Here is a 57,671-nt window from a genome sequence, read left to right as displayed (position 1 = left end):
CGGCGGGTTGTACCGCTTCCTGCTCAACAAGTGGTATTTCGACGAGCTCTACGAGGCCATCTTCGTGGAGCCGGCGAAGCGCCTCGGCTTCGGCCTGTGGAAGGGCGGGGACGGCGCGATCATCGACCGCCTGGGCCCCGACGGCATCGCCAACGTCTCGCAGGACGTCGCCAGGCAGGCGACCAGGCTGCAGTCCGGCTATGTCTATCACTATGCGTTCGCGATGCTGATCGGCGTCGTTATCCTCGTCACCTGGTATCTGTTCGGCAGCGGTTGGTGAGATCGTCGTGACCAATATTCCTCATCTCCTGACCATCCTCACCTTCCTGCCGCTGGTGGGCGCGATCTTCATCGCCGGCATCCGCGGCGAGGACGAGCATGTCGCGCGCAACGCCCGCTGGGTCGCGCTGTGGACTTCAGGCGCCGTTTTCCTGCTGTCCCTGCTGCTGTGGTTCGGCTTCGATCGCTCCAATCCCGGCTTCCAGTTCGAGGAGCGCGCCGAGTGGATCCCGGCGCTCAACATCACCTACCGCATGGGCGTCGACGGCATTTCCATGCCGTTCGTGCTGCTCTGTACGCTGCTGACGCCGATCTGCGTGCTGGCGAGCTGGGAAGCGATCGAGACGCGCGTGAAGGAATACATGATCGCGTTCCTGGTGCTTGAGACCTTCATGGTCGGCACCTTCTGCGCGCTCGATTTCGTCGCCTTCTACGTGTTCTTCGAGGGCGTGCTGATCCCGATGTTCATCATCATCGGCGTGTGGGGCGGGCCGCGCCGGGTCTACTCGGCGTTCAAGTTCTTCCTGTTCACGCTGCTCGGCTCCGTTCTCATGCTGGTCGCGATCCTGACCATGTACGACCAGGCGGGCACGACTGACATTCCGACCCTGATGACCACCAAGTTCGATCCGCAGCTGCAGATCTGGCTGTGGCTGGCATTCTTCGCCTCCTTCGCGGTGAAGGTGCCGATGTGGCCGGTGCACACCTGGCTGCCGGATGCGCATGTCGAGGCGCCGACGGCGGGCTCCGTGATCCTGGCCGGTGTGCTGCTGAAGATGGGCGGCTACGGCTTCCTGCGCTTCTCGATCCCGATGCTGCCGGACGCCTCGACTACCCTGGCGCCGCTGGTGTTCGGCCTCAGCATCGTCGCCGTCATCTACACATCGCTGGTGGCGCTGGCGCAGACCGACATGAAGAAGCTGATCGCCTATTCATCAGTCGCGCACATGGGCTTCGTGACCGCGGGCACCTTCGCGCTCAACCGACAAGGAGTCGAAGGCGCGATGATCCAGATGCTGAGCCACGGCATCGTCTCCGGCGCGCTCTTCCTTTGCGTCGGCGTGGTCTATGACCGGCTGCACAGCCGCGAGATCGCGCGCTATGGCGGGTTGGTCAACAACATGCCGCGCTATGCCTTCGCTTTCATGATTTTCACCATGGCCTCGGTCGGCCTGCCGGGCACCAGCGGCTTCATTGGCGAGTTCCTGGTGATGGTCGGCGTGTTCAAGGCCAGCACCTGGGTTGCCTTCTTCATTACGACGGGCATCATCCTGGGTGCCGCCTACATGCTGTGGCTCTATCGCCGCGTCATCTTCGGCAAGCTGGAGAAGGACGACGTCAAGGCGATGCTGGATTTGAGCCCACGCGAGGTGACGATCTTTGTGCCGCTGATCCTGATCGTGCTGTGGATGGGCATCTATCCGTCGAGCTTCACGGCCATCACTGGCCCGACGATCGATCAGCTGATCTCCAACTACGAGGTGGCGGTCGGCCCGACGCAGCCGGGGTCGCTCATTGCGCCGGCCGAAGCCGCGCCGGCCGAACCGACAACGACCGAGCCGGCCACCCCAGGGCCTGCTCCGGCGGCACCGGCAGAGGGACAGCAATAATGGCCGAGCTCAATCTCCACGCCGCTTTGCCGGAAATATGGGTCGCCGTCTCCGCGATGGTGCTGTTGCTCGTGGGCGCCTACACCGGCGACCGGGCCATGCGGCTGATCGGGCTGCTGTCGATGCTCGTGATGGGCGTGGCCATCGTGGCGATGCTTGGCATCGACGTCTCGACCGTGCCGCAGCTCGCCTTCAACGGTCACTTCATCGTCGACAGGTTCGCGGTGTTCGCCAAGGTGCTGGCGCTGATCGCCGCCATGGCGTCGGTGTGGATGTCGTTCTCCTATGCGGAGCGGGAAGGGATGGCCAGGTTCGAGCTGCCGCTGCTGATGCTGCTCGCGACCCTCGGCATGATGCTGATGATCTCGGCCAACGACCTGATCTCGCTGTATGTCGGTCTCGAGCTGCAGAGCCTGGCGCTCTATGTCACGGCTGCCATCCGGCGCGATACGGTGAAGTCGACCGAAGCCGGCCTCAAATACTTCGTCCTCGGCGCGTTGTCCTCGGGCATGCTGCTCTACGGCGCTTCGATGATCTATGGCTTCGTGGGCACGGTCAGCTTCGCCGGGCTGTCGACGGCGTTGAGCGGAGCGACGGAGCCGTCCCTCGGCCTCATTGTCGGTCTTGTGTTCCTGTGCGCAGGTCTGGCCTTCAAGATCTCGGCGGTTCCGTTCCATATGTGGACGCCGGACGTCTATGAAGGCGCGCCGACGCCCATAACCGCGTTCTTCTCGGCGGCCCCGAAAGTGGCCGCGATTGCCTTGTTCACCCGCGTGCTGGTCGATGCCTTCGGCGGCCTGACGCCGCAGTGGCAGCAAATCATCTTCGCGGTCTCGGTTGCCTCGATGCTGCTCGGCGCCTTCGCCGCCATTGGTCAACGCAACATCAAGCGCCTGATGGCGTACAGCTCCATTGGCAACATCGGCTATGCGCTGGTCGGTTTGGCTGCCGGCACGCCGCAGGGGGTCTCGGGACTGCTGTTCTACATGGCGGTCTATGTGCCGATGACGCTCGGCTCCTTCGCCGTGATCCTGGCGATGCGCCAGAAGGGCCAGATGGTGGAAGAGATCGCCGACCTCTCCGGCCTCGCCAAGAGCCAGCCGTGGCTCGCGCACATCTTCGCCGCCATACTGTTCTCGATGGCCGGCATCCCGCCGCTGGTTGGCTTCTTCGGTAAGTGGATGGTGTTTGCGGCCGCCGTCAATCAGGGCCTCTATGTGCTGGCCGTCATCGGCGTCGTCGCCAGTGTGGTCTCTGCCTATTATTATGTGCGGGTCATCAAGGTGATGTATTTCGACGAGGCGGTGACCGCCTTTGACCGGGTGGACGGTTCGCTCAAGCTCGTGCTCGCGAGCTCGCTGGCGGTGGTCGTGATCGGCATTCTCTTCATCAATCCGCTGCAGAACTCCGCCATCGCGGCGGCGGCCTCGCTCTTCCCGGAATGAGCTTCGCTTTCCGGATCGAACAGGTTGCGGAGATCGACAGCACCAACGAAGCCTGCCGCCTGCGTGCCTTGACGGGGGAGGCTGCCGGCCTGGTGATTCGGGCCGATCGCCAGACCTCGGGCCGTGGCCGGCGCGGCCGTTCCTGGACGTCGCCCGCGGGCAATCTCCATGCCTCGCTCCTGCTGCGGCCGGCGCGGCCGATCGCGGAAGTCGCGGCGCTGGGGTTCGCCGCCGTCACCGCGATGGGCGACGTCGCCGAAGCGCTGCTGCCAGCCGACACGCTGGTCCAGCACAAATGGCCCAACGACCTCCTGATCAACGTCCGCAAGGCGAGCGGCACCTTGCTGGAAGCCCAGCAGGGATTTGTCGTGATCGGCGTCGGCGTCAACATCGTCGGCCACCCGGAAGACACGCCTTATCCGGCAACGGACCTGGTCGCCGAAGGTGCGCCGCCGATCTCCGCCCAGTCGTTGCTCGAACGCCTCCTGGCAGCCTTCGCGCCGCTCCATGACGTGTGGGAGGCGGATGGCTTCTCGGCTGTGCTGCCTGCCTGGCGCCGCCGCGCAGCTGGCCTTGGCGGCACGATTGAAGTACGCCTGGAGCGCGAGACCCTCACCGGCATATTCCAGGACCTGGAGCCGGACGGGACCTTGCGGTTGGTGCTGGCCGACGGGACGGAGCGGCGCATCGCCGCGGGCGATGTATACTTCCCGGCGCTGCGGAAGGACTGAGGCATGCTGCTGACGATCAACGCCAACAACACCAACGTCAAGTTTGCGATCTGCGAAGGCGATCGCATGGTCACCGATTGGCGGCTGAAGACGGATCCCGCGCGCACCGCGGACCAGTACGTGGTCTGGCTGAACCAGCTGATGCAGATGTCGGGCATGTCGCTCGGCCAGATCGATGGCGCGATCATTGCAACGGTCGTGCCGCAAAGCCTGTTTCACCTGACCATGCTGTGCGAGAAGCACTTGAAGACGACGCCGCTGGTAGTCGGCGATCCCGCGGTGAAGCTCGGCATCAAGGTGCTGATGGATATGTCGCCCCAGGATGTCGGGGCGGATCGCCTGGCCAACGCCGTCGGCGGCCACGTGCGCTACATGAAGCCGCTGGTCGTGGTGGATTTCGGAACCGCCACGACGTTCGACGTGGTCGACGGCGACGGCAACTACGTGGGCGGCGCGATCTCGCCAGGCATCAACCTCAGTCTCGAAGCCCTGCACAGCATGACGGCGAAGCTGCCGCGCATCGCCGTGGAGCGGCCGGCCAAGGCCATCGGCAAGGACACGCTGACGGCCATGCAATCCGGTATCTTCTTCGGATATGTCGGGTTGATCGAGGGCATTGTCGCGCGCATCCGGGCGGAATTCGGCGCGCCCCTTGAAGTGATCGCGACCGGCGGCCTGGCGCCCCTGTTCCACGGCGGCACGCCGGTGCTGCAGCACCTGGACCAGGAGATCACCACGCGCGGCCTCATTGAGATCTATCGCCGGAATAGCGGCGGATGACCGACGCCTTCTCGCCCAAGTCCGACGAGCTGCTGTTCCTCGCCCTGGGCGGGGCGGGCGAAATCGGCATGAACCTCAATCTCTACGGTCATGCCGGCAAATGGTTGATGGTCGATCTCGGCGTCACCTTCGGCGATGAATCGACGCCGGGCATCGAGGTCATCATGCCCGACATCTCCTTCATCAAGGAGCGCACTAGGGACCTGGTCGGCCTTGTCCTCACCCACGCGCACGAGGATCACATCGGCGCGGTGCCGTACCTTTGGCCACAGCTGAAATGCCCGCTTTATGCGACGCCATTCACGGCGTCGGTCCTGCGCCGCAAGCTGGAGGAAGCGGGTCTGGCGCGCGAGGCGCCGATCACGCTCATTCCGATGTCGGGCAAGGTGTCGCTGGCGCCGTTCGAGGTCGAGCTCATCACGCTTACGCATTCGATTCCGGAGCCGAACGCGGTGGTCGTGCGCACGCCATTGGGCGCCGTTCTGCACACCGGTGACTGGAAGCTCGACCCGACGCCATTGGTCGGCGAGGTGACGGACGAAGCGGCCTTGCGCAGGCTGGGCGAAGGCGGCGTGCTGGCGATGGTCTGCGATTCCACCAATGTGTTCGTCGAGGGTGCCTCCGGCTCGGAAGGGGACGTGCGGGAGTCGCTGCGCGAGGTCATTGGTGGGCTGAAAAACCGAATCGCCGTCGGCTGCTTCGCCAGCAATGTCGCACGTCTGGAAACCATCACCCATGTCGCGATGGAGCATGGACGGCAGGTGGCGTTGGTCGGCCGCTCGCTTTGGCGCATGGTCGCTTCGGCGCAGGAGAACGGCTATCTGAAGGGACTGCCGGAGTTCGTGGCCGAGCACGATGTCGGCTATTTTCCACGCGACAAGATCCTGATGATCTGCACCGGCAGCCAGGGAGAACCGCGCTCCGCCTTGGCCCGCATCGCACGCAAGGAGCATCCGCACGTGACGCTGGACCCGGGCGATGCGGTGATCTTCTCCTCGCGCACCATACCGGGCAACGAGAAGGCGATCGCGCGTCTGCAGAACGAGCTGACGCACCTCGATGTGCGGGTCATCACCGACCGCGAGGAAGCCGTCCACGTCTCCGGCCATCCGGCGCGCGATGAGCTGATCGAGATGTACCAGATGGTCCGGCCGCAGATCGCGATCCCGGTCCATGGCGAAGCGCGCCACATCAAGGAACATGTGGCGCTGGCCAGGGAATGCCAGGTGCCGCAGGCGCTGGAGGCCGCCAACGGCGCGATGATCCGCTTGGCCCCCGGGCCGGCGGAGATCGTCGCCGCTGTCCCGTGCGGGCGGCTAGGGCTCGACGGCAAGGCGCTGGTCCGGCTGGAAGGGGATATTCTGCGCCATCGCCATCGCATGAGCTTCAACGGCCTCATCATGGTGTCGGTGGTGCTGGACAAGCAGGGGGCGCTGCTCGCGCTGCCGCAGGTCAGTCTGGAAGGGCTGCTGGACGGCGCAGGGCTGGCAGACGACGCATCCGCACGGATGTCCGAGGCGGTCACCGACGCCATCGAAGGGCTGTCGCGCGGTCAGCTGCAAGATACCGAGGAGCTGACGGAGGTCTGCCGCCTGGCGGCGCGCCGATGGTTCCACAAGGCTTACGACAAGAAGCCGGTCACCAAAGTCCACGTCGTGCGACTGTGATCGCGCGCTTCCCGGCTGCATGCTAGCATCAACGCCATGCGGATAGCGGGATCCATCGCACTGGTCCTATTGGCGCTCACGTGGGCCCTTCCGGCCAACGCGGAGATCGCCATTTCGCGCCGAGACTGCGAGCGGCTGGTGCGGCACGAACCGGCGGCTGACGTCACGTATCAGCCGGGCGTCGATGTGCACGGCCAGCCGGTGATGCCGGCGGATCTCGGCGGCGGTGCGCAGATCGAGCTGCCGGACGTGATCTATATCCCCATCGAAGTGCTGATTCAGGACAAATTCGCTATTCCCGCCAATTCGGTGCTGTACGACGCCACTGCCCTGGTCGGGGTGGTCTCGGTCAGGGGCAATCAGGTCTATTTCCAGGACCAGGTGCTGGCCGACCCGGAGATCGCCGCCCTGGAAGAGGCTTGCCGGGAACGGGGCGAGCCAGACTGAAATTCGTTCCGGTCGTTGCTCCTCTTGGAAGTTGTCCTGACTTCACTCAAGCAAATACCTCTTCGTCGCTTATGGTTAGGACGGAAACATTCCTCAAAGGAAATCTCTCAATCTCATCGTTCATTGATTTTCTGAGCTGCTTACGCTGCTCCTCAACTGCTGATTCGTCCAAGATCAAAGCTTGAGCAATTTGGCTTTCAGAGAAATTCGCAGAGCTCAAGGTAGACTTAGGTATTTGGGCTCCGGCGATATTCGCGTCAGAAAAATGCGTCTTGGTCGTCGAAGCTAATGCCAGGTTCGAATTGCTTAAGTTTGCTGCAGAGAGAAAGGCATTATGAAGTATGCAATTTTTGAAATCGCATTCACTAAGATCCGCATTTCGAAGGTCGGCAGATCTCAGATCGGTTCTTCTAAAGTATGCGACCCGCGATACATCGGACATTCGAAATGTTACCAAGACGAGAAACGACGGGGAAAACCTGCACTTCGCAAGTTTCGCATGATTGAGTCTTGCTCCAGCAATCCAAGCACCACTTAGGTTGGCGCCTGAGAGGTCGGCTTTGATTAGGTTTGCGCTTTCCAACTTCGCCAGTGTTAAGTCGGCCTCACGTAGATCAGACTCCTCAAGACTTGCGCCGCTTAAGTCGGAGCGGCCAAGGCGCGCTCCACTGAGATCTGACCTTGCCAAATTGACACCCTGCAGACTTGCGCTAAACAACCGTGTGCCGCTCAGGTTGACAGCCCCAAGTGAAAGCTCAAGCCACATTGTAGGCGAGCTGCTTCTCGGCGATCTCAGAGACAGAATAGTGCGGTTGTTCAAGGCGCTTACATCTTGGTTTCGTAGATCAAGGTAGTTGAAAGTTGCAATACGCCCTGTGTTGGCAGCGTGAGTATGATCGCATAGCCTAAAGAGTAGAGAGGAGAAGCTGCTTATTGCTGGCCACTGCAGCGAAACGGGCCCTGACTGCCATCCGCCCGCCGTTTGCTTGCGAAAGCTCCCTGCCTGAAAGCTTTGATCTGCTAAATCCTGGAAGAAAGCCCACAATACATCTGTAGCGCGCCGCTCAGCGCGATCATAAACGACAAAAGGTGTCTCATCCGCAGCAGAGAGGACGCGGTGTACAGGCATGCCATTCTTCAGAACCCAGTTGACCAAGGGGACGACTTGACCTTCAAGCTGATTTCGCGCGTTCCTCCAGCCATTGAATCGAAGTCGGACTTCATCGGAAAAGAACCGATGGATCTCATTAGTGAGTGGCCCGTGGTGGGCAATTCGGAGAAGCTCAAAGCTTCGCTGTCTAAACCTGTAGCAGCACACCATTTCTGCCAATAGATTATTCATGGTGTCTGACCTTGGCTTTGCGGCGATCGATTTCTAGCGACAGAGGGCCGGAAAGAGAGTCCTCCAGCTTCCGAAACTCATCTGGCTGGCGGTCTCTAACATCCGCCAATCCCTCAAAGAGGTTCGACTCGAACTTCTTCCGGAGTTCGGTTGGACTCATCTTTGGATTGAATGGCTTTAGTTCGTGAGGAATTTGGCTTGCCGCATCGCGGAGCACCGCTATCTTCAGAGGTGACTGAAGGCAATCCGCCGATATTACTTGCGGTGATTGGTCTGCAAGTATGTCGATCCGCTGCAGCAAACTTGCGACAAGGGTTTCCAATTCCTTGCCCTTCGGCCGACGAGCAAGTTCAGCATTACCCAAAAACCTAGTAAGACTAGCGACGTACGCCGCTCTTATCAGGGTCCATACTGTAGCACCGAGCGGGATGTCTTTCCTTTTCGTGAGTGCAAGAGTCATGTCGATTAGACGCGGTACCGCAGCTGCAATTGCTTGTCCGGCAGTAATGGTGTCGGCGGTAAACGCCGTCATCCCGGCTGCAGCAATTGCTTTTACAAGGTCCGCGATGGCGCCGGAGTAGTCCCGCTTAGCAGTATCTGGCCTGACAGTAACAGACATTTGAGACCCTTGCGATTGAGCAACGTGCAACGCTAAAAACTATACAACCAGAGCGCGCTTCAGGAAGACACTAAATTTCGAAGCATAACTCGTGGACAGGGCAGCGCCGTTTGCCTAAATTCCGCCCGGATTCCTGTTAATTCTCAAAGGCGCCGTTAGCGAGGCCAGATGCGTTCATCCCAGTTCTTCCTGCCCACCCTCCGGGAAAATCCAGCCGAGGCCGAGATCGTCTCGCATCGTCTGATGCTGCGCGCCGGCATGATCCGCCAGGCGAGCGCGGGCATCTATTCGTGGCTGCCGCTCGGCTTCAAGGTGCTGAAGAAGGTCGAGCAGATCGTGCGGGAAGAGCAGGACCGCGCCGGCTGCCAGGAGGTGCTGATGCCGACCATCCAGTCGGCCGACCTTTGGAAGGAGTCCGGCCGCTACGATGCCTACGGCAAGGAGATGCTGCGCATCAAGGACCGGCGCGACCGCGAGATGCTCTACGGCCCAACCAACGAAGAGCAGATCACGCAGATCTTCCGCGATTCGATCAAGTCGTATCGCTATGTGCCGAAGATGCTCTATCACATTCAGTGGAAGTTCCGTGACGAGGTGCGGCCACGCTTCGGCGTGATGCGTGGGCGCGAGTTCCTGATGAAGGACGCCTATTCCTTCGACATGGATTACGAGGGTGCCAAGCGCTCCTACAACAAGTTCTTCGTCGCCTATCTGCGCACCTTCGCGCGCATGGGCATGCACGCGATTCCGATGGAAGCGGAAACCGGGCCGATCGGCGGCAATCTCAGCCACGAGTTCATCGTCCTGGCCGACACCGGCGAGAGCCAGGTCTATTGCGACCGCAAGTTCCTGGACTACGACGTGCTCGGCAAGGACATCAACTACGAGAATCCTTCCGAGGTGGAAGGCGTGGTGAAACACTTCACGTCGCTCTACGCGCGCACCGATGAAAAGCACGACCAGTCGGCATTCGAGAAGGAGGTGGCCGATGCGGGGCAGCGGTATGTCGGGCGCGGTATCGAAGTGGGCCATATCTTCTATTTCGGCACCAAGTATTCGGAGCCGCTGAAGGCACAGGTGCAGGACAAGGACGGCAATCCGCTCACCGTCCACATGGGCTCCTACGGCATCGGCGTCTCGCGCATGCCGGCAGCCATCATCGAGGCCAGCCATGACGAGAACGGCATCGTCTGGCCGGAGAGCGTGGCGCCGTTCAAGGTCGGGCTGATCAACATCAAGGTCGACGACGCTGCCGCGACCCGGATGTGCGAGGACATCTACGCCAAGCTCAGGAACGCGAACGTCGAGGTGCTCTATGATGATCGCGACGAGCGCGCCGGTGCCAAGTTTGCGGAGATGGACCTGATCGGCTTGCCCTGGCAGTTCGTGGTCGGCCCGCGCGGCGCGGCCAAGGGCCTGGTCGAGATGAAGAACCGCAAGACGGGCGAGAAGGTCGAGCTCAGCGTCGACGCGGCGCTCGAGCGGCTGGGCGCATGATCTTTTCCGCGTTCGAACGCCTCGTCGCCTTCCGCTATCTGCGCGCGCGCCGCGAGGAGGGCTTCGTCTCCGTCATCGCTGGCTTCTCGCTGCTGGGTATCGCGCTCGGCGTCGGCACGCTGATCGTGGTCATGAGCGTGATGAACGGCTTCCGAGCCGAGCTGCTTGGCCGCATCCTCGGCGTGCAGAGCCACATCACCATCAACTCCATGCAGGGGCCGCTCAAGAACTATCAGGAGATCGTCGATCGGGTGAAGGGTTTGCCGGGCGTGCAGAGCGTCGCGCCGATGATCGACGGCGAAGTGTTCATATCCGCCAACGGCGTGGGCAACGGCGCCTATATGCGCGGCTACAGGGCGGAGGATCTGCGCAATCGCACCTTGATCGCGAACGGCGTGATCGAAGGCTCGCTCGACGACTTCAAGGGCGAGGACGCCGCGATGATCGGCGTCGGCATGGCCCGCAATCTCGGCCTCACCGTCGGATCGGAGTTCAAGGCGATCTCTTCGAAGACGCAGGCCACCATGATGGGCACGATCCCGCGCATCAAGGAGTTCCGCGTGGTCGCCATCTTCGATGTCGGCATGTCGCAATACAACGCGTCTTTCGCCTTCATCCCGCTCGAGGCGGCACAGCTCTACTTCCAGCAAAAGAGTGCCGCGAGCGCCATGGAAGTGATGGTCAACAACATCGAGGATGTCGGACTGGTCAAGCGGGAGCTCGCCAAGACGCTCGGGGCCGGATTCCGCCTCACGGATTGGCAGGCGCTGAATGCCGATCTGTTCGGCGCAGTCGAGGTGGAGCGGAACGTGATGTTCCTCATCCTCACCCTCATCATCATCGTCGCCGCGTTCAATATCATCTCCGGGCAGATCATGCTGGTGAAGGAAAAGGGGCGGAACATCGCCATCATGCGCACCATGGGCGCAACGCGCGGCGCGATCCTGCGGGTGTTCCTGCTGTCCGGCGCCAGCATCGGCGTGATCGGCACGTTCCTCGGCTGCCTGCTCGGCACTGCGTTCGCTGACAATATCGAGACCATCCGCCGCTGGCTGGAAGGGTTGACCGGCGTGCCGTTGTTCAACGAGACGATCTACTTCTTGTCGAAGCTGCCGGCGATCGTGGACCCGGTGGAAGTGACGCTGATCGTGATCATGGCGCTGGTACTGACGCTGCTGGCCTCGCTCTACCCGGCCTGGCGTGCCGCGCGGCTCGATCCGGTGGAGGCGCTGCGCTATGAGTGAGCCGGCGCTCGAGCTCAGGAACGTGCAGCAGCGCTTCCGCCAGGCCGGCAATGGCTGGCTGGAAGTCATCAAGCGCGCCGATCTGCAGCTGCGCCCGGGTGAGATGGTGGCTTTGGTCGGGCCGTCGGGTTCGGGCAAGTCGACCCTGCTGCACATCTGCGGCCTGCTGGAGCATCAGGCGGATGGCGACGTCGTCATCAAGGCCACGCCGACCCGCGCGCTCAGCGACGACAAGCGCACAGCTTTGCGCCGCACGACCATGGGCTTCGTCTACCAGTATCATCACCTGCTGCCGGAATTCTCGGCACTCGAGAACGTGGTCATTCCGCAGATGATCGCCGGCAAGTCACGCGCCGAGGCCCGCACCCGGGCAACCGTCTTGCTGAAGCGGGTCGGTCTGGGCGAGCGCCTGGACCATCGCCCCGCCAAGCTGTCCGGCGGCGAACAGCAGCGGGTCGCCATCGCGCGGGCGCTGGCAAACGGCCCCGCCATCGTGCTGGCCGATGAGCCGACCGGGAACCTCGACATGCATACCGCCGAGCACGTGTTCGACATGCTGGAGCACCTAGTGCGTGAGGATGGCGTGGCGGCACTGATCGCGACCCACAATCTCGAGATTGCGCGCCGCATGGACCGCGCTGTTACAATTCAGGACGGGGTGCTGGTCGCGGCGTGACGATGGCTGTGGATCGTCATCGTCTCGGTACGGCGTTTGTCACAAATCTGTCATCTACGAACAATACGAGAGTCATGCAGGCTCATTAACTAGCGAAGGCCACATTGACAGCAGAATCGTCAGCGCTGGCCATTTCCCTGGGAGAGCCAAAATGACCGAAGATCGCCACTATCGCATCCCGCGCGTCCTCAAGGATGAGGATGATCTGAACCCGAGCAACCCGAGTCCGGGCGCCACATTCCAGGACATCGCCGAGATCCGCTTCAGCCGCCGTGCTGCGCTGAAAGGTCTGCTTGCCACCAGTGCCCTGACGGCGGTCGGCACGGCACTCGCGCCGCTGCAGAAGGCGCACGCGGCGGCCGGTGAGTCGACCCTGAAGTTCAGCGAGATCCCGCACGCCTATGATGCCGAGTTTCATGTCGCCGACGGTTACGAAGCGCAGATCCTGCTGCGTTGGGGCGACAAGGTACTGGCTGATGCTCCGGAGTTCACGCCGGGCAAGCTGACCGCCGAAGCGCAAGCGAAGCAGTTCGGCTACAACTGCGACTTCATCGGCTACATGCCGCTGCCGGCCGGATCCGACAACAGCGAAAACGGCCTGCTGTTCATAAACCATGAATACACCATCCCGCATCTGATGTTCCCCGGCTTCGCGGACGACAAGGCGGCTTTCGAAGGAACAACTGCCGACAGTACCGCGGTCGAACTCGAGGCGCACGGCGGCACAGTGGTGGAGGTGAAGAAGGAAGCTGGCGCCTGGAAGGTGGTCGACGGTAGCAAATACAACCGCCGCATCACTCTGAACACCGAGATGGAGATCGGCGGGCCCGCCGCCGGCCACGACCGGATGAAGACCTCGGCCGACCCGACCGGCAGGAAGGTGCTGGGCATGATCAACAACTGCGCCGGCGGTTGGACCCCCTGGGGCACCATCCTGACCGGGGAAGAGAACTTCCATCAGTACTTCGGCGGGGATCCAGCGGGCACAGCCGAGGCCACCAACCACAAGCGCTACGGCATCAAGGCAGAGCCGAGCTATCCCTGGGGCAAGTTCGTCGATCGCTTCGACGTGACGAAGGAGCCGAATGAACCGAACCGCTTCGGTTGGATCGTCGAGGTCAACCCATACGAGCCCGACCAGGCGCCCGTGAAGCGCACAGCGCTGGGCCGGTTCAAGCATGAAGGGGCCCAAGCTGTCGTCGGTGCGGATGGACGTGTGGTCGCCTATACCGGTGACGACGAACGCTTCGAGTATGTCTACAAGTACGTCAGCAACGGCACCTTCGATCCCGCCGCGGGCGTCGCAAATTCCGCGCTGCTCGACGACGGAGTGCTGCACGTCGCGAAGTTCTCCGATGACGGCAACGTGGACTGGCTGCCGCTGGTGCATGGGCAGGGCGAGCTGACCGAGGCCAACGGCTTCAAGTCGCAGGCCGATGTCTTGATTGAAGCGCGTCGGGCCGCCGACCTGCTCGGCGCCACCAAGATGGATCGCCCAGAAGACATCGAAGCCGATCCGAAGACTGGCAAGGTCTATCTCGTCCTTACCAAGAACGACAAGCGCAAGCCGGAGCAGGTCGATGCGGTGAACGCGCGGGCCGATAACAAGTGGGGCCATATCGTCGAGCTGACGCCGCCCACCAAAGACGGCAAGCTAGACCATGCCGCCGCCAAGTTCGCGTGGAACATCTTCATCCAGGCGGGCAATCCAAAGGACGCGGCTCAGGGTGCCAAGTATGGCGGCGAGGTTAGCGAGAGTGGCTGGTTCGCGTGTCCGGACAATGTCGCCTTCGATCCGAAAGGGCGTATCTGGATCGCCACCGACGGCTTCCCCGATTTCGGCATTCATGATGGTGTCTGGGCGGCTGATTTGGATGGTGCCGGCCGGGCCATCACCAAGCACTTCCTCGGTTGCCCGCGCGGCGCGGAATTGTGCGGCCCGGTCTTCACACCCGACGGACAAACCTTGTTCGTGGCGGTCCAGCACCCGGCCGAAGAGGACGAGTCGAACTTCGACAAACCCACCACGCGCTGGCCGGACTTCGCGGACGGTGTGCCGCCGCGGCCGTCCGTCCTCGCCATCGTGAAAAAGGGCGGCGGCGAAATCGGCAGCTGATTTCGTTCCCCGAGGAGCTCCGCGCCGGCGATCGGCGCGGACGCTCCCCCTGTCCTGTCCTCGCCCCTCTTCTTCGGAAGAGGGGCTTTTCTTCCTTCACGTCACCGGATTTTCACATTGCCGCCATGCAATGGCCTTCAGCGTCCGTCAGTGTGCCTGACGAGGTAAGCCTCTCCCCCTTGACGGCGCCCATCGTTCTTACCCCTGACGCGGTGGGCGCCCTTTTTTCCTTAAGATTCGACTCGGCGAGTCGTTAAACTGGGCATCGATCAACGACCAGAGTGCCCATGCCGTACGCCGATTTCGTCCATCTGCGCGTCCACTCCGCCTATTCCCTGTCCGAAGGCGCCATCAAGCCCAAGCAATTGGTGGAGCTGGCGCGCCGCCAGCAGATGCCAGCCGTGGCCGTAACCGACACCGGCAATCTGTTCGGTGCCATGGAGTTCTCGTCCTACGCCAAGGATGCGGGCGTCCAGCCGATCATCGGCTGCCAGATGTCGGTGACACGGCCGGACGAGCCCGAAGGTCCCGGGCAGCGCCCGACGCCGGACCAGCTGGTCCTGCTGGTGCAGAACGAGGCCGGCTACCGCAATCTCATGAAGCTCAGCAGTGCGGCCTTCCTGGAGACCGAGCCCGGCCTGGTTCCCCAGGTGTCGATTGCCAGACTGGCGGAGCACGCCGAAGGGCTGCTGGCCTTGACCGGCGGTGTGGCTGGAGAGGTAGGGCGGCATCTGCTGGAGAACCGGCCGGACGCGGCGCGGGCGTCGCTCGATCGGCTGAAGGGCATTTTCCCGGGCCGGCTCTATATGGAGCTGCAGCGGCACGGCTTGCCGCAGGAGAACCAGACCGAGGAAGGGCTGGTCGAGCTGGCATACGCCACCGACCTGCCGCTGATCGCCACCAACGATGTGTTTTTCAGCGACGAGGGCATGTTCGCGGCGCACGACGCGCTGCTGTGCATTGCTCAAGGCGCGTACGTGGATCAGCCGGGCCGGCGCCGCGTGACGGCAGAACACCGCTTCAAGTCTGCGCGTGAGATGCGTGAGTTGTTCCGCGATCTACCAGAGGCGGTCGACAATACTCTGGTGGTCGCGCGGCGCTGCGCCTTCATGCCGCCTACACGCAAGCCGATCCTGCCCGGATTCGAGGAGGGCGCGGACGAGGCGACCGTGCTACGTGACAAAGCGAACGAAGGACTGGAATTGCGGTTTCAGGCGCTCGGGATCGAAGGCGAGGCGCGTAAGCCCTATCTGGACCGGCTGGAATTCGAGCTCGGCGTCATCATCCAGATGGGCTTCCCGGGCTACTTCCTGATCGTGTCCGAATTCATCCAGTGGGCAAAGAAGGAGTCGATTCCCGTCGGGCCGGGCCGTGGCTCTGGTGCCGGCTCGGTGGTCGCCTGGGCGCTCACCATCACGGACCTCGACCCGCTGCGCTTCAATCTGCTGTTCGAGCGCTTCCTTAATCCGGAACGCGTGTCGATGCCGGACTTCGATATCGACTTCTGCCAGGACCGCCGTGACGAGGTCTTGCGTCACGTGCAGGAGCGCTACGGCCGGGACCGCGTCGCCCAGATCATCACTTTCGGTAAGCTGCAGGCACGCGCGGCGCTGCGCGACGTCGGCCGCGTGCTGCAGATGCCGTACGGGCAAGTCGACCGGCTCTGCAAGATGGTGCCGAACAATCCTGCCAATCCGGTGATGTTGAAGGACGCGATCCACAGCGAGCCGATGCTGCAACAGGCGCGGGATGAGGACGCGGCCGTTGCCCGCATGCTCGAGACGGCCTTGAAGCTCGAAGGGCTCTATCGTCATGCCTCGACCCACGCGGCCGGCGTCGTGATTGGCGACCGCCGCTTGGATGAGCTGGTGCCGCTCTATCGCGATCCGCGCTCCGATATGCCCGTTACGCAGTTCAACATGAAGGACGTCGAGAAGGCCGGCCTGGTCAAGTTCGACTTCCTGGGCTTGAAGACGCTGACCGTCCTGCAGACGGCGGTCGAGCACATCAAGAAGAGCACGAGCGAGGCCATCGATCTCACGCGCTTGCCGCTCGACGACGCCAAAACCTACGCCATGCTGGCCAACGCCGATGCGACCGGGGTGTTCCAGTTGGAAAGTTCCGGCATGCGCGACGTGCTGAAAAAGCTGAAGCCCGACCGGTTCGAGGACATCATCGCCGTGGTAGCGCTCTATCGCCCCGGCCCGATGGACAACATCCCGCGCTACATCAACTGCAAGCACGGCAAGGAAGAGCCGGACTACCTGCACCCCTCGCTGGAAGGCATCCTCAAGGAGACCTTCGGCATTATGATCTACCAGGAGCAGGTGATGCAGATCGCCCAGGTCCTGTCCGGCTATACGCTGGGCGGCGCCGACCTGCTGCGCCGCGCCATGGGCAAGAAGATCAAGGAGGAGATGGAGGCGCAGCGCAAGGCGTTCGTCGACGGTGCGGTCGCGCGCAGCGTCGATGCCGATAAGGCGGCGCAGATCTTCGACCAAGTCAACAAGTTCGCCGGTTACGGATTCAACAAGAGCCACGCCGCGGCCTATGCGCTGGTCGCCTACCAGACGGCGTACCTGAAGGCGAACTATCCGGTCGAGTTCCTGGCCGCCTCGATGACCTACGAGCTTGCCAATACGGACAAGCTGAACGTCTTCCGCCAGGAACTGACGCGTCAGGACATCGCGCTGCTGCCGCCGGACATCAACAAGTCTTATCCGACCTTTTCGGTGGAGCGGCAGGCGGACGGATCGCTGGCTGTCCGTTATGCGCTGGCTGCGGTCAAGAATGTCGGCCTCGGCGCGATCCAGGCGATGGTCAAGGCGCGGGAGGAGGGCGGACCGTTCCGCGATCTCGCCGATTTCTGCGAGCGCATCGACCCCAAGAGCCTGAACAAGCGGCAGCTCGAAAACCTGGTGCTGGCGGGTGCTTTCGATTCCATCCACCCGAACCGCAAGCAGGTGTTCGAGGCCGTTGAGCAGATGCTGCGCCAGGCCGCGGCCGTGACGGAGGCCCGGACCAGCTTCCAGAGCAGCCTGTTCGGCGACGCGGCCAAGGCCAAGGTGATGCTCTCGACGACTCTCGACTGGTCGCCTATGGAGCGCCTGCAGCACGAGTTCGGCGCCATCGGCTTCTACCTCTCCGCCCATCCGCTGGATGCTTACGGCGCCAGCCTGAAGCGGCTGGACGTGGTCTCGCATGCGGAGCTCGGTAGCTGGATGCGGGCGCGCGGTAGCAACCGGGCCAAGGTGGCAGGCTTGCTGTTGAGTAAACAGGAGAAGACCTCAGCCAAGGGCAATCGGTTTGCCTTCCTGCAGCTGACGGATCAGTCCGGCATGTATGAGGCGACGATCTTCTCCGACCGTCTGCAGGCCGCGCGGGAGCATCTGGAGCCGGGGCGGGCGCTGCTGCTCTCCGTCGACATCCGGGCCGAGGAGGATAATCTGCGCCTGATGGTCAATTCGGTGGAACCGCTGGACCGCGCGGTCGCCAACACTGCCGCGGGCCTGCGGATCTTCCTGCGCGACGCGGCAGCGGTGAACAGCTTGCAAAAGGTCCTCGCCAGCGCGGGTAGGGGGAAGGGTAAGATCGAGCTGGCCCTGGATGTGCCGGACAAATCCTGGGAGGTGGCGGTCACCTTGCCGGGCCGCTACGCCGTTTCGGGCGCTGTGCGGGGTGCCGTCACAGCGATCCCGGGTGTGGTGGCGGTTCAGGACACATAACTTTACAATGCGCACCAAGCATATGAATTTATGATATTTTCTTCATATCGCGGGTGACACGCGAAGCAGTAGAAACTCGCTTTTGGCCTTGCAAATCAGCACCTAAGCCGCTACTTAACCCGCGCTTGAAACCCCATGCGGGTTCGCGCGCTGGCGGGGAGAAATCCCGCCGGTTCGCTCCGGTGCCGGCCAGGTCAGCAGATCAGGGGCCGGTCACTTACCCGCAGAGGCTTAACCGGAAAAGGACGTTCTCAATGGCGATGCCGCATTTCTCCATGCGCCAGCTCCTCGAAGCTGGCGTGCACTTTGGCCACCATACCCGCCGCTGGAATCCGAAGATGGCTCCGTTCCTCTTCGGCGTGCGCAATGGCATTCACATCATCGATCTGGAACAGACGGTTCCGATGCTCGACCAGGCCGTGAAGGCGGTCCGCGACGTGGCGGCCTCAGGCGGTCGCGTGTTGTTCGTCGGCACCAAGCGGGCGGCCTCCGACAAGATCGCCGAGGCGGCGAAGCGCTGCGGTCAGTATTACGTCAATCACCGCTGGCTGGGCGGCATGCTGACCAACTGGAAGACCATCTCCCAGTCGATCAAGCGCCTGCGCGAGATGGAGGACCGCCTGGAGAGCCACACCCAGGGACTGACCAAGAAAGAGCTCCTGATGCTGACACGCGACCGCGACAAGCTCGAGCGGGCGCTGGGCGGCATCAAGGATATGGGCGGTCAGCCCGACATCCTGGTGGTGATCGATACGCTCAAGGAGCAGATCGCGATCCAGGAAGCCAACGTGCTGAACATCCCAGTCGTGGCGGTGTGCGACAGCAACTCCGATCCGACCAACGTCACCTACCCGATCCCGGGCAATGACGACGCCACCCGCGCGATCGCGATGTATTGCGATCTGTTCGCGGGCGCCGTTCTCGACGGCCTGCAGCAGGAGGCGATCTCCCGCGGCAAGGACATCGGCGAGGCAGAGGAACTGCCTGGAGAGACCCTGCCGACCCCGGCTGGCGAGGAGGAAGCGGCCCAGGCGGCGAACGCCTGACGCGCGCTGTTGGGTTCAACCCAATGGGGTGCTGGGCGGCAACGCACAGTGCCCCATTGGCACATATGGCCTCAGGGCATGATCTCTGAGATTGAACGACTGAGATAAAAGAGCTGAAAGGACAAGGACATGGCCGAGATTACTGCGGCGCTGGTCAAGGAGCTGCGCGAGATCTCCGGTGCCGGAATGATGGACTGCAAGAAGGCGCTGGTTGAGAACAACGGCGACTTGGAGCAATCGGTGGATTGGTTGCGCAAGAAGGGCTTGGCAGCGGCGGCCAAGAAAGCTGGCCGCGTGGCGGCGGACGGCTTGGTCGGCATTGTGGCCGATGGCAATGAAGGCGCCCTAGTCGAGGTCAATTGCGAGACCGATTTCGTTGCCCGTAACGAGCAGTTCCAGGGCTTTGTGGCAGCCGTGGCCAAGCTGGCCCTGAAGACTTCGGATGTCGAGGCGCTGAAAGCCATGCAGCTGTCCGGCGAGAGCCTGACCGTCGCCGAAAAACTGACGCAATTGGTGGCGACTATCGGCGAGAACATGCAGCTGCGCCGGACGGCGAAGCTCGGCGTCAGCAACGGTGCGGTGGCCGCTTACATGCATAATGCCGTGGTTCCGGGTCTGGGCAAGATCGGCGTGCTAGTCGGACTCGAATCGACCGGCGACAAAGCCAAGCTGACGGCATTCGGCCGGCAGGTCGCGATGCACGTGGCGGCCAGCAATCCGCAGGCCCTGACCATCGAAGCGGTCGACCCCGCCGCGTTGGAGCGGGAGCGTTCAGTCCTGGCTGAGCAGGCCAAGACCTCGGGCAAGCCGGCGGAGATCATCGGCAAGATGGTCGAAGGCCGCCTCCGCAAGTATTATGAGGAAGTGGTGCTGCTCGAGCAGGTCTACGTCCACGATCAGGATCTTCGCGTGAAGCAAGCGGTCGAGAAGGCGGGCAAGGAACTTGGCGCGCCGATCAAGATTACTGGCTTCGTGCGCTTCGCCCTGGGCGAGGGCATCGACAAGGAGCAGGCTGACGCGGCTCAATAGTGTCTGAGGCGAATCGGGTTGTTGGGGCGGGAGGTCGACGGATGGTGACGGAAGAACCCACGAAACTGCTCTACAAGCGGGTCTTGCTGAAGATCTCCGGCGAGGCCCTGATGGGGCAGCGTGAGTTCGGCCTCGATCCCGCCACCATCAACCGAGTCGCTGAAGAGGTGAAGCAGGTCCACGCCCTGGGCGTGGAATGCTGCCTCGTCATCGGCGGCGGGAACATCTTCCGCGGGCTGGCGGGCGCGTCGCAGGGCATGCAGCGCGCCTCCGCCGACTACGTGGGCATGCTGGCGACCGTCATGAATGCGCTCGCCATGCAGAACTCCCTGGAGCAGATCGGAGTCGATACCCGCGTCCAATCCGCCATCAGCATGCAGTCGATCTGCGAGCCCTACATCCGCCGGCGCGCCATCCGGCATCTGGAAAAGCGTCGGGTGGTGATCTTCGCCGCGGGCACCGGCAACCCGTTCTTCACCACAGATACCGCGGCCGCTCTGCGGGCGTCCGAAATGGGTTGTGAAGCACTGCTGAAGGGCACGAAGGTCGACGGTGTTTACAGCGCAGATCCGAAGCTGCATCCGGAGGCGACGCATTTCACGCACATGACGCACCATGATGTGTTGTCGCGCGACCTTAAGGTCATGGATGCGGCGGCAATTTCCCTGGCGCGTGAGAACAAGATTCCGGTCATCGTCTTCTCTATCCACAAGCCGGGGAACTTCGCGCGGGTGATGCTGGGCGAAGGCAAACATACGATCATCGCCGACGCGCCGCCCCGCGCCGTCAACGCATAGGAATGAGCCAGATCAACAGGGGTATTGTCAGGGTGAAGCATCATGACTGACGCCAGATTGAACGAATTCAGCCGCCGCATGGACGGCGCGCTGGAGGCGCTGCGCAAGGAGTTCGGAGGCCTCAGGACCGGGCGCGCGTCTGCGCATTTGCTCGACCAGGTCGTGGTCCAGGCCTATGGCAGCCCGATGCCGCTCAACCAGGTCGGCACGGTCAACGTGCCAGAGCCGCGCATGATTACCGTCAACGTGTGGGACCGATCGCTCGTCGGCGCCGTCGAAAAGGCGATCCGCGATGGCGGTCTCGGCCTCAATCCCGCCAGCGACGGCCAGCTCGTGCGCGTGCCGATCCCGGAGCTGAGCCAGGAGCGGCGCACGGAGCTGACGAAGATCGCGCATAAATATGCGGAGCAGGCCCGCGTCGCGGTGCGCAATGTCCGGCGCGACGGCATGGAATTCCTGAAGAAGCAGGAAAAAGACGGGAAGATTTCGGAGGACGAGCATCGCGACCTGCACGACCAGGTGCAGAAGCTGACCGACGAGCATGTGAAGAAGGTCGACGAGGCGCTCGCTACCAAAGAAAAAGAGATTATGCAGGTCTGATGTGAGCCAGCCGATTTCCACGGCGGTCAAGATTGGAACTGCGGGGGAAGCGCCGGACGGCGGCGCTATCCCACGCCACGTCGCAATCATCATGGATGGTAATGGCCGGTGGGCCAGGGCACGCGGCCTGCCACGCACGGTTGGGCACCGCGAAGGCGCCGAAGCGTTGCGCCGCGTGGTGCGCGCGTCGGCCGAGTTCGGCATCGATTATCTGACGGTGTTTGGCTTCTCGTCGGAGAACTGGAAACGGCCGCCGGAAGAGGTCACGGACCTCATGGGATTGCTCCGGCTGTATCTGCGCAAGGAGATCGCCGAGATCGACGAGAACGGCGTGCGCCTGCGCGTGATCGGGGATCGTGATCGCCTCTCCGCCGATATCATCCAGTTGATCGAGGATGCGGAGGAACGCACCGCCGGCAATACACGCCTCAATCTGACTGTAGCGCTAAGCTATGGCGGCAGGGCAGAGATCGTGTGGGCGGCTCAGCAGCTGGCCAAGGCCGTGCGCGCCGGTTCGCTGGATCCCGAAGATATCGACGAGGCGTCGTTCCACCGCCACCTGTTCACTGCCGACATGCCGGATCCGGACCTGGTGATCCGCACCAGCGGAGAGAAGCGGATCAGCAATTTCCTGCTGTGGCAGAGCGCCTACGCCGAATATGTCTTCATGGATAAGCTGTGGCCGGATTTCGCAGGCGAGGATCTGAAGACGGCCATTGCCGAGTTCGGCGGCCGGAAGCGGCGATATGGCGCAGCCGGCTGATCGCCCACCATCTAAACCAACAGGCGGCCTCACCAACCTTCAGAAGCGCATCCTGTCGGCGGCCGTGTTGCTGCCGCTGGTGGTCGTCGAGATTCTGCTCGGTCATCCCTATTTCGACCTTCTGATTGCGGTCTTCGTAGGGATCATGGCCTGGGAATGGGCACGGGTGTGCGCGCGACGGCGCAATCCCGCCGATCCGACCCCCGCCGCTCGCCTCGCGGCCGAGGCTTGGCTGGCGCCCGGCCTGGTTTCCATCCTCACTGCCGTGGCGGCAGTACTGGCGACCGGGTTTGGCCAAGGCGGCCTTGTGGCTGGGGCGATCATTGCAGTCGGCGCGACTCTCTCCGGCCTGCTCGCGCTGACCCACCACCGGTCCCGGGCAGCATGGTTTTCGGTCGGCACCATTTACGTAACCTTGCCGGCGTTGGCTCTGCTGGCGATCCGAGCCGACCCCCGGTTCGGGGAAGAGATGTTGTTCTGGACGATCGCCATGGTGGTCGCCGCCGACACCGGCGGCTATCTGGTCGGTCGGAGCGTCGGCGGTCCGAAGCTCGCACCGCGAATCAGCCCTAACAAGACCTGGGCTGGTTTGGGCGGCGCAGTGGCCGGAACCGCCCTGGTAGGATTATTGACGGGATTTATCCTAAATCACACCAACGTATTAATATTAACTTTGATGAGCGCCGGGCTAGGTGTTGTGGAACAGGCTGGAGACCTTGTGGAGTCGGCATTTAAGCGGCATTTTGGCGTTAAGGACACCAGCCAAATCATACCTGGCCATGGCGGCGTGCTGGACCGCGTCGATGGCTTGCTGGCGGTGGCTCTAGTGGTCGTGGTCATGAACAAATGGGTGGGAGGCAGCGTGCTGGCATGGTGACGAGAGAGGCCCTCAGGCCCGCGCCTTCGCCGCGTCGTGTCGCCATCCTCGGTTCCACGGGATCGGTGGGCCGCAACACTATCGACATCATTTCCCGCGACCCGGCGGCCTATGTGGTTGAGGCGCTGACGGCGCAGGACAATGCAGTCCTGCTGATCGAGCAGGCAAAGGCCCTGCGGCCGCGCTTCGTCGCGATCGGCAACCAGGCTCACTACGCCGCGGTAAAGGACGCCTTGGCGGGAACCGGCATCGAGGTCGGAAGCGGCCGCGCGGCGGTGATTGAGGCGGCAGCCCGCCCGGCGGAGTGGGTGATGTCCGCGATCGTCGGGGCGGCAGGGCTCGAACCGACGCTGGCGGCGGTCAAGCGCGGAGCGGTCATCGGGCTCGCCAACAAGGAGACATTGGTCTGCGCGGGTTCGGTGGTGATGCGCGAAGTGGCGCGCTGCAACGCCGTCATGGTGCCGGTCGATTCCGAACACAGCGCGATCTTCCAGTGCCTGGAGCAGAACAACGCGGAGGCGGTCGAGAAGATTATCCTTACCGCGTCGGGTGGACCATTTCGCCAGAAGACATTGGCGGAGATGGCGGAGATGACGCCCGAGCAGGCGGTCGCCCACCCGAACTGGAGCATGGGCGCCAAGATCTCGGTGGATTCCGCCACCATGATGAACAAGGGCCTGGAACTGATCGAGGCGCATCACCTATTCGGGTTGCCGGATACGCAGATCGACATCCTGGTGCATCCGCAGTCTGTCATTCACAGCATGGTCGCCTATCGCGACGGATCGGTATTAGCGCAGCTCGGCAGCCCGGACATGCGCACGCCGATCGCCTATGCCTTGGGCTGGCCAAAGCGCATCGCGGCGCCGGCCGATCGTTTAGATTTCAGCAAGGTAAAGCAGCTAACGTTCGAAGCACCTGACGAGGTGCGTTTCCCGGCGCTCAGAATTGCGCGCCAGGCGCTGCGGGCGGGCGGTGGCGCGAGCTCCGTGCTGAACGCTGCCAACGAGATTGCTGTCGCGGCCTTCCTTGCTCGCAAGATCCGCTTCACGGATATCGCAGCAATCGCCGAACAAGTGCTCGGCGAATTGCCGGACGGCCAGATCGAGCGGCTGGACCAAATTCTGGCTTTGGACGCCGAGGCCAGGCGGCGCGCGACTGATGCGGTCTTGGCGCGCCGCAGGAACACGACCGACTGACGTTCCGACAACCTCGAACTCCGGACCCACCGCCCAATGGACATTCTGGCCGCGATCCCACAATACGGCTTCTGGTTTCTGGTGCTGCTCACCGCGCTGGTGTTCGTCCACGAATATGGGCACTACATCGTCGCGCGCTGGTGCGGTGTCCGTGTGGAGGTTTTCTCCATCGGCTTCGGCCCCGAGCTGTTCGGCCGGACCGATTCGCACGGCACGCGCTGGAAGTTCAGCGCCATACCGCTTGGCGGCTATGTCAAGATGTTCGGGCAGGGCGCCAACCTTCTGGAGGGCGAGGCGGGCAAGGCCATGACGGAGGCCGACCGTCAGGTCGCTTTCGACTACAAGAGCGTGTGGCGGCGCATGGCGATCGTCGCCGCCGGCCCGATTGCCAACTATATCTTCGCAGCCGTTGTCTTCGCCACGATCTTTGCGGTCCATGGCAAGGACGTGGCTGCGCCCATCATCGGCGGCGTCCAGCCGGCGTCGGCTGCGGCTGAAGCCGGTCTGCAGCCGGGCGACCGGGTGCTTTCGTTGAACGGTACGGCCATCGACGACTTCAACGACATCCGCGAGTTCGTGCAGCTCAATCTCGACCAGGAAATCGCCGTTACGTTCGATCGGGACGGAGCCGTTGAGACGGTCGTGGCCCGGCCGACCATCGTCATCGAAAAGGATGCACGGGGCAATGAGATGCGTCTGGGGCGCCTGGGCATCATGGCCGCAGGCAAGGCCGAGCCCGTGGATATGGGGGTGGCCGAATCGGTGGTCGCAGGCGTCAAGCGTGTTTTCGAGATCAGCGGCGCCATGTTGAAGGGCGTCTGGCAGATGATCACAGGGGTCCGGCCAGCCGACGAGCTGGGTGGTGTCATCCGCATCGGCTATCTGTCCGGCGAGATTGCGCAGATCGGCGTCTGGCAGCTGATCACCTTCGCCGCGATGCTCTCGGTCAACCTGGGGCTCGTCAATCTTTTCCCCATCCCGTTGCTCGATGGCGGGCATCTGACCTACTACGCAATCGAAGCGGCACGGGGGAAACCCCTTGGGGAGCGGATCCAAGAGTGGGGATTCCGGATCGGCATCGCCTTCGTGCTCGGGCTTATGCTCTTTGCGACTTGGAATGACTTGGTTTTTCTGGACGTCATCGGTAAATTACGAGCCCTGTTTACCTAAGGGGTGTTTACCAAATGGCGTTTGTACGATGGCTTGCGCTGTTCGCAGGGCTGCTCTTCTGCACCCTGGCCGTGGCCCTGCCTGAGGCAAGCGCGCAGTCCATCTCCTCGGGCGATCCGATCCAGGAGATCCGCATCGAGGGCAATCAGCGTATCGAGGCGGAGACTGTCCGCTCTTATATGCAGATCAATCCCGGTGATCCGTTCGACGCCAGGCGAATCGACCAGGCGCTGAAGAACCTGTTCGGAACCGGACTGTTCGCCGACGTCAATTTCCGGCGTGAGGGCGATGCGCTGGTTGTCAACGTGACCGAGAACCCCATCATCAACAAGCTGGCGTTCGAGGGGAACAGGCGCATCGATGACGAAGCGCTGCAGGCGGAGGTTCAGCTGCGCCCGCGCGTCGTCTACACCCAAGCTCGGGTCCAGGCAGATGTGAAGCGCATTCTGGACCTGTATCGGCGGAGCGGCCGGTTCGCGGCAACGGTCGAGCCGAAGATCATTAACCTGGACCAGAATCGCGTGAATCTGGTGTTCGAGATCAATGAAGGCGACGTCACCGAGGTTCGCCGGATCGATTTCATCGGCAACAAGGTCTTTAGCGACGGCGACCTCAGGGATGAGATCGTGACGCAGGAAGCGGCCTTTTACCGATTCCTGAGCACTACCGATACCTATGACCCCGACCGGCTGACGCTCGACAAGGAAGCGCTGCGCAAGTTCTACCTGTCCGAGGGCTATGCCGACTTCCGCGTGGTGTCGGCGGTCGCGGAGCTATCTCCGGACCAGGAGGCCTTCTTCATCACCTTCACGGTCGAAGAGGGTGAGCGCTACAAGCTCGGCACTGTCGACATCAAGACGACGCTCAAGGACCTGGATCCCGAGTCGCTGCGCGAACTCGTGGAGACGGATGAAGGGGACTGGTACAACGCCGACCTAGTCGATGAGACCGTGCAGGCGATCAGTGACCGCGTTGGCAGCCTCGGCTATGCGTTCGTGGACGTGCGGCCGCGCATCGAACGGGATGCCGAGAATCTGGTCCTGAACCTGACCTACGACATTCAGGAAGGGCCCAAGGTCTACGTCGAGCGGATCGACATTGTGGGCAACGTCCGCACGCAGGATAAGGTCATCCGCCGTGAATTTCGACTTGCGGAAGGTGATGCCTTCTCGACCTCCAAGCTGCGCCGCACCGAGCAGCGGCTGAAGAATCTCGGCTTCTTCGAATCCGTCGACATCCAAGCCGTTGCATCCGACAGTCCCGACAAGACGGTGATCAGGGTCAAGGTTGCGGAGAAGTCGACCGGCGAACTGTCGTTCGGCGCCGGGTTCTCCACCGCGGACGGCCCGCTGGGCAACGTCGGCGTACGCGAGCGCAACCTGCTCGGCAAGGGATATGACCTCCGCGCCCAGTTCAACATTTCCGGACGGCGATCCACCATCGACGTCAGCTTTACCGATCCCTACTTCCTGGACAAGGAACTATCGGCCGGTTTCGACGTGTTCCACCGCCGCTTTGACCGCAGGGAAAGCTCGTTCCAGGAAAACAACACGGGCGCCGGTGTGCGTATGGGATATGATCTCAGTGAATACACCCGCCACACGGTCGCGTACACCTTCTCATATGATGAGGTGAAGAACGTGGATGACGACGCGTCGGACGTCATCCAGAACGAGGAAGGCTCGGAATTCCGCTCTATCATCGGCCACGACGTCATTTATGACCGGCGCGACAGCAGGACCGATCCGCGCGACGGCTATTACCTGCAGGTCGGCCAGGATTTCGCCGGCCTGGGCGGAACGGTGCGTTACCTTCGCAACACCCTGGGCGGTGGATATTTCATTCCCATCACCAAGGAAGTAACGATCGGCGCGACCGGTGAGCTTGGGTATATGTTCGGCATCGGCGACGACATCCGGGTCACGGATGCCTTCTTCCTCGGCGGCCAAAACCTGCGCGGTTTTGCCACAGGCGGTGTCGGCCCCCGGGATTCGGACACGGACGACTCCCTCGGCGGCAAGTTCCGGGCGGAGGGCACCGTTCAGGCCGCCTTCCCGATTGGCCTGCCGGAGGAGTACGGGATCCGCGGTCGTGTTTTCAGCGATTTCGGGACCTTGACGGGGACCGATTTTGAGGACGATATCGATCTCAACGATTCCTCCTCCCTGCGTGTCTCGCTGGGCGTCGGATTGACCTGGGTGTCGCCGTTCGGGCCGCTGGCCGTGGATTTGGCCTATCCGGTCCTGAAGGAACCGTTTGACGAAGAAGAACTCTTCCGCTTCAGCATCGGTACGTCGTTCTGAGCGGACCCAAACTGCGAAAATTGGAGTCGGATAACGTGCGCTCGATGAGAACCTGGATCATCGCCTTGATTGTTGCGACCGCGACAATTGGCGGCGGTATCGCCGTTCCTGTTCATTCCGCCATTGCACAGACCGCAGCCGCAAAGGATGTGCCCCTGGTGGTTGGAACGCTGGACCTCCAGACGATCCTCAAGAGATCCAAGGCCGGTCAATCGCTGGAGCAGGCGCTGCTTGCGAAAAGCAAGGCGATCAACGCGGAGATCGGCAAGACGGAGCAGGGATTGCGCGCCAAGCGCCAGCAGCTGGAGCAACAGCGCAGCTCGCTGCCGCCGGCCGACTTCCAGGCCAAGCTTGCCCAGCTCGAGAAGGAGTTTGACGCGCTGCGCAAGAGCGCGAGCGCCAAACGCAAGGAGCTGGAGCTGGCGCGCAACAAGGGTCTCGAGCAGATCTCGAAGACGCTGGACATCGTGATCCGCGACATTGCTGAGAAGCGGGGTCTGACTTTGATCATCAACAAGTCGCTGGTCGTCCTGGCGGCAGAGAACTGGGATATCACTACGGAGGTCCAGAAGGGCCTCGACACCAAGTTGCCGAAAGTCAGCATCTGATCGAGGCACAACGATCATGAGCGAAGCGCCATCGGAGAAGGGACTCGACATTGACGCCAAGGGCGTCATGAAGATGATTCCCCACCGCTATCCGTTCCTGATGATCGACCGCGTCGAAAATGCGGTCGCCGATAAGGGCTGCGTCGGCATCAAGAACGTCTCGATGAACGAGGGGATATTCCAGGGCCATTTCCCGAGCGACCCGGTGTTGCCCGGCGTCCTCATCATCGAGGCGATGGCGCAGACCGCTGCCGTGCTGGTCGTCCACACGCTGGGCGAAGCTTTTCACGGCAAGCTGGTCTATTTCATGAGCGTCGACAGCGCCCGCTTTCGCCGGCCGGTGGTGCCCGGCGACCAGCTGCGGCTCGAAGTGAAAAAGGACCGCCATCGCGGACCAGTCTGGAAATTCAACGGCGTAGCCAAGGTGGGCGAGCAGGTGGTGGCTGAAGCCGATTTCGCGGCCATGATCCGCGACGTATAGGACTCACGAAGGAGCTGGAGATGAACGCACACTCATCAGGCCAGTTGCTGCACACGATGATCCGGGTGTTCGACCTGGAGAAGTCGATCGATTTCTATACCAACAAGCTCGGCATGAAGCTGCTGCGCCGCAAGGACTATCCAAGCGGCGAGTTCACGCTGGCATTCGTCGGCTACGGCGACGAAGAATCGAACGCTGTCATCGAACTCACCCACAATTGGGGCCAGAAGGAGCCGTATCAGCTCGGCACCGCTTTCGGCCACCTCGCCATCGGCGTGCCCGACATCTACGGCACCTGCGAGCGCCTGGCGAAGGACGGCATCAAGATCCCGCGCCCGCCCGGACCGATGAAGCATGGCGGCTCCGTCATCGCCTTCATCGAGGACCCCGACGGCTACAAGATCGAGCTGATCGAGAAGAAGGCGAGCTAGTGTACCTAGCTCGATCTCTTCCTCGACCTGCTCGACATATGGATCCGCGCCGCAGCGGCGCCGCCGCGAAGGAGGGCGTAGACCTTCAGCGCAATGGGCCGCAGAGCGCGATTGCGCTGTGATGATTCTGTGGCGACCGCGACCCTTGTGAAGCCCTTCACAGCAGATCCATGGCCGGTTCGTTAGATCGGCGCTATCGAGAGGATCACGTCGATACGATATCGGCCATCAACGGACCATTCCCGATCTTGCGTGATCTTGAAAGAACCGGCGGCGTTCGCAATTTGCCGCCCGGCTCTGATTGCAAGACTGTACTCGAAGGATATGCTGATGTGCGGGATAGTTGCGCTCTTCTCACGCCGGACCCCAGTCGGTATCGAGACCGTTCAAAGGGCCGTTCAGTGCCTTCGACATCGAGGTCCCGATGGACAGCGCCATTGGATCAGCGCGGATCGGCGCGTCGCCCTCGGACATGCCAGGCTGAGCATTATCGACTTGACGATCGGCGATCAGCCGATTGCCAGCGAGGATAACCAGAGCTGGATCGTCGCCAATGGCGAATTTTACGGCTACGAGGCGATTCGAACCGAGCTGGAAGCTGCAGGGCACCGCTTAAGGACGCGCTCCGATAGCGAGATTGCCTTGCATCTCTACGAAGATCTCGGTCCGCAGTGCCTGCATCGGCTGCGCGGCGAGTTCGCGTTTGTCATTTGGGATGCGGCGAACCGTCTGCTGTTCGCGGCGCGCGATCGCTTCGGCATCAAGCCGCTGTTCTATGCAATCCACCAGAACACGCTCTATCTGGCCTCGGAAGTGAAGGCGCTGTTTGCCGCGGGGGTACCGGCCCGATGGGACCCCGACAACTTCTACCCGATGGTAGAGCTAGGCGGCTACCAGGCGCGAACCCTGTTCGACGGGGTCTTCCAGGTGCCGCCCGGCCATTACCTCATCGCAACGGATGCGCATCTGCAGGTCAACCGGTACTGGGATTTTGACTATCCCGTCGCGGATAGAGACGGAACTCGGCGTTCCGACGAAGAATACAAGGCCGAGTTTCGCGCGGTGCTGGAAGAGGCGGTTCGGATTCGCCTGCGTGCCGATGTTCCGGTGGGCTGCTATCTGAGCGGTGGCCTGGATTCCTGCTCGGTCCTTGGCCTGGCAGCACGCCATCATTCCGATCCGATCCGGGCGTTCACGCTCACCTTCGATCGCGCGGAATACGATGAAGAAGCGCAGGCAAGGGAGATGGCCGCAAGAGTCGGCGCGGAGTTCTATCCAATTCCAATTCGGCAAGACGACTTGGCGGACAACTTCGCCGACGCCATCGCGCAGTCGGAGACCTTGTGCGTCAACGCGCACGGCGTCGCCAAATACCTGTTGAGCCGCGCCGTGCGGGACGCCGGATACAAGGTTGTCCTGACGGGAGAGGGATCGGACGAGATCCTCGGCGGCTATGCCCATTTCAGGCGCGACATGCTGCTCTACAACCGGGCCGGTCAGGACCCGAAGGTCGTTGCGAAGCTTCTCGAGGAGCTGGAAACGCTCAACCCCGTGTCACGCGGCTTGCTGTTGCCGGATGGCGAACGAGGGTCTCTGGATGACGTCAGGCGGATTCTTGGATTCGTCCCGTCCTGGATGGAGACCTTTTCATCCCGGGCGATCAAGCTGCGCAGCGTGCTGGCCAAGGACTGCCTCGCCGCTGTGGACCACCGTCAGGGATATCGGCTGCTTTTGAGCGAGATTGATGTGCTGCGCCAGCTGTCTGGCCGTGAGCCGGTGCATCAGTCGCTGTATCTATGGTCGAAAACCGCGCTGCCTCAATACGTCCTGACCATGCTAGGCGACCGCATGGAGATGGGACATTCGATCGAAGGGCGGGTACCGTTTCTTGATCATCACGTCGTGGAGGTGATCCGCTCGCAGCCGGTCAATCAGAAGATACGCGGCATGACGGAGAAATACGTCCTGCGCGAAGCTGCCCGCGATACTATCACCGACACGATCTATCGCCGGCAGAAGCACCCGTTCCTCGCACCGCCGGCGAGCCTCGATCCCCAGGGGCGGCTGAACGCATTCGTTCAGGACACGCTGCGCGGCCCGACGCTCGCTTCGATCCCATTCCTTGACCGGGCCAAGGTCATCGAGATTCTGGATCGAATTGACGAGATGGACGACGGCGGCCGCGTCGCCAACGATCAGACATTGATGTTCCTTGCCAGCGTCTGCGTGTTGCACGACCGTTTCCGCCTGGGCGCGCCGGTTCGGTGATGCTGATCTGGTAGGGTGCGGATCGAGCAGCAGCCTGGATCAGTTTGGCCGCTTCGAAGAGGCGAGCTGCTCCACATCTCGCACCGCGCCACGCGCGGCACTGGTCGTGAAGGCGGCGTAGGCCTTCAGCGCCGGCGAGACGTTCCGCTTGCGCGTTGCGGGCTTCCAGGCAGCGGTGCCGCGCGCTTCCATGGCTTTGCAGCGTTCCGCCAGCACGGCGTCGGAGACCGCGAGCTTGATCGCGCGGTTGGGGATGTCGATCTCGATCCGGTCGCCATCCTCGACCAGGGCGATCAAGCCGCCTTCCGCCGCTTCCGGCGAGACGTGGCCGATCGATAGGCCGGAAGTGCCGCCGGAGAATCGGCCGTCCGTGATCAAGGCGCAGGCCTTGCCCAGGCCTTTCGATTTCAGATAGCTGGTCGGATAGAGCATCTCCTGCATGCCGGGCCCACCACGCGGGCCTTCGTAGCGGATCACCACGACCTCGCCGCTCTTCACCTGTCCAAGCAGGATGCCGGAAACAGCGTCATCCTGGCTCTCAAATACGCGTGCCGGACCCGCAAAGACGTGGATGCTCTCGTCGACGCCGGCGGTCTTCACGATGCAGCCATCGAGCGCGAGGTTGCCCTTGAGGACCGCAAGGCCGCCCTCGCGCGAGAAGGCGTGCTCGGCATCACGGATCACGCCACTGGCGCGGTCGAGATCGAGTTCCTTCCAGCGCTGGTCCTGGCTGAAGGCCGTTTGCGTCGGCACGCCACCTGGTGCCGCCAGATAGAACTGCTGTACGCTCGTGCTGTTGGACTGACGGATATCCCAGCGCTTCAGCGCATCGCGGAGGGTCTTGCTGTGCACGGTCGGCATGTCGGGATGCAGCAAGCCGGCCCGATCGAGTTCGCCGAGAATCGCCATGATGCCGCCGGCGCGGTGCACGTCCTCCATATGCACGTCGGACTTGGCGGGTGCCACCTTGCAGAGGCAGGGCACCTTGCGCGACAGCCGGTCGATGTCGCTCATGGTGAAGTCGACACCCGCTTCATGAGCGGCGGCAAGCAGATGCAACACCGTGTTGGTGGAACCGCCCATCGCAATGTCGAGGCTCATGGCATTCTCGAACGCTGCGAAGCTGGCGATGCTCCGCGGCAGCACGCTGGCGTCATTCTCCTCGTAGTACCGGCGCGTGATGTCGACGATCAGACGCCCGGCCTCCAGGAACAGGCCCTTGCGATCGGCATGCGTAGCCAGCACCGAACCGTTGCCCGGCAGCGAGAGGCCCAGCGCTTCGGTCAGGCAGTTCATCGAATTGGCGGTGAACATGCCGGAGCAGGAGCCGCAGGTGGGGCAGGCGGACCGCTCGATGGTCGCGACTTCGGCATCCGAATACTTGTCGTCAGCGGCAGCGACCATGGCATCGACCAGGTCAAGCGCCACTACCTTGTCCTTGAGATTGACCTTGCCGGCTTCCATCGGGCCGCCGGAGACGAATACGACCGGGATGTTGATACGCAACGCCGCCATCAGCATGCCCGGCGTGATCTTATCGCAATTCGAGATGCAGACCATGGCATCGGCGCAATGCGCGTTCACCATGTATTCGACGCTGTCAGCGATGAGCTCCCGCGAGGGCAGGCTGTAGAGCATGCCGTCATGGCCCATCGCTATCCCGTCATCGACCGCGATCGTATTGAACTCCTTCGCCACGCCGCCGGCCGCTTCGATCTCGCGCGCAACCAGTTGGCCGAGATCCTTCAGATGGACATGGCCAGGCACGAACTGGGTGAACGAGTTCACCACGGCGATGATGGGCTTGCCGAAATCGTCGTCCTTCATGCCGGTGGCGCGCCATAGGCCGCGCGCGCCGGCCATGTTGCGGCCGTGGGTCGTGGTCCGTGAACGGTAGGCTGGCATGTCTCGCTACTTCCGCTTCTCGATCGGCAGGTACGGCCGTTCGCCATATCCGGTATAGAGCTGCCGCGGACGGCCGATGCGCTGCGTAGGATCTTCGATCATCTCCTTCCACTGCGCCACCCAGCCGACGGTGCGCGCAACGGCGAACAGCACGGTGAACATCGAGGTCGGGAAGCCGATCGCCTGCAGGATAATGCCGGAATAGAAATCGACGTTCGGGAACAGCTTGTGGGAGACGAAGTAGTCGTCTTCCAGCGCGATGCGCTCCAGCTCCATCGCGAGCTCGAGCAGCGGCTCGTCACGCTTGCCGAGGGCATCCAGCACCTCATGGCAGCTCTGGCGCATCACTGCGGCACGCGGGTCGTAATTCTTGTAGACCCGATGGCCGAAGCCCATCAGGCGGAAATTGTCGTCCTTCGACTTCGCGCGCTTGATGTATTCCGGGATGCGGTCCTTGCTGCCGATCTGGTGCAACATGGCGAGCACGGCTTCATTGGCGCCGCCGTGCGCCGGGCCCCACAGGCTGGCGATGCCGGCCGCGATGCAGGCGAACGGATTGGCGCCGCTCGACCCGGCGATGCGCACGGTCGAGGTCGAGGCGTTCTGTTCGTGATCGGCGTGCAGGATGAAGATCTTGTCCATCGCCTTCGCGACGACGGGGTTGATCTCGTAATCCTCCGCCGGCACCGCGAAGTGCATGTAGAGGAAGTTCTCGGCATAGGAGAGGTGGTTGCGCGGATAGATGAATGGCTGGCCGACGGAATACTTGTAAGCCATGGCCGCGATCGTCGGCACTTTTGCGATCAGGCGGTGCGCGGAGATTATGCGCTGGTGCGGATCGTGGATGTCGGTGCTGTCATGATAGAAGGCCGAGAGCGCTCCCACCACGCTCACCATCACCGCCATCGGATGCGCGTCGCGCCGGAACCCGCTGAAGAAGCGGGTGATCTGCTCGTGCAGCATGGTGTGATAGGTGATGTTCCGCTCAAACTTGGCTTTCTGCTCCGCGGTCGGCAGTTCGCCCTCGAGCAGCAGGTAGCAGACCTCCATGAAATCCGAATAGGCTGCCAGCTCTTCGATGCGGTAACCCCGATGCATCAGGACGCCCGCCTCGCCATCGATGTAGGTGATGGCGGACTGGGTCGAGCCGGTCGAGCCATAGCCAGGGTCGTAGGTGAACAGTCCGTGTTCGGTGTAAAGCTTGCGGACGTCCATCACGTCGGGGCCGAGCGTGCCTTTCAAGACCGGCAGATCCCACGTCTTGCCGTCGCGGCCGTCCTTCACCGTGACCTTGGCATGGGCTGTCGGCGGCTGCGGCTTGATCTTCGAATCCGCGACCTTGATCTTCGGCTTCATGGCCTGCAGGGCGGCGGAACCGCCCTTCTTCGATTTGCGCTTTGCTGAAATTTTGTTTTTTGCCATGGTGTTATCCTGATCCGTCGAGGGCCCTGGAAAGGTTAATAGTTACCGTAGCACCGATACCGTGAAGCTGCGATGACCTATTTTGCCTTGCAGCATGGCTGAGGCGATCAGCTGCCCGCAAGCACATCGTCGATGCGGCCCAGCGTTTCCTCGCGCCCCAGAACCTGCATGACCTCGAAGATCGGTGGAGAGGTCGTAGCACCCGTCAAGGCGGCGCGGAGCGGCTGGGCGATCTGGCCAAGTTTGATCCCCTTGGCCTTGGCAAATCCCCGCGCCGCCGCCTCGAGATCGGCGCCGCTCCAGCTTTGGGACCCCGCCACCACGCCACGCAATTCCTTCAGCACCTTTGACGCCTCGGCGGTCAACTGTGCCCGCGCCTTGTCGTCCGGCGCCAGCGGGCGCTTCAACGTATAGAATCGTGCGTTGTCAGCGAGTTCCTTGAGCGTCTTGGCGCGTGCCTTGAGTCCCGGCATCCCGATCGTCAGGCGCTCCTCGGTCGTCGCATCGCCCGTGACGCCCAGCCGCAGTGCGACCTCCTGGACTAGGCGCGCATCGTCGGCCTGCCGCAGATAATGGCCGTTCAGATTGTCGAGCTTGGCGAAATCGAAGCGGGACGGGGCACGGCCGCAACCGTCCAGATCGAACCACTGGACCGCCTGCTCAGTCGAGATGATCTCATCATCACCGTGGCCCCACCCCAGCCTTAGCAGGTAGTTGCGCAAGGCTTCCGGCAGATAGCCCATGTCGCGATAGGCCTCGACCCCGAGCGCGCCGTGGCGCTTGGAGAGCTTCGCGCCGTCCGGCCCATGGATCAGCGGAATATGAGCAAAGCTCGGCGGCTCCCAGCCCATTGCCTGGTAGATCTGCAACTGCCGGAACGTGTTGGTCAGGTGATCGTCCCCACGGATCACATGGGTGATGCCCATGTCGTGATCGTCGACCACCACCGAGTGCATGTAGGTTGGGTTGCCATCGCTGCGCAGCAGGATCATGTCATCAAGCTGCTCGTTGGAGACGCGTACCTCGCCCTGCACCTTGTCGTGCACGACGGTCTCGCCACTGGTTGGCGCCTTCAAGCGAATAACGGGCTTCACGCCCGGCGGGGCATCTTTTGGGTCGCGGTCGCGCCAGCGGCCGTCATAGCGCATCGGCTTGCCAGCGGCGCGTGCGGCTTCGCGCATCTGCTCCAGTTCTTCTGGCGTGGTGTAGCAGTAGTAGGCCTTGCCTTGCTTCAGCATCTCGAGCGCGACTTGGGCGTGACGCGGCGCGCGGGCGAACTGGAAGACCGTCTCGTCGTCCCAATCAAGGCCGAGCCACTTCAACCCGTCGATGATCGCGTCGATGGCCTCCTTGGTGGAGCGCTGCCGGTCGGTGTCCTCGATCCGCAGGCGGAAGACGCCGCCATGGTGGCGGGCAAAAAGCCAGTTGAACAAGGCCGTGCGGGCACCTCCGATATGGAGGAACCCGGTGGGCGAGGGGGCAAAGCGGGTGACGACAGTCATTCGGTCGCAATCCAATGGTGTTTTCTGCGCCGGTCCAGGCGCGCTCCGGGGTTCTTAGCCAGAGGGCGGGTCCTTGGCAACTGACAGTACCGCACTGGTCTGATACAGCTATCACGTGTAACGAGCGAGCGGGGGAGCCCTGACCTGAGCCAGTGGATTGAAAGCCTGTTCCTGGAGCAGCGCCGCCTCTGGCCAGTTTGGCTGGCCACCGCATTTGGCGCGGGCGTCGCGCTCTATTTCGCCTTGCCGGCGGAGCCGCCGATCTGGGTCGGGCTTGTGGCGCTCGCGGCGGGTGCGGCCGCCGGCTGGCTGCTAAGGCGACACGACACTGTGCTTGCTGCCTGCATCCTGCTGACAGCGATGGCAGCGGGGTTCCTGGCTGGGCAGATGCGAACCGCGCAGTTCGAGGGGCGCATGCTGCCGGCGCCGATGGAGCGCGCCCTGTTCGTCGGCATCGTCGATCAGATCGAACTGCTGCCGGCCGGACAGCGCGTGACGTTGCGGGAGGTCGACATCAAGGACCTGCCGCGCGAAGCAACGCCGCTTCGCATGCGGATCAAGACAGTGGTTGCCCAGCCGGAACTCCGCATCGGCCAGAAGGTCGGTGGCGTTGCCAGCCTCAGCGCGCCCGCAGGCCCTGCCGAGCCCGGTGCCTTCAACTTTCGCAGGCAGGCCTTCTTCGGCGATCTGGGTGCGACCGGATTTGGATTCGGGCGCTTGAAGGTCATCAAGCAGCCGGATGAAACCGGGTTCGCCGGAATCACCACGGCCGTCGCCGATTGGATCAGTGCGACGCGCGCGGCCATCGCACAGCGGATCCGTAGCCAGTTGCCGGATGGAGCCGGCGCCACTGCCATTGCGTTGACCGTCGGGGATCAGACGGCCTTGCGCGCCGCCGACATCAATGCCATGCGCGATTCCGGTCTGGCGCACCTGATGTCGATCTCCGGGCTGCATATCGGTATCGCAGCTGGGTTGTTCTTCTTCGGGCTGCGCTTCGCGCTCGCCTTCATTCCGTGGATTGCGTTGCGCTATCCGGTCAAGAAATGGGCTGCCGCCCTCGCTATCCTGGCAGCCGCGCTCTATGCGGCACTTGCCGGCTGGACGCCGCCAACTCAGCGATCGCTGCTGATGTCGGGGATCGCGCTGACCGCCATCATGCTCGATCGCTCGCCGATCTCGCTGCAGCTCGTCGCCTGGGCGGCCGCTTTCATCCTTATGTTCCAGCCCGAGACATTGCTCGGCGCCAGCTTCCAGATGTCGTTCGCGGCCGTGTTCGCGCTGGTCGTGGTGTTCGATCGACTGGGGCCGTGGCTTGCTTCGCGGCGCCAGAAATGGGGCGAGGGAGCGAGCTGGGATGCGAAGCTGTTTGCGGTGGTCGGCAATACGATGCTGTGGCTCGCGGCGACCGTCGTCACCAGCTTCGTCGCAGGCCTCGCTACCTTGCCGTTCGCGTTGTTCCATTTCGATCGGTTGTCGATTTATGGCGTGTTCGCGAACGCCAACGCAGTGCCGCTGACGGCGTTCTGGGTCATGCCCTCAGCAGCGCTCTCACTGCTGCTTATGCCATTCGGCTTGGAGAATTGGCCGTTGCAGGTGATGGGATGGGGATGCGAACTGCTGTTGTGGGTGGCGCACTGGGTTGCCGGCTGGCCAGGCGCGATTGCAGTCCTGCCAGCGATGCCCAGCCTTGCGCTGCCGGTTGTGGCAGTCGGCCTGTTGTGGCTCGGCATGGCACGCGGTCGCTGGCGAGCGCTCGGTGCCATACCAGTTGCAGCGGCGATCGCCTCGGCTTGGATGGTGCCGCGGCCGGACATCCTGATCTCGCCAAGCGGCAAGCTGGTGGCCTTTCGTGCCCCAAACGGCGACCTCATGTTGAGCTCCAATCGCGCCGAGCGTCTAGTGCGCGACACCTGGCTGCGCCGCAACGGGCAGATCCGCTTCGACGACATCGGCGATCTGCATGGTTCGGAAGATTGGCTGCGTTGCGACCACGGCGTCTGTGACTATGCTGGCCGTGTGCGCGTGATTCTGTCCGACGTGCCAGCGGACTGCAGCGCACCGCAGCTTTCAGTCGTGCCGCGCGCAGTCGCTGTCGGTTGTCCGGATGGCAGTATCGACCAGGCCGATCTGGTTGCGCGTGGCGCGCACGCGATCTATCTCGCGGATGGCGCGATAACGATTGTCGATGCGGCGGCGTCGATCGGCGACCGTCCCTGGGCGTCGCCCCGACTCTCGGCCGACGACGTGGGAACGGATCAGTAGCGCCGCATCAAGCCGACCAGACGGCCCTGGATGCGCACGCGATCGGGACCGAAGATGCGAGTCTTGTGCGCGGGGTTCGCCGGCTCGAGCGCAATCGAGTCACCCTTGCGCCGCAGGCGCTTCAGCGTGACTTCGCTGTTGTCGATGAGGGCCACCACGATGGTGCCGTTCTCCGCCGTCTCGCAGCGCTCGATGACCACGGTGTCGCCTTCTTGGATCCCAGCGTCGACCATCGAATCGCCCTCGACCGTCAGGGCGTAGTGCTCGCCTCGGCCCAGCATGGTGGCCGGCACGTCCACGGAGTTTGAATTGTCGCGCAACGCCTCGATCGGCGTGCCGGCTGCGATCTTGCCGTAGAGCGGAAGCTGCAAGGCGCTGCTGGGCTGCGCCGCCACCACCGCACCCGGCAGGGACGGCGTGAAATCGCCGCGAATGACATTGAGGGCTGCGCGCCGCTCCTCGCCCACGGCGGTACGGCTGGCCACCTGGACCGCCTTCACCGTCTGATCCTCCGGCAAGCGGACCACGTCCAAGGCCCGGGCGCGGTGAGGCAGGCGCTTGATGAATCCTCGCTCTTCCAGGCCGGTGATCAGCCGGTGCACGCCCGACTTGGACTTGAGGCCCAGGGCCTCCTTCATCTCGTCAAAGGACGGGGAAATCCCGGTTTCCCCTAATCTCTCCTGGATGAATTTGAGCAATTCGCGCTGCTTGCGTGTCAGCATGACATCCTCATTTCCCGCCTGCTTTCCGGCGCCGTCCGCGCCTGTTGGGAGGCCGGGTCACCAGGGATTGCGATAGAACAAATCACAAACACAGGATGATGTTCTATTTTGGTTCTGGCGTCTCGTCAAGGCGTTTGTTGGGCGCCCTTATGCGGCGCCCAACGCTCACGGCGGCTACTTGCAGGCGGCGGTCACCATGATCTCGACCTTCCATTGCGGGCCGGCGAGCTTCGCCTCGACGGTCGCGCGGGCCGGGGCCTGACCCTTCGGGATCCACTCGCCCCAGGCCTTATTCATCTCGGCGAAAGTGGAGATGTCGGTGAGCCAGATGTTGGTTTTCAAGATGCGAGTCTTGTCCGAATTGGCTTGCGCGAGCAGATCGTCGATCTGCTTCAGGATGTTCTTCGTCTGCTCATAGACGGAGGAGGGGACCGGGTCTTCCGCAACCTGCCCCGCCAGATACGCGATGCCGTTATGCACGACCATGTCGGCAATCATCGTCGCATCGCCGAAACGCTTAATCGTCATTCTTCACTCCTGATTTTCGTGATGGTGAGAAAGGAAGGTACGCATCATAGCGAGCCCAGTGCCGCGCACAATTCCCACGCAGCTTGAATTTTGGGCCAATTGCTGGTCCCCTCGTTTCATGCCGATCATCCACGTCGATCATTTATGCAAGGACTATCAGGTCCATCAGAAGGAGCCCGGGCTTGCCGGTTCCTTGCGTTCGTTCGTGCGACGGAAATACCAGATCGTGCCGGCAGTCAAGGACGTGAGCTTCGAGATCGCGCAAGGCGAGATCGTCGGCTTCCTCGGGCCCAATGGTGCCGGCAAGACCACAACGCTGAAAGTGCTATCAGGGCTGCTCTATCCGACATCGGGGCGCGCCAGCGTGCTTGGCTTTACGCCGCACGAGCGCAAGGCGGAGTTTCTCAAGAGCATCACCATGGTCATGGGCCAGAAGCAGCAGCTGGCCTGGGATATGACGCCGGGCGATTCCTTCCTGGTCAATCAGGCGATCTACGACGTGCCCGACCAGGATTTCCGGCAGCGCGTTGGCGAGCTGACGGATATGCTGGAATTGCAGCCGGTGCTCAAGAAGCCGGTGCGCAAGCTTTCGCTCGGCGAGCGCATGAAGTGCGAGCTGGCGGGGGCGCTGCTACACGGACCGAAGATCCTGTTCCTGGACGAGCCGACCATCGGCCTCGATGTCAACATGCAGCAGGCCGTGCGCACGTTCGTCGCCGACTACAACAGGCGTACTGGTGCTGCGGTCATCCTCACCTCGCACTACATGGCGGATGTCGAGGCGCTGGCGGAACGTGTGCTGGTGATCGATGGCGGGCGCCTGGCGTTCGACGGCAACCTCAGCGCCCTGGTGGCTGAGCGGGCGCCGAACAAAGTGCTGAAGCTGCAGCTCGCGCAGCCGGTTTCGCCGGAGCGGCTGGCGGTGTTCGCGCCGGTGCGCATGATCGAGGGGCTGACGGCGGAGCTGCTGGCGCCGCGCGGCAATGTGGCGGAGATCGCAGCGCGCATCCTCAACGACGTGCCGGTTGCCGACATCGCGATCGAGGACATGCCGATCGAGGAAGTGCTGGGCCGCCTGTTCCAGCGCAAGCCGATGGCGGAGGCGGCCAAGTAATGCCGAGCTTTCGTGCCATCCGTGCCTTGCTGGCGCTGAATTACGGCATCTCGCTGCAATACCGTGCCCAGTCGGTGCTGTGGATGATCAACGGCACGGTGCCGCTGATCATGATGCTGATCTGGCTGCAGCTGGCCAAGGGCGGGCCGATCGGCGGCTACGATGCGACCACCTTCGCGCAATATTTCCTGTTCATGTTCCTGGCGCGGCAATCGACGCCGACCTGGGTGATCTACCTGATGGACCGCGGCGTGAAGAACGGCGAGCTCACGCCCTATCTGCTCCGTCCCATGCATCCCGTCTGGCACTATGCCAGCGAGCATTGGGGCGAGTTGCTGTGCCGCCTTCCCATCATTCTGCCGATCGTCGCCGTCGGCCTCACCATCGCCGATGCCTGGTCCTGGTCGCTGCTTGCCCATCTGCCGGCTTTCGTACTGGGGCTCATGATGGCCTGGTTGATCAATTTCACAGTCCATATGACGGTCGGGTTGATCGCGTTCTGGTCCGACAACGCACTTGGCTACGACACGGTGATCTATCAACTCTACATCATGCTGGGCGGCGTGGTGGTGCCGGTCGAACTGTTCCCGGAGGCCGTGCAAAGCATTCTCGCCTGGACGCCATTTCCCTATGTGCTGGATTTTCCGGTGCGCGTCATGATCGGCCGCATCGAAGGCTTTGATGTGCTGGCCGGCTTCGGCATCCAGCTGTTTTGGATCGCCGTGCTTGGCGCGCTCTTCACGTGGGGTTGGCGTAAGGCTTTGAGGCAATACTCGGCGGCGGGCGCATGAAGCGGCATTTGAAGCTCATCCTGCTGTTCATCCGCGCGACGGTGCAGATCCAGCTCGAATATCGCTCCGGTGTCTTCGGCCGCACGCTTGCCAATATCCTCTCCACAGGCACGTCGGTGATGCTGCTGTGGGCGATGTTCCGGCAGGTCCCGTCGATCGGCGGGTGGAGCTTCGACCAGGTGCTGGTGCTGGTCGGCATCGTGACCACCATCGAGTTCGTGGTGGAGATCTGGTTCTACCCGAGCCTCAGCAAGATAACGACCTATGTTCAGCGCGGCGAATTCGACGTGCTGCTGATCAAGCCAGTGGCCTCCCAGTTCCTCGTCACGTTCCGCCATCTGCAGGTGATGGAGCTCACCGGGCTTGTCATCGGACTCACCGTGATCGGGGTCGGCATGCATCGCGTCGGATCCGTGACATCGTTCAATATCCTGCTGCTTGCGATATTCCTGGTCGCCTCGGTCGTCATCATCTACAGCCTGTACCTTGCGCTCTCCACGCTCGCGTTCTGGTTCACGCGCATCGAAGAGGTCGCGAGCATGATCTGGCTACACTCGACCGCCGGCAGCTTCCCGGTGGCGGCCTATCCGCCGTGGGCCAGGCTGCTCTTCACCTTCGTGCTGCCGGTGGCCTTCGTCACCAACGTGCCTGCACAGGCTGCTACGGGGCGGCTCAGTTGGGAATGGGGGCTGGGCGCGCTTGCCTTCGCGACGTTCGTGTTCTGTGGCGCGACTTGGCTGTGGAATCTCGCGATCCGGAACTACAGCAGCGCCAGCTCATAGTGACCCAGCGCCTCGAGGCGGTCACCCAGACCACCGACACGCTCAGTTATGACGGGCTCAACCGCCTGACCCAGGCGGTCACCAGCAATCCCAGCCTGCCGCTCAATCTCACCAAGACCATCACCTACGACGCGATCGGCAACATCAGCGCCAAGTCGGATGTCGGCACCTACAGCTACGATCCGATGCGCGTGCATGCGGTCGCCAGCATCGCGCCCGGCGCGACCGGCACCGTGACGGCCAGCTACACCTACGACGCCAACGGCAACATGCTGACGGGCCGCGGCCGCACAGTTAGCTGGACCAGCTTCGACATGGTGAGCGAGATCGCCCAGGGCACGACCAGCGTCGCCTCCACCTATGACAGCGAGCATGCGCGCCTCACGCAGGTGAGCTCCACGGCGCCACCAACTCGTACAATCCAAAGACCGGTAAGCTCGAAGAATCACGGGTCCAGTATGACGAGTATGGACGACAGAGGTACCGAACGGATTATACTGATCACGGATACCCGCAAGACCATGACGTTCCCCATACCCACAAGAGGGAATATGGGCCTGGGTACGGTCCGAAAGGCAAAGAGACAGTAACGCCAGGGGAGTTTTAGAAATGTCCGAAATACGCGGCTCTGAAAAAGTGTCTGCGAAACTTGGTCGGTTTTCTCCAAGTGCTTTCAAAATAGTTGAAAAGCTTGCGTTCTTTGCAGCTGACGTCGAAAGCACGCGCTACGATCTCGATATCGTCCTCTTGACGGACAAAAGTACCATGCAATACCGAGTTTCCATCCGGTTCGAGAATGTGATTGGGCTCAAGGTCAAGGATTTTGGTGGCGGGTTGACTCAAGTAATGGGACTCTACATCCAGGACATATCGGAGAAAGGATGGGACAGGCAAAACTGGGAAATAGGCGATTTCGAGCATTCGGTGATCTCTTTCAGGTGTAGAGACTTGTATATCTCGTCGTGCGAAGCTGTGTAATCGATCAAATCGTGGCCATAGGCTGCTTCGCTAGAGCTATAATCTCGACACCGGCCGCATCGCGACCATCCAGGCCGGTTCGGGCAACGCGGTTCAGAACCTCGGCTTCACGTTCAATACGCTGGGCAACCTGACCCAGCGCGTCGATGCGGTCACGCAGACCACCGACACGCTGAGCTATGACGACCTCAACCGCCTGACCCAGGCGGTCACCAGCAATCCCAGCCTCCGCTCAATCTCACCAAGACCGTCGACTACGACGCGATCGGCAACATCACCGCCAAGTCGGACGTCGGCACCTACAGCTACGATCCCGCGCGCGTGCATGCGGTCGCCAGCATCACACCCGGCGCCACCGGCACGGTGACGGCCAGCTACACCTACGATGCCAACGGCAACATGCTGACGGGCCGGGGCCGCACCGTCAGCTGGACCAGCTTCGACATGGTGAGCGAGATCACCCAGGGCACGAACAGCGTCGCCTTCACCTATGACAGCGAGCATGCGCGGCTGAAGCAGGTGAGCTCGGACGGGTCGACCAAGTATTATCTCAACGATCCCACCAGCGGGGCCATGGCGGAGAAGATCGTCGGCGCCAGTCTCTCCGTCACCTGGAACGACTACGTCATGCTGGGCGGGGAGATGATCGCCCTCAAGGTCTCCGGCGTTATCGTCCCGGCTAACCCAGCTTATCGGCCTGGCATAGGCCTTGCGTTATCTCCATTAGGATCAACGCGGAGAAGCGCGAAGATGGCCCATTTCGCAGCCATCCAGCCCGGAAAGGGCACTGGCGACCGGCAATATTTGCCGGGTGACAGCGTGCGGCTGCCGCTCAAGGGAGACTGACATGGCCGCTAGCACGATCGGGCTGGGCGCCCAGGCGAATGGCTACAACATCCGCGCTGACGTCCTGAAGGGCATCCAGCAGGCCAGCGCCAATACCGGTGTGGATTTCGCCTATCTGATGGCACAGGCGGCCAAGGAAAGCGGCTTCGATCCCGACGCGAAGGCCAAGTCGTCGAGTGCCGCCGGCCTCTATCAATTCGTGGAACAGACCTGGCTTTCGGTGGTGCGCAAGCATGGTGCCGAACACGGCCTAGGCAACATGGCATCCAAGATCAAGATCAGCGAAGACGGCAAGCTGCGCGTGGCTGATCAGGCGCTGCGCAAGCAGATCCTGGATCTGCGCCGCGACCCCGTGATTGCGGCCGCGATGGCGGCGGAACATGCCGCCGACAACGAGCAGCGGCTCGAGGCGAAGCTCGGCCGTGAGGTCGAGCCCATCGACCTCTATCTCGCGCATTTCCTTGGCCTCAACGGCGCGACCAGCTTCCTGCGCGCCATGGAGAGCAATCCGAACCAGGGCGCAGCGAGCCTGTTCCCGAAGGCGGCCGCGGCGAATCGCTCCGTGTTCTATCGCACGGACGGATCGCAGCGCACGCTGCAGGAGATCTACGACCGATTCGAAAGTCGCATGACAACGGAGATGGCGGCCTATGACGATCTCGAAGGCACCTCGGCCGGTGGTGCAACCTTGTTCGCCGATGTGCGCTCAGCGCGTAGCCACGGCGCAGGCGCGGTCGGCGACGGTGCGATCTATGGACAGACCAATCCCGGCGGCGTTCTCTCGCCCTTCATGCTGGTGACGCTGGCGTCTCTGCCGACCGGCCGCGATCGCGACGACGACGTGAGCGCCCAGCGCAACAGCCTCTTCAACCGCGCCACCATCGGCAACCCGACGGCGTAGGGACTGACTACCTCTCCACGCGTCATTGCCGGCGGCGCGAAGCGACGACCCGGTAATCCAAGTTGACCTGTGCGTATCTCGAAGAGACTTGGGTCACCGGGTCGACGCTTCGTGTCGGCCCGGTGATGACGGGAAAGAGCGAGCGGCTCAGTGCCGGTCCACCAGCTGCCGGCCCTGCTCGGTCAGCTTGCACACCAGCCAGTCGGGCTTCAGCGGATTGGTGAACCAGGGTTCGGCCCAGCCGTGGGCGATGCAGCTGCGGACCATGCCTTCATGCACGCGCTGGCCCCATTCGTCGAACAGGGGCAGCTTGCCGCCGGGTTGCCTGATGCCGCGCTCCAGCCAATGACGCTGCGCGTCCGTCGGCCTCTGCTCCACTTCAATGGAATGAAGTCCCCTTGTCATAGCCATCCCCAGCTCCCGTTCTTTGATTGCACTTTAGCAAATTGCGCCCACGGATCAATAAGCTGCAAGGATAGAGGCTTAAGGAAGGAGATTAATGCTCCGCGTGACCGCCGATCAGCCGCGGATATTCGATGGCGGGACAATGGTCCATGACGATGTCCAGGCCGGCCTCGCGCACCTTCGCGGCAGCCGGCTCGTTCACCACGTCGAGCTGCATCCACACGAACCTGGCGCCGATCTCGATAGCCTCCAGCGCCGGTTTGGCCGCGGCCTCGGAATTGCGAAAGATATCAACCATGTCGACGCGGCCGACCTTGTCCTGCGGGATGTCCCTGAGGCTGGCATAGACCAGCTCGCCGTTCAGCGTCTGGCCGGCGAGGCCGGGATTGACCGGGATGACGCGGTAGCCCCTCGACTGCAGGAAACGCATCACGCCGTTGCTCGGCCGCTGCGGCTTGTTGCTGGCACCGACCAGGGCGATGGTCTTGGTTTCGGTCAGGATCCTGCGGAGGAGTTCGTCGTTGGGGCGAGTGGTCATGATGCTCAGAGTTCCAGTTTGTAGCCGAGCCGGCCGGCAAGATCCTGGATGAACTGCCAGGCGACGCGGCCGGACCGGGCACCGCGCGTCACCGACCATTCGTTCGCCTCGCGGCGCAGCTGCGCGCGATCGATCTTGATGCCGATCGCGTCGACATAGCCTTCCACCATCGCGAAAAAGGTTTCCTGGTCGCAATTGTGGAAGCCGATCCACAGGCCGAAGCGGTCGCTCAAGGAGACCTTCTCCTCGACCGCTTCCGACGGGTTGATCGCGGTGGAGCGTTCGTTATCGATCATCTCGCGCGGCATCAGATGGCGGCGGTTGGACGTCGCATAGAACAGAACATTCGGAGGGCGTCCTTCGATCCCGCCTTCCAGCACCGCCTTCAGGGATTTGTAGCTGGCATCGGCGGCATCGAACGACAGGTCGTCGCAGAACAGGATGCAACGCCGCTTCTGCGGCCTGAGGACGCCGAGCAGCTTGGGCAGGCTGGTGAGATCTTCGCGATGGATCTCGATCAGCGCCAGCTTGTCGGTGATCTCCTCGTTGATGGCGGCATGCACCGCCTTCACGAGCGAGCTCTTGCCGGTGCCGCGCGCGCCCCACAGCAGCGCGTTGTTGGCGGGGAAGCCCTTGGCGAAGCGGCGGGTATTGTCCAGTAGGATGTCCTTGGAACGGTCGATGCCGCGCAGCAGGCTGATGTGGACGCGCGAGACGGTCGCAACCGGCTCCAGCCAGCCGGTCTCGGCCTGCCACACGAACGCATCGGCACGGCCGAGATCGTTGTCACGCGCAGCAGGCGGCGCGATGCGGCTCAGGCTGTCGGCGATGGTACGCAGGGTATCGACCAGTTCCTTGTCGCTCATGCAATCCCCAGATTCTCGGTGTCGGCCGAGTATGCAACGCCATCGGCCCCACCGCCAGAGGATGGGCTGATGGCAGCTATTCCGCCGGTGCAAGGCTCGTCGACTGCACTTGCTGAAGCTCCGGCCTGATCGCGAGGCGGCGGCGATGATGGGCCGCGACGGACGGCCGATGGGCGATGCTGACAATGCACTCTGAGCCGCCGGCGCGACTGCGCGCTGTTCTATACGTCGCTGGCGGGAACCGGCATCACCTCGTGCTCGATCTTGGCCAGCGGCTCGTAATGCAGCGTGGCCTCGAAGGCGCGCAGCCGCTTGTAGATCGAGATCAGCTCGATGATCGTCGTCCACGACAGGACCAGGTACTGGAACGAGGACTCGACGCGGCCGAAGGCGCGCACGGTCTGCTGCATGATGCCGAGGGTTATCACCGCGCCCACAATGCTCGGGCCGAGCGCCACGTAGGGCACCAGTACACCGGCCTGCAGATAGCCGTAGCGGAAGACGTTGAAGTAGAGATAGTTGAAGTAGAGGCGGAAGTAGTTGCGCCGTACGTCGCTGAACAGCATGCCAAGCGTCGGCGGCTGCGCGCGGTCCGCGTGGTCTTCGCCCAGTACCAGCTCCTTGCGATAGGCGGCCTCGACGCGTTGGTTGCGGAACTCCAGGCCCGGCAGGCGGATGCCGGCGACGGCCAGGATCGTGGTGCCGAAAGCCGCCCAGAGCAGAGCGACGAACACCAGCGCCTGCGGTATCTCGCCGAGAATCGGCACTTCCGAAATATGCGCCGACAGGCCCCAGAGGATCGGCAGGAAGGCGATCAGCGTCATCAGCGAATCAATCAGGCGGACGCCGAGGCTCTCCATCACCGTGGCAAAGCGCATGGTGTCCTCCTGCACGCGCTGCGAGGCGCCTTCGATGTGGCGCAGCCTGGGCCAGTTGTCGACGTAGTAGTCATTCATCGCCGTGCGCCAGCGGAAGATGTAGTGGCTGACCAGGAAGTGGGTCACGACCGCGACAGTGACGAAGACCAGCGCGATGCTGACGAAGGTAGCGAGCTGGCCGTAGTAGCGCTCCGCCGACACCACGCCCGGCGCGCTCAGCGCCTGCTGCACCAAGTCGTAGAAGGTGCCGAACCAGTTGTTGATCATCACGTCGAGCTGCACCTGGAACCAGGTGATGAAGATGATCACCGAGGAGGCGCCGACCGACCAGCGGAACCATCGATGCGGTGCGAACAAGCGCCAGGCAGCGACGAAGATGACACCGCAGACGATCATGTACTGGTAGAGCCAGACGTTGAGCGCGGTCTCCCGCGCCGCTGCGACGAGAGCCGCCTGGGCCTCGTCCGCGCCCTCGAGCTGCTCGGCCGGAAAGCCGAAGCCGATCAGCCCTCCGAGGCTCAGGCTCGGGCCGAGGCTGCGGGCGAGCAGGAACCAGAAGGCCATGCAGAGCCCGGTCCAGAGCGCCGCGGAGAGGAAGAATATCTTGGGCTTGGGGAAGAACGAAGTGAACACGATGGTCGCCTCATTGCTGCTACCGGCGGCCACCACAAGGCCGCCGTCGTCCACAATTCTTTACCGTGGGGCGCGAACCGCATGCAGATATCGAGCTACTTGGCATTGGTCACCTGGGACACCGGATAAGCGTTCCGGCCAGGGACCGGCCAATGACGACAACGAGCAGCGCCCATGCTTCCAGAAGCCGGCTTCAGGCGTGGCGACGATGGACGTGTCGGTCATGACATCCTGCCAATGAGCTTGGGAATCCCCGAAAGAGTAGTGCCGGCATGGGTATCATGCCGGCGCGCGCGTGTCATGGCAGGGTTGTAACGGTTTGTAACGGGTAACCCGAACGGACTAGATGGCCCAGGCGTCCTTGACTAACTGCAGTGCGATCGCCGGCTCGACATAGGCGGTGAGGGCGGCGAGGCTGCGTTCCATTGGCTGGGCGGTGGTGTCGATCACCAGCTCCGGCTGCTGGGGCGCTTCGTATGGCGCGTCGATGCCGGTGAAGTTCTTGATCGCGCCGCTGCGGGCGGCCTTGTAAAGCCCCTTTGGATCGCGGCTTTCGCAGGTTGCGAGATCTGCCTTCACATAGATCTCGTGGAAGCGCTCGCCGATGATCTTGCGGGCGCGGTCGCGATCCTCGGCATAGGGCGAGATCAGGGAGACGATGACCACCTGGCCGGCATCGGCCAGCAGCTTCGCCACCTCGGCCGAGCGGCGAATATTTTCCGCGCGGTCCTTGGGCGAGAAGCCGAGATCGCTTGTGACGCCCTGGCGCAGCAGGTCGCCATCGAGAACGAAGGCCTGCCGACCCCGCTGGAACAGCAAACGCTCGAGCCCCATGGCAAGCGTGGATTTGCCAGAGCCGGAGAGGCCGGTCAGCCATAGCACCGCACCACGATGCCCGTTGACCGCCTCGCGCGCGTCGCGTGTGACGAGGTGATCGGGGCCAACGAGACGCTTGTCGACATCGCTGGCTTCAGCGCTCAGGACGAGGGCACCGCCCACGATGTCGCCTTCGCGCAGTAGCACGCCGCGGCCGGTGCGCTGCATGTCGGCAGCGAGGTCGAGCGCCATCAAGGCGCGGCTGCGCACGGTGATCTCGGCGATGGCGTTGCGGCCGATCTCGCTGGCCTCGCTCGGCTGCAGCTTCTCGACATCGATCACGGCGGAGATCCGTTCGACTTCGACGGCATACTTGGCAGTGGCGACTTTCAGCTTGAGACGTTGGCCCACCTTCAGCGGCTGATTGTCCAGCCAGAAGATGCGAAGACTCGCACGATAGCCCAGGACCGGGCGCCGATCGGAATGCACGGCGACGTGGCCACGCTCAATGAATAGCTCATCGTCCAACGTGATGGCGACGGATTGGCCTGCATGCGCCGTGAGCGGCGTCGGCGCGTTCCACGTTTCGATGCTGGCGACCTTGGCCTGCTTGAAGCTTGGCGCGAATTCCAGCCGATCGCCGACGCGCAAGGAGCCGCTCTCGATGCGGCCGACTACCAGGCGGCGCTCGTCGAACTTGAAGACGTCCTGCACCGGCAAGCGCAGCGGCTGATCGGTCGCGACCGGTGCGGACTGGAAGCTATCCAGGGCCTGCAAGATCGTCGGACCCTGATACCAGGGCATATTCGCCGAGGGCTCGGCGATATTGTCGCCATTCCGCGCAGATACGGGAACGATGTTGGTGGGCGAAAGCTTGAGCTGTGCCAGATACTCCGTGATCTCGCGTGCGATGGCATCGAAGCGCACCCGATCGAAGTCGATCAAGTCGACCTTGTTCACGGCAACCGCGATCTGCCTGAGGCCGAGCAGTTGCAGGATCAGCGCATGACGGCGCGTCTGCTCGCGCACGCCTTCGGCGGCGTCGATGACCAGGATAGCGGCCTGCGCCTGCGCGACGCCGGAGATGGCGTTCTTCAGGAACTCCTTGTGGCCCGGCGCGTCGATGATGACGTAGCGCCGCTTGGCGGTGTGGAAGAAGATCTGCGTGGTGTCAATGGTGATGCCCTGGTCACGCTCGGCCTGCAGCGCATCCAACAGGAACGACCACTCGAACTGGCCGCCGCGCTTGTCGGAGGCGGCCTTGAGCTCGGCGAACTTGCCTTCGGGCAGGGAGTGGGTGTCGTGCAGCAAGCGGCCGATCAGGCTCGACTTGCCGTGATCGACATGGCCGACGATCGCGAAGGGGAAGCGCTCGGTAAGGGCGACGGTGGCGCTTGCAGGCTCGACCTGCTTCAGGGCGTGAACAGTCCCGTCCATTTCCATGATCCCTACATATAGCCTTGCGCGCGCAGGCGCTCGAACGCATCCTCGCGCTCGTGGTCCATTGCGCGGCCGGCGCGCTCCGATGTCTTGGTGTGCGCGAGCTCCAGGATGATCTCACTGATGCTCGTCGCGTTGGACTCGATCGGGAAGGTGATGTCGCTGTCGCCGAGCGAGCGATAGCGCTTGCCGTTGCGCGAGTAATAGAGATCGACGATTGGAATCTGCTCGCGCGCGATGTACCGCCAGATATCGAGCTCGGTCCAGCTCAGCAGCGGATGGATGCGCATGTGCGCGCCTTCCGGCAGATCGCTCTTGAAGTGGTCCCAGAATTCCGGCGGCTGGTCGCGGAAGTTCCAGGCGCCGCTCTCGGCGCGCGGCGAGAAGACGCGCTCCTTGGCGCGCGTGGCTTGCTCGTCGCGGCGGATGCCGGCGATGATGCCCTTGAACTTGAACTCGTCCAGCACGTTCTTGAGGCCGATGGTCTTGCGCGCGGCGGAACGCGCCGCCGGCGGCAGGCTGGGGTCGATCTCGTCGACCGGCGGGCAATCGCGCACGATGAGGTTAAGGTTCCACGTCTTCGCGAAGCGCTCGCGGAACGCGTACATCTCCGGGAACTTCTTTCCCGTATCGACATGCACGACCGGGAAGGGGACGTGGCCGAGGAACGCCTTGCGCGCCAGCCACAGCATGACGTTGGAATCCTTGCCCAGCGACCACAGCATGGCGATCGGCTTCAGGCGGCTATAGGCCTCGCGCAGGATATAGATGCTCTGGTTTTCGAGCGCGTCGAGGTCGCTCATATGCCTTCTCCGTCGGTAAATCCGAAATGAATGCCGCACTCGGTCTTCTCGCTGCCGGACCAGCGGCCAGCGCGGCTGTCTTCGCCTTCCAGGATGCGCCGTGTGCAGGGCGCGCAGCCGATCGAGGCGTATCCGTCGTCGAACAAGGGATGCCGCGGCAGACGGAAATCCCTGAAGGCCTGATTGATCTGCGCCTCGTTCCAGGTCGCGAGCGGATTGATCTTGATCTTGCCATCCGAGACTTCCGCGATCGGCAGCGCGGCACGCTGCGCTGTCTGATAGCGCTTACGGCCCGTGATCCAGGCGTCGAACTCGCGCAGCGCCTTGTCGAGCGGAACGACCTTGCGCAGGTGGCAGCAGCGGTCGGGGTTCCTGGACCACAGATCGCCGGCAGTATCTTCCCGCGCGAGATCGGCCGGATCGGGCTCCAGCGAGCGCGCGTCGGTGAAGCCGAAGCGATCGATCAGGATGTCGCGATAGGTCAGGGTCTCGAGGAAATGCTTGCCGGTCTCGAGGAATAGGATCGGTGTGGATTTGTCGACCTGCGCCACCAGATGCAACAGGATGGCGGCCTCCGCACCAAATGACGAGACCACCGCGATGCGGCCCTCGAAGGCTAGCTCGATCGCCTCTGCCAGAATTCGCTCCGTCGGCGCATCCGCCCAGCGGCGGTTGAGCCACTCGGCGCGCGCGGCCACCGCGAGTTTCCCGAGCGCAAACGGGGAGCTCTCGGCCGGCGGGGGGTCGCTGATAAAAAGGGGCTTCGGCTGCATGACTTTGACACTGTTGCCTGCAAGCGGGGCGATAACCGGATAGATCATACTCGCGGCCGGCAGTGTCAATATTATTCTGCAGTGTGAAATGCAGATATATCTCTGATTTGCCCGGTTTGTGGGTGAAATAATCTCACAAGTCGAAGAATGTGTTAGCTGCATCACCGTTTTCACAGTGTGAAATCTTAGATCAGCTATTGGAGGGTCTTGAGATAGGCGATCAGATCGGCCCGGTCCGTGGGATCGGTGACCTTGAAGTTCATGCGCTGACCCGGAATGAAGCCCTGCGGGTCGGCCAGCCATTGGTCGAGGGTCTCCTCGTCCCAAACCACGCCGGCGGTCCGCACCGCCTTGGAAGAGTTGAAGTCGGCCAGGGAACCTGCCTTGCGTCCTACCACGCCACGATGTTTGGGGCCGACGCGGTTGGCATCCGGCGAATGACAAGCGATGCAACGGCTGTTGTAGATCTCCTCGCCGCGGACGGCATTGGCCGCAAATGCGCCGGGCACGCACGCGAACGAGAGGGCGACGAGCATCAATCCAAACGATCGGTGCATGATCGATCTCACATGGAAGGGTTGGGCATCCATCCGCCGCGTCCCTCTGCATCAGCGATGAGCGATGCAGCGGGTAGAGGAACGCGGCGGAGGATCGAGGTGCCTCAGGCGCCGAAGCTCAGTGCTTTCGAAGGCAGGGTCTCGCCCAGCGCGCTGGCCAGCACGGTCCAGTGCATGGCCTCATCGGCGGCGAGGCGGCCGGCGACCTGGGCCAGGCCCTTGTCACCGAACGACGGGATGACGCCGAGATAAGCGTTGGCCGCGCCCCGCTCGAGCCGCGCCGCGAGATGCAGCACGTCGCCCTGGTTCTTCAAGCTGCCGGCATTCAACGCCGTCGCGTAGTCATTCATCGACTTCTCGGCGGCCGGCTTTCCGCCCAGCTTCTGGATGGTCGCGACCAGCGCATCACGATGCGCCTTGTGATGGCCCTGGAACATGACGGCGGTTTTCAAGACTGGATCCTGCAGCAGACCGCTTTCGGCGCCCAGCTGATAGGCATTGATCGCCTCATGCTCCAGGCCCAGCGCGACGTTGAGGATCTCCACGTCGGCCTCACGAGCGCTCTTGCTCGCAGCCATGCTTTCGCAGCCACCCAGCACGGCAATCGCCGCGGCCGACAGGCCGACCGTTCCAACCCCGCGCAGCAGCGCGCGACGATCGGTGATGACGCCCGTGTCCAGGCGCTTCGACTGAATCAACATTGCGACTTCTCCCACTTGTCTGAAGGCCGTCTGATCGACGTTGCCTCGCGTGGGAGTTACGTGAACTTGCGTCAGGCGGATGACGCGGCTCACGGCTTTGTGAAACATCACTCTGTCGGCGGGGTCAGCGTGCCGGCAAACATCACGGTGGTCGGCGTGCCGGTGGGCGATCCGCCTTCGGGCTCGAGGCTGACGGCAAGTGTCGCACCGATGGTCAGCAATCCGCGCACATTCTCCGCCACCTCGCGCTCCGTCTCGCCGGTTGGCGCAATAACACCGAGCGACACCGGCGCAGCACCCGCCGGCGGCACGGCCCATAATTCGTAGGACTGGTTCGGCACCGCGCTGACGTTGGCCGCGCGGATCAGCAGCTTCTTCTGGTCGTCGAGCACGGAGACGACGAAGGCCGGTTGGCCGCCTTGCGGTGCCAGCTGCGCGACGGAATTCACGGTCGGCCTGAACATGAGGTCCGGAATCAGGAACGCGACAATGATCAAAGCCGCCGCCACCGCAGCCGCGATCCACATCGGCGTGCGCATCTTCGAGCGCGACGGCAATCCGAGTTCGCGTTCGATGCGCTGCCACAAGTGAGGTGGCGGAATCATCGGCGGTTGCGCGTCGGCCAGCGGCTGCAGGTGGGAGGCCCATCGCGCGACCGCGCGCATTGCAGCCGGATCACGCTGCAGGCGCGCCTCGAACGCGACGCGCTCCGCGCCCGCGAGTGTGCCGAGGACGTATTCGGCCGCCAGATCGTTCAGGTCATCGCTGTCCATGCTCATGACTCGAGGCACCTCTTCAGGCGCTGCAAGCCGCGGCGGACCCAGCTCTTGACCGTTCCCAGCGGCGCCGCCAGGCGGGCGGCCAGTTGCTCATGCGTCAGTCCTTCATAATAGGCCAGCAGGATCGACTTTCGCTGGTCTTCGTCCAGTTGGTCCACGCAGCCTTTGAGACGGCGGGCATCGTCCGCGGCCAAAGCGCCTTCCAGCGGCGAAGGACCCTCATCCGGGCGTTCGGCCGCGGCGGACTCGTCGAGCGGCTGAAGCGGCTTTTCGCGCCGCAGCCGGTCGAGGCACTTGTTGCGCAGGATCACCGTGATCCAGGGTAGAGCCGGCCCTAGATCGGGCCGATAGTCCTTGGCGCGGCGCCAGATCGTAACGAAGCACTCTTGCACCGCCTCTTCGGCCCAGTCTCGTCGTCTTAGGATACGGAAGGCCAGGCCAAATAGTTGCGGGGAGGTCAGCCGGTAAAGCCCGGAAAAGGCTTCTCTATCCCCGCCCTGGCAGGCGATGAGCATTCGGTCAGTGTCGCGCACGGTCAGCCCCGACTTGGCCGCAGCAAGGCGGTCGTTAAACTCGTCGTCCCTATTGGCAATCAACTCGGCGCAGCGTCGTTCGGACTTAGAGGAAGTGTCGAAATCCGTCAACAAAGTCCGTGGCGCGCTGGTAGAGCCAGCCATGCACAGCAAGGAGTGGGACCATGAGCAGCGCCGTTCGCGTCGAAAAGAAGGGCCACGTCATGGAAGTGACGCTGGATCGGCCGAAGGTTAACGCCATCGACTTGGCGACCAGCCGAGCCCTGGGCGCAGCATTCCAGCAACTGCAGGACGACCCGGATCTCCGCGTCGGGATCGTCACGGCAGCCGGAGATCGCATCTTCTCGGCCGGCTGGGATCTCAAGGCCGCCCACGAGAACGAAGAAGTGGGCAAGTGGTGGGAGACGCAGGATTACGGCCCGGGCGGTTTCGCTGGGCTGACGGAGCTATGGACCCTCAACAAGCCGGTCATCGCCGCGGTCAACGGCCTGGCGCTCGGCGGCGGGTTCGAGCTGGCGATCGCCTGTGACCTCATCATCTGCGCCGAGCATGTCGAGTTCGCGTTGCCGGAGCTGCCCATTGGCATCGTGCCGGATTCCGGCGGCATCCAGCGCGTGCCGCGCCGCTTGCCGCACCACATCGCGATGGAACTGCTGCTGCTCGGCCGGCGCATGACAGCGCAGGAGGCGCTGCACTATGGCATGATCAATAAGATCGTGCCCAAGGACCAGCCGATGGAAGCGGCGCGCGCGTGGGCCGCGACGATCGCCGAAGGCGCACCGCTCACCATCCAGGCTCTGAAAGAGGCACTGCGCGAGATGGACGGGCACTCGATCCGCGACAGCTTCCGCCTGATCCGTACCGGCAAGCTGCCGACCTACGAGAAGTCGCTCCTGTCGGAGGACGCGAAGGAAGGCGTGCGGGCCTTTGCGGAGAAGCGCAAGGCAAACTTCAAAGGCCGCTGAGAACACAAAAAGATCGGCGCCGGTGGGGCCGGCGCCGACTGTACTACCAGGTGAGCCAGTGTAGGGGCGCTAGCTCACCTGGGCGTTCATCTGGTTGCTGATCTCGACGACCGCCTGCATCGACGGATCGCTATAGGCATAGGTCGTAAATTCCTGCGTGACCTCGACGACAGTCCATTGGGCGTTGCCGCTGCTGGTCAGCGTGACGCTATCACCCTGCTCGCCGATGATGGTGAGGCGGTTGTCGCCGTCCGTCATGTTGAGGACATCGTGGATCGACAGCGACACCCTGTTCGCGCCGTAGCCGGTCGTGTCGATCGCCTCGACGTTCTCCAGCTTGATGGCCTCTTGGTGGCCGAAGGACGCGCCGTGCTTGGCCAGGTGGACAGTATCGTAGCCGTCGCCCAAGTCGGTCGGGCCGATGCTGCTGGTATTGATGTGCAGCAGATCATTGCCGGAGCCGAGCGTGGTTCGGCCGCTATCGAGTTGGGAACTGGAGATTTCGTAGCTGGCGATCACGCCGATGTCGGCGGTCGATACATTCGAGGTCAAGCCGCCGCTGTCAGTGATGGTGTAATCGATGTGGCGCTGCCCCTCCACCTTGCTGCTGGTGGAGAAGTAAATCGAATTGGCGAAGTCCTCGTACTGGTCGAGAGTTTCGTTGCTAGTCTTGCCGACGATGGTAATGGTGAGATCGGCGCCGGACTGGCTGATCGTGACGTTGAAATCGCTGCTGGGCGGAACGTTGAGGGTGTCGCCGGCCTGGAAGCCGCTGGTCTGGATGACGGCTTGTGCCAGCGTGCTGCCGTCAACGTCGGAGAAGTCGACCGTCGGCTGCACCGACTGCTGGGTCATCTTGTTGATGTTGTATGTGCCCATTCCGACGCTGAAGACCAGGTCGTTGTAGTCCTGATCGCCGCCGCCCTTCAGATCTTCGAACCCGATCAGAAGTTGCCCCGGAAGCTTGTCGCTGACCCCGGCGATGGCGTGATTGATGTCATTGCCACCGGTGAAATCGGTGTTGAGACTCTTGTCGTGCGTGAAGTAGGTATCGCCGCTCAGCTGGCTGTTGCCGACGTAAACGTGGCCGTTCCCGTTCGCGTCGATCTTGATGGAAAGCTGGCTGGCAATGGCGTCCATGGCCGCGGCCTGGTTGGCCGCGCCGGTGGCGGCGCTGGCCAGCAGCGCCTTGTTGCCGTTGTCACTGGCGCCATTGGCGATCGTGAAGAAGCCGACATGCGTGCCTTCGGGCAGCGTGCCGAGCGAAACGGTGCCGGGCTGGCTATAGCCCAGGAAGTCTTTGACCAAAGGTGCGCCGATCTTGTTCTCCGTACTTGCGGTCGCATCCAGCCAGACGAACTTGACTGAGCCCGGAATGATGTTGCCATTGTCGTCGAACTGATAGACGCCAACCATGTTGTGATAGCCCGCGCCCTCCTTCTGGAAGGTGACCGTGACATCCGTCGGCGCAAACAGGG

The 57,671-nt window shown here is 62.8% G+C and carries 52 protein-coding genes and 1 pseudogene (2 of these 53 cut by a window edge); 34 read left to right on the top strand and 19 right to left on the bottom strand.

Features of this window, described 5'->3' with window-relative positions; translation table 11 throughout:
- The 7 genes in view from nuoL to DTX69_RS19350 are tightly spaced (at most 36 nt apart) and all read left to right on the top strand, a layout consistent with a single transcriptional unit that may run on beyond the window.
- Positions 1–280, top strand: the end of a protein-coding gene (gene nuoL, locus DTX69_RS19380; RefSeq protein ID WP_119303204.1) for an NADH-quinone oxidoreductase subunit L. The gene continues 1,646 nt to the left of window position 1, outside the view; the window shows 280 of its 1,926 coding nt (coding positions 1,647–1,926); its start codon lies off the left edge, out of view; its stop codon occupies positions 278–280.
- Between the two features lie 7 nt (positions 281–287).
- Positions 288–1,889: an NADH-quinone oxidoreductase subunit M gene (locus DTX69_RS19375; RefSeq protein ID WP_119303203.1), complete on the top strand. Its 1,602-nt coding sequence runs from the start codon at positions 288–290 to the stop codon at positions 1,887–1,889.
- Complete coding sequence (gene nuoN, locus DTX69_RS19370) at positions 1,889–3,334, top strand: NADH-quinone oxidoreductase subunit NuoN (RefSeq protein ID WP_119303202.1); 1,446 nt, start codon at positions 1,889–1,891, stop codon at positions 3,332–3,334. The genes DTX69_RS19375 and nuoN overlap by 1 nt, the downstream gene beginning before the upstream one ends.
- Positions 3,331–4,065 (top strand): biotin--[acetyl-CoA-carboxylase] ligase, encoded by a 735-nt coding sequence (locus tag DTX69_RS19365; RefSeq protein ID WP_119303201.1) that lies wholly within the window; start codon positions 3,331–3,333, stop codon positions 4,063–4,065. The genes nuoN and DTX69_RS19365 overlap by 4 nt, the downstream gene beginning before the upstream one ends.
- A 3-nt stretch (positions 4,066–4,068) precedes the next feature.
- On the top strand, positions 4,069–4,845 hold the full coding sequence (locus DTX69_RS19360; protein WP_119303200.1) for a type III pantothenate kinase: 777 nt from the start codon (positions 4,069–4,071) through the stop codon (positions 4,843–4,845).
- On the top strand, positions 4,842–6,512 hold the full coding sequence (locus DTX69_RS19355; protein WP_119303199.1) for a ribonuclease J: 1,671 nt from the start codon (positions 4,842–4,844) through the stop codon (positions 6,510–6,512). Before DTX69_RS19360 ends, DTX69_RS19355 begins: the two co-directional genes overlap by 4 nt.
- A gap of 36 nt (positions 6,513–6,548) precedes the next feature.
- On the top strand, positions 6,549–6,959 hold the full coding sequence (locus DTX69_RS19350) for a hypothetical protein (RefSeq protein ID WP_119303198.1): 411 nt from the start codon (positions 6,549–6,551) through the stop codon (positions 6,957–6,959).
- 46 nt (positions 6,960–7,005) lie between these two features.
- On the opposite strand, the gene DTX69_RS19345 is transcribed toward DTX69_RS19350, so the two are convergent.
- Positions 7,006–8,301, bottom strand: a complete 1,296-nt coding sequence (locus tag DTX69_RS19345) for a pentapeptide repeat-containing protein (RefSeq protein WP_119303197.1) — start codon at positions 8,299–8,301, stop codon at positions 7,006–7,008.
- Positions 8,294–8,920: a hypothetical protein gene (locus tag DTX69_RS19340; protein WP_162917362.1), complete on the bottom strand. Its 627-nt coding sequence runs from the start codon at positions 8,918–8,920 to the stop codon at positions 8,294–8,296. The genes DTX69_RS19345 and DTX69_RS19340 overlap by 8 nt, the downstream gene beginning before the upstream one ends.
- A gap of 168 nt (positions 8,921–9,088) precedes the next feature.
- Between DTX69_RS19340 and proS the strand changes: the two genes are divergently transcribed.
- From proS to asnB, 18 genes are all read left to right on the top strand, one after another.
- Positions 9,089–10,417: a proline--tRNA ligase gene (gene proS / locus DTX69_RS19335; protein ID WP_119303195.1), complete on the top strand. Its 1,329-nt coding sequence runs from the start codon at positions 9,089–9,091 to the stop codon at positions 10,415–10,417.
- Positions 10,414–11,661, top strand: coding sequence for a lipoprotein-releasing ABC transporter permease subunit (locus DTX69_RS19330; RefSeq protein WP_119303194.1), 1,248 nt, complete (start codon positions 10,414–10,416; stop codon positions 11,659–11,661). Before proS ends, DTX69_RS19330 begins: the two co-directional genes overlap by 4 nt.
- The gene (locus DTX69_RS19325) at positions 11,654–12,337 is read left to right on the top strand and encodes an ABC transporter ATP-binding protein (protein WP_119303193.1); all 684 of its coding nucleotides are present in this window, start codon (positions 11,654–11,656) and stop codon (positions 12,335–12,337) included. The genes DTX69_RS19330 and DTX69_RS19325 overlap by 8 nt, the downstream gene beginning before the upstream one ends.
- Positions 12,338–12,488: 151 nt before the next feature.
- The gene (locus DTX69_RS19320) at positions 12,489–14,453 is read left to right on the top strand and encodes a PhoX family protein (protein ID WP_119303192.1); all 1,965 of its coding nucleotides are present in this window, start codon (positions 12,489–12,491) and stop codon (positions 14,451–14,453) included.
- Positions 14,454–14,740: 287 nt separating this feature from the next.
- Positions 14,741–18,178: a DNA polymerase III subunit alpha gene (gene dnaE, locus DTX69_RS19315; RefSeq protein ID WP_119303191.1), complete on the top strand. Its 3,438-nt coding sequence runs from the start codon at positions 14,741–14,743 to the stop codon at positions 18,176–18,178.
- A 254-nt stretch (positions 18,179–18,432) separates the two neighbouring features.
- Positions 18,433–19,224 (top strand): 30S ribosomal protein S2, encoded by a 792-nt coding sequence (gene rpsB, locus DTX69_RS19310; RefSeq protein ID WP_119303190.1) that lies wholly within the window; start codon positions 18,433–18,435, stop codon positions 19,222–19,224.
- Positions 19,225–19,353: 129 nt separating this feature from the next.
- Positions 19,354–20,253 (top strand): translation elongation factor Ts, encoded by a 900-nt coding sequence (tsf, locus tag DTX69_RS19305; RefSeq protein ID WP_119303189.1) that lies wholly within the window; start codon positions 19,354–19,356, stop codon positions 20,251–20,253.
- 41 nt (positions 20,254–20,294) lie between these two features.
- On the top strand, positions 20,295–21,050 hold the full coding sequence (gene pyrH / locus DTX69_RS19300) for a UMP kinase (RefSeq protein ID WP_119303188.1): 756 nt from the start codon (positions 20,295–20,297) through the stop codon (positions 21,048–21,050).
- A gap of 42 nt (positions 21,051–21,092) precedes the next feature.
- Positions 21,093–21,650 carry a ribosome recycling factor gene (frr, locus tag DTX69_RS19295; RefSeq protein WP_119303187.1) on the top strand — a complete coding sequence of 186 codons (558 nt, stop codon included), beginning with the start codon at positions 21,093–21,095 and terminating at the stop codon, positions 21,648–21,650.
- Between the two features lie 91 nt (positions 21,651–21,741).
- On the top strand, positions 21,742–22,413 hold the full coding sequence (locus DTX69_RS19290; RefSeq protein WP_119303277.1) for an isoprenyl transferase: 672 nt from the start codon (positions 21,742–21,744) through the stop codon (positions 22,411–22,413).
- On the top strand, positions 22,397–23,290 hold the full coding sequence (locus tag DTX69_RS19285; protein WP_119303186.1) for a phosphatidate cytidylyltransferase: 894 nt from the start codon (positions 22,397–22,399) through the stop codon (positions 23,288–23,290). Before DTX69_RS19290 ends, DTX69_RS19285 begins: the two co-directional genes overlap by 17 nt.
- Complete coding sequence (locus DTX69_RS19280) at positions 23,284–24,489, top strand: 1-deoxy-D-xylulose-5-phosphate reductoisomerase (RefSeq protein WP_119303185.1); 1,206 nt, start codon at positions 23,284–23,286, stop codon at positions 24,487–24,489. The genes DTX69_RS19285 and DTX69_RS19280 overlap by 7 nt, the downstream gene beginning before the upstream one ends.
- Before the next feature lie 36 nt (positions 24,490–24,525).
- The gene (rseP, locus tag DTX69_RS19275; protein WP_119303184.1) at positions 24,526–25,659 is read left to right on the top strand and encodes an RIP metalloprotease RseP; all 1,134 of its coding nucleotides are present in this window, start codon (positions 24,526–24,528) and stop codon (positions 25,657–25,659) included.
- A gap of 14 nt (positions 25,660–25,673) precedes the next feature.
- Positions 25,674–27,962 (top strand): outer membrane protein assembly factor BamA, encoded by a 2,289-nt coding sequence (bamA, locus tag DTX69_RS19270; protein ID WP_119303183.1) that lies wholly within the window; start codon positions 25,674–25,676, stop codon positions 27,960–27,962.
- Positions 27,963–28,006: 44 nt separating this feature from the next.
- Positions 28,007–28,570 (top strand): OmpH family outer membrane protein, encoded by a 564-nt coding sequence (locus DTX69_RS19265; protein ID WP_119303182.1) that lies wholly within the window; start codon positions 28,007–28,009, stop codon positions 28,568–28,570.
- A 16-nt stretch (positions 28,571–28,586) separates the two neighbouring features.
- On the top strand, positions 28,587–29,051 hold the full coding sequence (gene fabZ / locus DTX69_RS19260) for a 3-hydroxyacyl-ACP dehydratase FabZ (RefSeq protein ID WP_119303181.1): 465 nt from the start codon (positions 28,587–28,589) through the stop codon (positions 29,049–29,051).
- Positions 29,052–29,071: 20 nt separating this feature from the next.
- The gene (gene gloA, locus DTX69_RS19255; RefSeq protein ID WP_119303180.1) at positions 29,072–29,482 is read left to right on the top strand and encodes a lactoylglutathione lyase; all 411 of its coding nucleotides are present in this window, start codon (positions 29,072–29,074) and stop codon (positions 29,480–29,482) included.
- 324 nt (positions 29,483–29,806) lie between these two features.
- Positions 29,807–31,750: an asparagine synthase (glutamine-hydrolyzing) gene (gene asnB / locus DTX69_RS19250; RefSeq protein ID WP_322090901.1), complete on the top strand. Its 1,944-nt coding sequence runs from the start codon at positions 29,807–29,809 to the stop codon at positions 31,748–31,750.
- 39 nt (positions 31,751–31,789) lie between these two features.
- Here the strand turns inward: asnB and ilvD are convergent, their stop codons facing one another.
- The 3 genes from ilvD to gltX form a co-directional block, all read right to left on the bottom strand.
- Positions 31,790–33,655, bottom strand: coding sequence for a dihydroxy-acid dehydratase (ilvD, locus tag DTX69_RS19245; protein WP_119303179.1), 1,866 nt, complete (start codon positions 33,653–33,655; stop codon positions 31,790–31,792).
- Between the two features lie 6 nt (positions 33,656–33,661).
- A complete protein-coding gene (gltA, locus tag DTX69_RS19240; RefSeq protein WP_284735923.1) occupies positions 33,662–35,077 on the bottom strand; it encodes a citrate synthase in 1,416 nt (471 codons plus the stop codon).
- Positions 35,078–35,184: 107 nt separating this feature from the next.
- Positions 35,185–36,579: a glutamate--tRNA ligase gene (gene gltX, locus DTX69_RS19235; protein ID WP_119303178.1), complete on the bottom strand. Its 1,395-nt coding sequence runs from the start codon at positions 36,577–36,579 to the stop codon at positions 35,185–35,187.
- 243 nt (positions 36,580–36,822) lie between these two features.
- Here gltX and DTX69_RS19230 point away from each other — a divergent pair, with 243 nt between their 5' ends.
- Positions 36,823–38,844: a ComEC/Rec2 family competence protein gene (locus DTX69_RS19230; protein ID WP_119303177.1), complete on the top strand. Its 2,022-nt coding sequence runs from the start codon at positions 36,823–36,825 to the stop codon at positions 38,842–38,844.
- Here DTX69_RS19230 and DTX69_RS19225 read toward each other — a convergent pair.
- Complete coding sequence (locus tag DTX69_RS19225) at positions 38,838–39,566, bottom strand: LexA family protein (protein ID WP_119303176.1); 729 nt, start codon at positions 39,564–39,566, stop codon at positions 38,838–38,840. The two genes, DTX69_RS19230 and DTX69_RS19225, sit on opposite strands and share 7 nt — an antisense overlap.
- A gap of 174 nt (positions 39,567–39,740) precedes the next feature.
- The gene (locus DTX69_RS19220; RefSeq protein WP_119303175.1) at positions 39,741–40,094 is read right to left on the bottom strand and encodes a RidA family protein; all 354 of its coding nucleotides are present in this window, start codon (positions 40,092–40,094) and stop codon (positions 39,741–39,743) included.
- Positions 40,095–40,212: 118 nt separating this feature from the next.
- On the opposite strand from DTX69_RS19220, the pseudogene DTX69_RS31050 reads away from it, so the two are divergent.
- The 7 genes and pseudogenes from DTX69_RS31050 to DTX69_RS19180 form a co-directional block, all read left to right on the top strand.
- Positions 40,213–40,845: pseudogene (locus DTX69_RS31050) on the top strand (ABC transporter ATP-binding protein); the annotation flags it as partial.
- Positions 40,846–41,207: 362 nt separating this feature from the next.
- Positions 41,208–41,999 (top strand): ABC transporter permease, encoded by a 792-nt coding sequence (locus DTX69_RS19210; RefSeq protein WP_119303173.1) that lies wholly within the window; start codon positions 41,208–41,210, stop codon positions 41,997–41,999.
- Entirely contained in the window at positions 41,996–42,781 is a 786-nt protein-coding gene (locus DTX69_RS19205; RefSeq protein WP_119303172.1) for an ABC transporter permease, read from the top strand. The genes DTX69_RS19210 and DTX69_RS19205 overlap by 4 nt, the downstream gene beginning before the upstream one ends.
- Complete coding sequence (locus DTX69_RS19200; protein WP_119303171.1) at positions 42,781–43,371, top strand: hypothetical protein; 591 nt, start codon at positions 42,781–42,783, stop codon at positions 43,369–43,371. The genes DTX69_RS19205 and DTX69_RS19200 overlap by 1 nt, the downstream gene beginning before the upstream one ends.
- A gap of 19 nt (positions 43,372–43,390) precedes the next feature.
- Complete coding sequence (locus DTX69_RS19195; RefSeq protein WP_119303170.1) at positions 43,391–43,759, top strand: hypothetical protein; 369 nt, start codon at positions 43,391–43,393, stop codon at positions 43,757–43,759.
- Between the two features lie 321 nt (positions 43,760–44,080).
- Complete coding sequence (locus DTX69_RS19185; protein WP_119303169.1) at positions 44,081–44,605, top strand: hypothetical protein; 525 nt, start codon at positions 44,081–44,083, stop codon at positions 44,603–44,605.
- A gap of 1 nt (position 44,606) precedes the next feature.
- Positions 44,607–45,506: a transglycosylase SLT domain-containing protein gene (locus tag DTX69_RS19180; RefSeq protein WP_119303168.1), complete on the top strand. Its 900-nt coding sequence runs from the start codon at positions 44,607–44,609 to the stop codon at positions 45,504–45,506.
- A 147-nt stretch (positions 45,507–45,653) separates the two neighbouring features.
- Here the strand turns inward: DTX69_RS19180 and DTX69_RS19175 are convergent, their stop codons facing one another.
- The 11 genes from DTX69_RS19175 to DTX69_RS19125 form a co-directional block, all read right to left on the bottom strand.
- Positions 45,654–45,917: a hypothetical protein gene (locus tag DTX69_RS19175; RefSeq protein ID WP_322090900.1), complete on the bottom strand. Its 264-nt coding sequence runs from the start codon at positions 45,915–45,917 to the stop codon at positions 45,654–45,656.
- Between the two features lie 85 nt (positions 45,918–46,002).
- Entirely contained in the window at positions 46,003–46,449 is a 447-nt protein-coding gene (locus DTX69_RS19170) for a CoA-binding protein (protein WP_119303166.1), read from the bottom strand.
- A 5-nt stretch (positions 46,450–46,454) separates the two neighbouring features.
- The gene (locus DTX69_RS19165; RefSeq protein ID WP_119303165.1) at positions 46,455–47,315 is read right to left on the bottom strand and encodes an ATP-binding protein; all 861 of its coding nucleotides are present in this window, start codon (positions 47,313–47,315) and stop codon (positions 46,455–46,457) included.
- A gap of 221 nt (positions 47,316–47,536) precedes the next feature.
- Positions 47,537–48,859, bottom strand: a complete 1,323-nt coding sequence (sbmA, locus tag DTX69_RS19160; protein ID WP_284735922.1) for a peptide antibiotic transporter SbmA — start codon at positions 48,857–48,859, stop codon at positions 47,537–47,539.
- Between the two features lie 309 nt (positions 48,860–49,168).
- The gene (gene cysC / locus DTX69_RS19155; RefSeq protein ID WP_119303272.1) at positions 49,169–51,079 is read right to left on the bottom strand and encodes an adenylyl-sulfate kinase; all 1,911 of its coding nucleotides are present in this window, start codon (positions 51,077–51,079) and stop codon (positions 49,169–49,171) included.
- Between the two features lie 11 nt (positions 51,080–51,090).
- The gene (gene cysD, locus DTX69_RS19150) at positions 51,091–51,885 is read right to left on the bottom strand and encodes a sulfate adenylyltransferase subunit CysD (RefSeq protein ID WP_119303164.1); all 795 of its coding nucleotides are present in this window, start codon (positions 51,883–51,885) and stop codon (positions 51,091–51,093) included.
- A complete protein-coding gene (locus tag DTX69_RS19145) occupies positions 51,882–52,583 on the bottom strand; it encodes a phosphoadenylyl-sulfate reductase (protein ID WP_284735921.1) in 702 nt (233 codons plus the stop codon). The genes cysD and DTX69_RS19145 overlap by 4 nt, the downstream gene beginning before the upstream one ends.
- Before the next feature lie 269 nt (positions 52,584–52,852).
- A complete protein-coding gene (locus DTX69_RS19140) occupies positions 52,853–53,215 on the bottom strand; it encodes a c-type cytochrome (RefSeq protein ID WP_284735920.1) in 363 nt (120 codons plus the stop codon).
- Positions 53,216–53,319: 104 nt separating this feature from the next.
- Complete coding sequence (locus DTX69_RS19135; RefSeq protein WP_119303270.1) at positions 53,320–53,916, bottom strand: ferritin-like domain-containing protein; 597 nt, start codon at positions 53,914–53,916, stop codon at positions 53,320–53,322.
- A 107-nt stretch (positions 53,917–54,023) separates the two neighbouring features.
- A complete protein-coding gene (locus DTX69_RS19130) occupies positions 54,024–54,695 on the bottom strand; it encodes an anti-sigma factor (RefSeq protein WP_119303162.1) in 672 nt (223 codons plus the stop codon).
- The gene (locus DTX69_RS19125; protein ID WP_162917361.1) at positions 54,692–55,339 is read right to left on the bottom strand and encodes a sigma-70 family RNA polymerase sigma factor; all 648 of its coding nucleotides are present in this window, start codon (positions 55,337–55,339) and stop codon (positions 54,692–54,694) included. The genes DTX69_RS19130 and DTX69_RS19125 overlap by 4 nt, the downstream gene beginning before the upstream one ends.
- A gap of 53 nt (positions 55,340–55,392) precedes the next feature.
- Between DTX69_RS19125 and DTX69_RS19120 the strand changes: the two genes are divergently transcribed.
- Entirely contained in the window at positions 55,393–56,193 is an 801-nt protein-coding gene (locus DTX69_RS19120; protein ID WP_119303160.1) for an enoyl-CoA hydratase-related protein, read from the top strand.
- 69 nt (positions 56,194–56,262) lie between these two features.
- On the opposite strand, the gene DTX69_RS19115 is transcribed toward DTX69_RS19120, so the two are convergent.
- A protein-coding gene (locus DTX69_RS19115) for a DUF4114 domain-containing protein (protein WP_119303159.1) crosses the window boundary here: on the bottom strand, positions 56,263–57,671 show its 3' portion. Its footprint extends 3,091 nt past the window's final position; only the last 1,409 of its 4,500 coding nucleotides appear in the window; the start codon falls outside the window, past its right edge; its stop codon occupies positions 56,263–56,265.

Origin of the sequence: Dongia deserti, assembly GCF_003574735.1 — a bacterium.
Lineage (GTDB): Bacteria > Pseudomonadota > Alphaproteobacteria > Dongiales > Dongiaceae > Dongia_A > Dongia_A deserti.
This window is presented reverse-complemented; position numbering and strand designations above follow the sequence as displayed.

Coding starts and splice junctions, on each gene's coding strand:
- nuoN (WP_119303202.1), top strand. CDS start 1,889: ATGGCCGAGCTCAATCTCCACGCCGCTTTGCCGGAAATATGGGTCGCC.
- DTX69_RS19365 (WP_119303201.1), top strand. CDS start 3,331: ATGAGCTTCGCTTTCCGGATCGAACAGGTTGCGGAGATCGACAGCACC.
- DTX69_RS19360 (WP_119303200.1), top strand. CDS start 4,069: ATGCTGCTGACGATCAACGCCAACAACACCAACGTCAAGTTTGCGATC.
- DTX69_RS19355 (WP_119303199.1), top strand. CDS start 4,842: ATGACCGACGCCTTCTCGCCCAAGTCCGACGAGCTGCTGTTCCTCGCC.
- DTX69_RS19350 (WP_119303198.1), top strand. CDS start 6,549: ATGCGGATAGCGGGATCCATCGCACTGGTCCTATTGGCGCTCACGTGG.
- DTX69_RS19345 (WP_119303197.1), bottom strand. CDS start 8,301: ATGAATAATCTATTGGCAGAAATGGTGTGCTGCTACAGGTTTAGACAG.
- DTX69_RS19340 (WP_162917362.1), bottom strand. CDS start 8,920: ATGTCTGTTACTGTCAGGCCAGATACTGCTAAGCGGGACTACTCCGGC.
- proS (WP_119303195.1), top strand. CDS start 9,089: ATGCGTTCATCCCAGTTCTTCCTGCCCACCCTCCGGGAAAATCCAGCC.
- DTX69_RS19330 (WP_119303194.1), top strand. CDS start 10,414: ATGATCTTTTCCGCGTTCGAACGCCTCGTCGCCTTCCGCTATCTGCGC.
- DTX69_RS19325 (WP_119303193.1), top strand. CDS start 11,654: ATGAGTGAGCCGGCGCTCGAGCTCAGGAACGTGCAGCAGCGCTTCCGC.
- DTX69_RS19320 (WP_119303192.1), top strand. CDS start 12,489: ATGACCGAAGATCGCCACTATCGCATCCCGCGCGTCCTCAAGGATGAG.
- dnaE (WP_119303191.1), top strand. CDS start 14,741: ATGCCGTACGCCGATTTCGTCCATCTGCGCGTCCACTCCGCCTATTCC.
- rpsB (WP_119303190.1), top strand. CDS start 18,433: ATGGCGATGCCGCATTTCTCCATGCGCCAGCTCCTCGAAGCTGGCGTG.
- tsf (WP_119303189.1), top strand. CDS start 19,354: ATGGCCGAGATTACTGCGGCGCTGGTCAAGGAGCTGCGCGAGATCTCC.
- pyrH (WP_119303188.1), top strand. CDS start 20,295: ATGGTGACGGAAGAACCCACGAAACTGCTCTACAAGCGGGTCTTGCTG.
- frr (WP_119303187.1), top strand. CDS start 21,093: ATGACTGACGCCAGATTGAACGAATTCAGCCGCCGCATGGACGGCGCG.
- DTX69_RS19290 (WP_119303277.1), top strand. CDS start 21,742: ATGGATGGTAATGGCCGGTGGGCCAGGGCACGCGGCCTGCCACGCACG.
- DTX69_RS19285 (WP_119303186.1), top strand. CDS start 22,397: ATGGCGCAGCCGGCTGATCGCCCACCATCTAAACCAACAGGCGGCCTC.
- DTX69_RS19280 (WP_119303185.1), top strand. CDS start 23,284: ATGGTGACGAGAGAGGCCCTCAGGCCCGCGCCTTCGCCGCGTCGTGTC.
- rseP (WP_119303184.1), top strand. CDS start 24,526: ATGGACATTCTGGCCGCGATCCCACAATACGGCTTCTGGTTTCTGGTG.
- bamA (WP_119303183.1), top strand. CDS start 25,674: ATGGCGTTTGTACGATGGCTTGCGCTGTTCGCAGGGCTGCTCTTCTGC.
- DTX69_RS19265 (WP_119303182.1), top strand. CDS start 28,007: ATGAGAACCTGGATCATCGCCTTGATTGTTGCGACCGCGACAATTGGC.
- fabZ (WP_119303181.1), top strand. CDS start 28,587: ATGAGCGAAGCGCCATCGGAGAAGGGACTCGACATTGACGCCAAGGGC.
- gloA (WP_119303180.1), top strand. CDS start 29,072: ATGAACGCACACTCATCAGGCCAGTTGCTGCACACGATGATCCGGGTG.
- asnB (WP_322090901.1), top strand. CDS start 29,807: ATGCTGATGTGCGGGATAGTTGCGCTCTTCTCACGCCGGACCCCAGTC.
- ilvD (WP_119303179.1), bottom strand. CDS start 33,655: ATGCCAGCCTACCGTTCACGGACCACGACCCACGGCCGCAACATGGCC.
- gltA (WP_284735923.1), bottom strand. CDS start 35,077: ATGGCAAAAAACAAAATTTCAGCAAAGCGCAAATCGAAGAAGGGCGGT.
- gltX (WP_119303178.1), bottom strand. CDS start 36,579: ATGACTGTCGTCACCCGCTTTGCCCCCTCGCCCACCGGGTTCCTCCAT.
- DTX69_RS19225 (WP_119303176.1), bottom strand. CDS start 39,566: ATGCTGACACGCAAGCAGCGCGAATTGCTCAAATTCATCCAGGAGAGA.
- DTX69_RS19220 (WP_119303175.1), bottom strand. CDS start 40,094: ATGACGATTAAGCGTTTCGGCGATGCGACGATGATTGCCGACATGGTC.
- DTX69_RS19210 (WP_119303173.1), top strand. CDS start 41,208: ATGCCGAGCTTTCGTGCCATCCGTGCCTTGCTGGCGCTGAATTACGGC.
- DTX69_RS19205 (WP_119303172.1), top strand. CDS start 41,996: ATGAAGCGGCATTTGAAGCTCATCCTGCTGTTCATCCGCGCGACGGTG.
- DTX69_RS19195 (WP_119303170.1), top strand. CDS start 43,391: ATGTCCGAAATACGCGGCTCTGAAAAAGTGTCTGCGAAACTTGGTCGG.
- DTX69_RS19180 (WP_119303168.1), top strand. CDS start 44,607: ATGGCCGCTAGCACGATCGGGCTGGGCGCCCAGGCGAATGGCTACAAC.
- DTX69_RS19175 (WP_322090900.1), bottom strand. CDS start 45,917: ATGGCTATGACAAGGGGACTTCATTCCATTGAAGTGGAGCAGAGGCCG.
- DTX69_RS19170 (WP_119303166.1), bottom strand. CDS start 46,449: ATGACCACTCGCCCCAACGACGAACTCCTCCGCAGGATCCTGACCGAA.
- DTX69_RS19165 (WP_119303165.1), bottom strand. CDS start 47,315: ATGAGCGACAAGGAACTGGTCGATACCCTGCGTACCATCGCCGACAGC.
- cysC (WP_119303272.1), bottom strand. CDS start 51,079: ATGGACGGGACTGTTCACGCCCTGAAGCAGGTCGAGCCTGCAAGCGCC.
- cysD (WP_119303164.1), bottom strand. CDS start 51,885: ATGAGCGACCTCGACGCGCTCGAAAACCAGAGCATCTATATCCTGCGC.
- DTX69_RS19140 (WP_284735920.1), bottom strand. CDS start 53,215: ATGCACCGATCGTTTGGATTGATGCTCGTCGCCCTCTCGTTCGCGTGC.
- DTX69_RS19135 (WP_119303270.1), bottom strand. CDS start 53,916: ATGTTGATTCAGTCGAAGCGCCTGGACACGGGCGTCATCACCGATCGT.
- DTX69_RS19130 (WP_119303162.1), bottom strand. CDS start 54,695: ATGAGCATGGACAGCGATGACCTGAACGATCTGGCGGCCGAATACGTC.
- DTX69_RS19120 (WP_119303160.1), top strand. CDS start 55,393: ATGAGCAGCGCCGTTCGCGTCGAAAAGAAGGGCCACGTCATGGAAGTG.